A 55,999-nucleotide genomic window follows, 5' to 3' on the forward strand; every position below is an offset into this window, starting at 1 on the left:
CAAGGTGGTACCACTCCTTCCCATCCCGAACAGGACAGTGAAACGCCTTTGCGCCGATGATAGTGGACGGACGTCTGTGAAAGTAGGTCATCGTCAGGCTTTTATTGCTCAAAACCCCGCAGGCTACGCCTGTGGGGTTTTGTCTTTGTATGAAAGGCCCGCTTTTGCGCGTGGCACGATCATTGAGCCTGGCTCTGATCGTGGCCAGCCATGCGGTCCCTGCAGTGCACAGGATTGGAGCGTTCGCCCTCGTAGCGGAATGCTCGGCAGGTCAAGCCTGATACCCATAGCAAGGTGGTACCACTCCTTCCCATCCCGAACAGGACAGTGAAACGCCTTCGCGCCGATGATAGTGGACGGACGTCTGTGAAAGTAGGTCAGTATCAGGCAGTTATTCGAAAAGAAAACCCCGCAGGCTAGCGCCTGCGGGGTTTTTTGTTTTATCCGGGGTTACAGCGCCTTGGTGCAACGCGTGGATGCAGATCTTGGCAGCGACGTCATCGCGGGTGGAGCATCTGCGTCAGGCCGCTGGCGGCGCATGCAGACATCAACTGGCCTGGCGTTGTGCGGTATCGGGCAGTTGGCGCCGCAGTGCGGCGAAGAACAATTCCGACTGCAGGCGTTCGCTCTGGATCTGCTCAGCGACCTTGGCGGCGATTTTCGGATCCACCGGTGCCATTGGTCGGCCAGTGGATTGCGCCAGCACCTGGGCGGTACAGGCGCGCTCGAGGAAGAACAGGTCATCGTAGGCGTAGTCGAGGCGCTCGCCGCAGACCACCACGCCGTGATTGCCGAGAAATGCGATGTCGGCGCCTTGCATGGCGTGAGCGATGCGTTCGCCTTCGCTGGCATCCAGGGCCAGCCCGTTGTATTCCGCATCGACGGCGATGCGGCCGTGAAAGCGCATGGCATTCTGTGACAGCGTGGTATCCAGCGTCCGATCGACCGTCAGCGTCAGGGCCGTGGCGTATGGCATGTGGGTGTGCAGCACACAGGCCTTGCCGGCGACGCGGTGGATCGCGGCGTGAATGAACATGGCCGTCGGCTCGACTTCATGGCGTCCGGCGAGCTTCTGGCCCTGGGCGTCGACCAGCACGATGTCGTCTGCCTGGACCTCGTTCCACATCAGGCCGCGGGGATTCAGCAGGAAATGATCGCTGTCGCCGGGCAGCGCCACGCTGAAGTGGTTGCAGACGCCTTCGCCGAGGCCGTGCGCGGCGGCCGCGCGCAGGGCCAGGGCCAGGTCGGCGCGCAGGGCGGCAACACGATCGGCGTGGAAGAGCGCATCCGCGAAGTGGGGATCTTTGTTCATGGGCAACCCGAGGTCAGAGGTCAGCGTTCAGATCCAGCCAGCCTGTTGGAACAGGCCGGGGACTTTGTCCAAACTCGATACAGTAGCGTCGGGGCGATAGTCCGGCAAGGGCTGGCGCCCGGTGCCGCGGTCGATCCAGACGCAACGGAAACCGATGTCGCGGGCGGCGGCGTGGTCCAGATGCGGACTGGCGCAGATGTGCACGACCTCGTCGGGCGTGACGCCCAAGCTGTCGTGGGCGTGGGCGAAGATGCGCCGTGACGGCTTGTAGGCGCCGGCCTGCTCGGCCGTGATGACGCGGTCGATGTGGCCACCCAACTGCGCCACGTTGCCCGCGATGATGGCGTCGTCGGTGTTGGAGATGATGCAAAGGCGGAATCCGGCGCGCTTGAGGGCGGCCAGGGTATCGACCACTTCCGGAAATGGCGGCATCGCCGAAATACTGCCGGTCAGCAGCTCGGCGTCCTGCGGCCGGTAGTCCAAGTCGAGGTCGCGCATGGTAAGCCGCAACGACTCGCGGGTGACGTCGACAAAGCGCATATGGGGCGGCGTGCGTTCCAGCCGGTGTTCATGCTCGTCGTAGACGCGCAGGAATTGTGCGGGTGTCGGCTTATGCTGACGCGCTTCGTCCCCTGCCAGGATACGGGCGACCGCGGCTTGCAGGCCTTCGTCCCATTGGATCAGCGTGCCGTAGCAGTCGAAAGTGAGCCATTGCGGGCGTGGGAGGTGGTCCAGGGGCATGGGATTCCTTGTCGGAAGTCGTGGGAGATGAAGCCAGCTTAGGACTGAGCCACCTGAGTCGTAAAATTAATAATTAAACTCCACTCAGTGGAATAATAAATATCCACGTTCATACCACGCAGTCACACAACCCAGGACACGCCATGCTTGATCTCGAACTGTTGAAGACTCTCGTCTGCGTGGTTGACGAGGGCAGCTTCACGCGCGCTGCCGGACGGGTGCATCGGACCCAGTCAACGGTGAGCCAACAGGTGCGCAAGCTGGAGCAGACGGTCGGCAAGACGCTCTTGCTGCGCGACCGGGCCGGCAACCAGGTGCAGGCCACCGAAGAGGGGGAGCTGATGCTGGCCTATGCGCGCAAGCTGCTGGCAATGGCGGACGAAGCCGAGTTGGTATTGTCGGCGCCGCGTCGGGTGCAGGTGATCCGGCTGGGCATTCCGGAGGATTTTGACGTGGCGCGCCTGACGACGCTGTTGGCCGGCTTCGCCGCCAGCCATCCGGATATCCGCCTGGAGACCGGCAGCGGCATGAGCACGGATCTCAAAGCGGGGCTGGCCGCGGGCGAATTGGACTTGGCGCTGATCAAGCGCGAACCGGGCGACGGGCCGTGCCTGGCGTCATGGCCCGAACGCCTGGCGTGGGTGGGAGACCGGGCGCTACTGAAGGGCTCGGAGCCGGTTCCGCTGGTGCTGTTTCCGCAAGGCTGCATCTATCGCAAGCGGATGATCTACGCGCTGGAAAGCGCCGGGCGGCCCTGGCGCGCGGCGTATCACAGCCAGAGTCTGGCAGGCGTGCAGGCGGCCGTGTCGGCGGGGCTGGGCATCTCGCTGCTGCCGGCGTTTGCCTGTCTGCCGGGGCATGGCCTGCTGGGACAGGCGCAAGGCCTGGCGCCGGCGCCGACCACGGAGCTGGCGATCGTGGGGGATGCGCGAGGCGCGGCCCGCGAGGCCGTGGCAAGCCTGGTCGCGGTGCTCAAGCGGGCCGTTGGCGAGGACGGCGATACGCCGCGCCGCCGGCTGGCGTCAGCTTAGGTCGCCGTCCAGGTAGTACCAGCGTCCGCCTTCGCGCACGAAACGGCTGACCTCGTGCATGCGGCTGGCGCGTCCGGCCAGGCGGCTGCGCGCGACGAATTCGACCGTGGCGTGATCGGCATCCTGTAAGCGCGCCTGCTTGACCGTCAGCCCCAGCCATTTCAGCCCGGGCGGATTGGGGTCGAGCGAAGCCGGCCGGGTGCTGGGATGCCAGGTGTCGAGCAGGTAGGCGAGCCTGTCCAGCACGAAGGCGCTGTAGCGCGAGCGCATCAGGTCTTGCGCGGTAGGGGCCTGCAAGGCCTGCGAGCCCTGGTGCCAGCGGCCGCAACAGGTGGCGTAGGGCTTGGCCGTGCCGCAGGGACAGGCAATCGGGTCTGGCGTGGTCACGATGGCAATCAGGCGAGCAGGTCGTTGTATTCGGGATGGCGGCGCATGTAGACATCGGCGTAGGAGCACTGCGGGCGCACCTTCCAGCCCTGCGCGCGGGCCGTCTCCAGCGCGACGCGGGTCAGTTCGGCGGCGATGCCGCGGCCGCCGACCTGACCCGGCACGCCGGTGTGCGTAATGGTCATCACGCCGTCGCGCAGATGGTAGTCGAGCACGCACAGCACGCCGTCGACGGTGGCGGTGTAGCGCGAGTGCTCGGTATCGTGGATGACGGAAACCATGGGGGCATTCCTGCGTGAATGAGTGGGGAGAGCCTGCGCGGCAGGCTATCGACATAGGATACCAGTGGCGGCAGGCGCTTCTGGTCAGCGCTGCAGGATCTTCAGCAGCGCCGTCAGTTGCGCGTCGCGTGTCTCGACCAGGTCGGCGATGCCGCGCGCGCCCGCCTCGGCGTTGACGCCGTCGATCAGGCGGCGTTGCAGTTCGGGCGTGACCTCGGGCGAGCCGAGGTCGTCCCACCAGGTCTGCACCGGGCCCAGCAGGTGGTCCATGAAATGGGCCAGGCCGCCGGCGCCACCGCCCAGGTTGAAGGTCATGTGGGGCCCGAACAGGGCCCAGCGCAGGCCGGGGCCTTGCGATACGGCGGCGTCGATGTCGGCCACGCTGGCGACGTTGTCGGCGGCCAGGTGGATCGCTTCGCGCCAGAGAGCGGCCTGCAGGCGGTTGGCGATGTGGCCGGGGACCTCTTTGTTCAGGCGGATCGGGTATTTGCCCAACTGGCGGTAGAAGGCGATGCAGCGTTCGATGGTGGCCGCCGAGGTCTGCTTGCCGCCGACCACTTCCACCAGCGGGATCAGGTGCGGCGGATTGAACGGGTGGCCGATGACGAAGCGCGATGCATGCTGGCAACGCGATTGCAGCCGGGTCATGATGAGTCCGGACGAGCTGGAGGCGACGATGGCGTGGGGCGCGAGCAGCGCATCCATGCGCGCGAACAGGTCGGTCTTGAAGTCCTCGCGTTCGGGCGCGTTTTCCTGGACGAAATCCACGCCTTGCAGCGCGGCGGCCAGATCGGGCTCGAAGCGCAGGGCATCGGGCGTGGAGCCGGCGGCGACGCGTCCGAGTTCCGCGAGCACCGGCCAGGCAGCGGCGACGCGCGCGCGCGTCAGCGATTCGGCGTCGGCGGCGGGATCGCAGACCACGACGTCGAGCCCATGCGCGAGGAACAACGCGGCCCAGCTAGCGCCGATGGTGCCAGCGCCGACAATCGCAACGCGGCGGATGGCTGGATGGGGGGACGAGTCGGTCATGCGGCGCTCCGGAGGATGTCGATGGGAGGGCCCATTGTGAAGCAAAGCGGGCGGGGTTGCCACGCGCGGGGTCGGCGGGCAAGATAGCGAGGCCTTGCGTCATCGAGGCCGCTGCGCGGCCTGTTTTTCCGCATCGCAGCTCGGCGCGGACTGGCCGCGCGTATCCTCACTGCTGATTGGAGAGCTTCATGGAGTCGTCCCGATCCGGCGAACGGCGAGCGGTGCCGTACTTCTGCCAATGGGAATCGGCGCATCGGGCGGGCGAGATCATCCGCAAGGAACTGCGCCTCGAGGATGACCCGGCGTGGCGCGCATCGGGCGCGCGTGACGTTGAGGAATATGCGCGCTGGGCCAGCCATGTCTGTGGCATGGCCTGCCTGAAGATGGTGCTGGCCGCCGAGACTGGGCAGGTCCATCCGACGCTGGAACTGGCGCGCCGCAGCCTGCCTTATGGCGCCTATACAGAGAATTCCGAGGGGCACATCAAGGGAATGATCTATGCGCCGTTCGTGCGCTTCGTGGGCGAGCAATTCGGGCTGCGGGCGCAAGTGCGGGTGGACCTGCGCGCGGACGAATTGCCGACGCTGCTGGGCGACGCGGCTTATTTCATGGCGTCGGTGCATCCGTGGATCCGCTGGCCGGACCGGGAGCCGCCGGCCAAGGGCGGGCACCTGGTGCTGGTGACGCGGGCCACGCCGGAGCATGTGACCTTCCACAATCCTTCCGGCGAGCCTGGCGCGCAGGCCGATGCTTGTGTGCCGATGGCGGCGTTCGATCGCGCGTTCGCCGGGCGTGGCGTTGCGATCCTGCGAGCGGCCTGAGGGGCCCCCGGGGCTCAGGCGTTGCGCGCGCGGCGCAGATAGCGCCACACCAGCGCCGCGGCGCCGAGGTAGCCCGCCGCGATGATGGCGTAGGCGGCGGGCAGGCTGGCGTGCCAGTCGGGCAGCAGGTGCAGGACGGTGCCCATCAACGCCACGCCGACCAGCGCGCCCGATTGGCGGTTGGCGTTCAGCGCGGCGGCGGCGCTGTTGGCGTGGTGCTTGCCCGAGACCTGCATCACCACGCTGGTCATGGCGGGCACCGCGATGCCGACGCCGAGGTTGGCCAGCGCCACGATCACCGCGAATGGCCAATAGCGCATGTCGGGCGCGAAGCTGAACAGGCCGACCGCGCTCATTGCGGTGGCCAGGCAGATGCCGCCCAGCAACGCGGCCGAGACGTTCCAGCGCGCCGACAAGCGGCTCGACAGCAGATTGCCGATCGAAAACACGGCCAGCATCGGCACCAACTGGATGCCGGTCTGCAGCGCGTCTGCGCCGCGCGCATGCTGCAGGAACAGGCTGAGCAGGAATAGCTGGCCGTAGGCCGCGAGGTTGATCAGGAAGCCCACGCCGTTGGCGGCCGCGAATTGCGGGGTCTGGAACAGCGGACGCGGCAGGATCGGCTCGGCATGGCGCCGCTCGCGCCGCACCAGCGCCAGCGTGGCCGCCGCACACAAGGCGATCGCGCCCAGGATGGGCGCCGACGACCAGCCGTAGGCGTTGCCCTGTATCAGCGCGAAACACAGCGCGGACAGCGCCACCACGCCGAGCGCGTGGCTCAACGGGTTGAGCGCGCGCGGCCGGCGCGGCGCGGCCTGGATACGGCGCCGCGCCAGCCACAGGCCGGCCAGGCCCAGCGGCAGGTTGATCAGGAAGATGCCGCGCCAGCCGAATTGATGGATCAGCACGCCCCCCAGCAGGGGGCCCGCGGCGCCGGCCACCGCCACGATGGCCGACCATGCGGCGAGCATGCGGTTGCGCACCTGCTCGTCTTCGTAGGCGTGGGCCAGCAGGCTGAGCGAGCTTGGCATGAACAGCGCCGCGCCCAATCCCTGCAGCATGCGGGCGGCGATCAGCAGGTCGCCGCCGGGCGCGATGCCGCAAAGCAGCGAGGCCAGCGTGAAGACGCCCAGCCCGGCCAGGTAGATGGTCTTGGCGCCATAGCGGTCGGCCAAGGCTCCAGCCACCAGCAGCAGCGCGGCGAAAGTCAGCGTGTAGCCGTCGACGATCCAGACCAGATCGGTGAGCGGCACGGTGAATTGCTGCGCGATGCTGGGCAGGGCGACGTTGACGACGGTGACGTCCAGCATCGCCATGACGAAGCCAATGGCCAGCGTGACGAGGGGCAGCAGGCCGGTGACGGCGGGACGCGGGACGGGATCCGCCGGGGCGGGCGGGAGGGGAGCGGTGGGGCAGGCGGTGCGCATGGCGGGGACTTCCGGGGACTATCCGAGGCGCACAGCTTAGGAGGTTTCCGTGATGCAAAAAATAGGAGAAACTGCTCTATAGTGATGCAAAATTGCATCGCATCGACGAGCTACGCTCTGATGGTTTCCTGAGGGCATTCGCGGCCATGGATTGGGACAACGCGCGCATTTTCCTGGCGATCTACCGCAACGGCACCCTGCGCGGCGCCGCCGCGCTGTTGCAGATTGACCAGGCCACGGCCGGCCGCCGGCTGGCGGCGTTGGAAACCTCGCTGGATGCCCGGCTGTTCCTGCGCACCCCGTCGGGTTACGTGCCGACCGCCGCCGGCGAGCAGGCCTTCGCCGCCGCCGAGCGCATGGAGCAGGCCGCCGACCAACTGCAGCGGCAGATGCAGGGGCTGGATCACCGGTTGTCGGGCGTGGTGCGGGTGGCGACGTCGGAGACGGTCGCCAGCTATTTCATCATGGAAGCGGTGCGCCGCCTGCATCGGCAGCATCCCGATATCCGCATCGCGCTGTCGACTTCAATTCAAATCAGCAACCTGACGCGGCGCGAGGCCGACCTGGCGATCCGCAACGTCAAGCCGGACAACCCCGATCTGATCCTCCGTCACCTGGCCCGCAGGGATGTCGGCTTGTTTGCATCGAAGTCGTATATCGCCGCGCGCGGCGAGCCACGGCAGGGCACGGCGTTTGCCGGCCACACGCTGGTCACCTATCAGCAATCGGTGCTGCCGGGATGGTCGGATACCTTTTGCGGCGAGCCGACGGGCAATGGCCATATCGCGATGGAAGTGAATTCGGGGCTGATGATCATCGAGGCGGTGGCGGCGGGCCTGGGCATCGGCGAATTGCCGGTCCACATGGCGTCGAAATATCCCGACCTGGTGCGCATATGGCCGCATCGCAGCGAACCCTATGACCTGTGGCTGGTGATGCACGGCGACCTGAACCGCACGGCGCGGGTGCGGGCGGTGGCGGACGCCATCGTCGAGGTGTTTGAAGAGGACTGAGACGCGGGCCCTGGCGCAAACCGCAGCTTGTAGCGGCGGGCCGGCGGCGCTAAGGTTGACCGTCCGGCGGCGCTGGCGCGCCGGCTCTGTTCCATGACCTGAACGAGGAGTTCCGCGTGTCCGATCTTTGGCGTTTGTCCGCAGTTGAACTTGCCGCGCGTGTCCGCCGGCGCGAGGTATCCGCGGTCGAGGCCGCGCAAAGCGCGCTGGCGCGCCTGGATGCGGTGAATCCCCGCATCAACGCCGTGGTCGACCATCGCGCCGAAGACGCGCTGGCGCAGGCCGCCCGCGTCGACGCGGCGCTGGCGCGCGGCGAGGATCCCGGCGCGCTGGCGGGCGTGCCGGTGACGGTCAAGGTCAATGTGGACCAGGCGGGCTTTGCCACCACCAACGGCGTGACGCTGCAGAAGGACGTGATAGCCGCCGTCGACAATCCGGTGGTGGCCAATCTGCGCAAGGCCGGCGCGGTGATCGTCGGGCGCACCAACACGCCTGCGTTTTCGTTGCGTTGGTTCACCGGCAATCTGCTGCACGGCGATACGTTGAACCCGCGCAATCCGGCGTTGACGCCCGGTGGATCCTCCGGCGGCGCGGCGTCGGCCGTGGCGGCCGGCATTGGCCATCTGGCGCACGGCACCGACATCGCCGGTTCCATCCGCTATCCCGCCTATGCTTGCGGCGTGCACGGTCTGCGGCCGTCGCTGGGCCGTGTGCCGGCCTACAACGCGTCCCTGCCCGAGCGCACCATCGGCGGGCAGATCACGGCGGTGTCGGGGCCGCTGGGCCGCAGCATCGCCGACTTGCGGCTGGGCCTGGCGGCGATGGCCGCGCCCGATCCGCGTGATCCTTGGTGGGTGCCGGCGCCATTGGAAGGTCCGGCCGCGCCGCGCCGCGCGGCGCTGTGCCTGAACCCGGATGGCATGCAGACCGAGCCCGCGGTGGTCAAGGCCCTGCAGGATGCCGCCCGACGCCTGAGCGAGGCCGGCTGGTCGGTGGATACGGTCGACACCCTGCCACCATTGCGCGAAGCCGCCGACCTGCAGATCCGCATGTGGATGGCCGACGGCTACGAGGGCATGGTCGAGGCCGCGCGTAAAGAGGGCGACCGCGGCGCGCTGGCGGCGCTGGAAGGCCAGCGCGAGCACGTCGCCGGCATGGACCTGGCGAAATTCTCGGCGGTGCTGACGCGCCGCGCCACGCTGACGCGCCTGTGGGAGCTGTTCCTGGCCGACTATCCGGTGCTGCTGCTGCCGGTGTCGGCGGAACTGCCGTTCGAGGACAACCTGGACTTGCAGGGCGAGGCCGCCTACCGCCGCGTGTGGCGCGCGCAGATGACCCAGATCGGGCTGCCCTTCATGGGCCTGCCGGGGCTGACGGTGGCAATGGGCAGCGCGGGCGGCAGCCCCGTCGGCGTGCAGGTCGTGGCCGGACGTTATCGTGAAGACCTCTGCCTGGCGGCCGGCGAGGTGATCGAAGCGGCAGGGCCCGCGGTCGAGATCGCGGAGCCGGTCGCGCGCTAGGCGCGGCGCGGTCCGATGCCCGGCTGGCTGAAGGGCCGGATCGTGAACGGAATCACGGTCCGGGCCGGGCAGCGGCGAGTCACCCCGCGTTCGGCCGCCATTCGGCCCGCAGCAGTCCCATCATGCCGGTATCCCAGCGCGCCTCGCCGGCACGGGTGGACGACCGGCGCACGCCTTCGAGCGTGAAGCCCAGCGCCTCGTAGGTGCGGATCGCGGGCGTATTGAACATGTAGACGTTCAGCTCCAGGCGCTCGATGCCGGGCGTGCGGAAGGCCTCGTCGATCATCAGCGCCACCATCGGCCGCGCCAGGCCCTGACCGCGCGCGTCGGGTGCGATGGCGACACGGCCCAGGCGGGCGTTGCCGTCGCGCCATTCGTAGGCCAGTTGGGCGTGGCCCACTGGCGCGCCGTCGCGGCAGGCCATCCAGCAGCGCCGCGAGGGCGGTTGCGACAGGCCCTCGCGCAGCATGGCGTCCATGTCGGCCGCGGTCAGCGGATACGACACATGCGAACCGCCCCATTGCACGACCTCGGGCAGGCTGTTGAACCAGCTGGCGAGCAGCGGATAGTCCGGGGTCGAGAAGGGGCGCAGGGTGAGCATGGAAAGGGCCGCGGCAGTGAACGGCCCCCAGCTTAACCGGCGCGGCTGCGACGTTTCAAGGCGCCTTTGCGCTGTGGCTGAAGCGCACTTTGAGGACGCCGAGATCGCCATAGGCGAGTTCGAGGTCGCGATCGGCCGGTACGTCCAGGAATCCGGCGTACGAGCCGGTGATGACATGCTGGCCCGCGGTCAGGCCCATGCCCTGCTCGCGCAGGAAATTGGCGAGCCAGTAAAGACCGGCCTTGGCGTGGCCGTTGGGATGGATGCCGGCATGTTGTTCGACCTCGGCGGCGTCGACCGACAGCGTGATAGCCATGCTGGCGGGGGCGGCGTCCGGCGAAGCGATGCGCGGTCCGAGCACCAGGCCGGCATTGAACATGTGGTCGGCCAGCAGCTCGGGCAGGCTGGCGTGCTCGGGCGCGGCGTAGCGGCAACCCAGCACTTCCAGCGCCAGCCGCGCGCCGCCGATGGCGGCGTCGATCTCGGCGTGGGTGTAGGGCTCGTCGCGCGCGGGCAGGTCATGCGCCAGCTCGAAGGCGATCTCGGGTTCGATGCGGACCACGGGCGCGGCCGTCGGCAGCGTGCCGGCCGGCGCCACGGTCGAGGCATAGATGGGCGCGACCACGGTCTTTTCGGGCGACGGCAGCGCGCTCTTCCAGGCGCCGATACCGTCGCGGCGCGTCTCGCGCAGCAGTCGAGCGGTGCATTGCTGGACGGCGAACGCCTGTCCCAGCGTCTGCGGGCGGCTGGCCGCGGGCAGCCGCGGTCCGGCCACGCCGGAATCACGGGCCGCGATCAGCGCGCGGGCCGCGTCGACGCAGCCGGGATAGTCTTCGATCCGAATCTGCATGCGCGTCAGGCTCCCAGGAACAGCAGGGTCCACAGCACGATCATGGCGATAAGGCCGAGCCAGCACGAGCCCCAGAAACCGACGATCGGCCATTTGAGGGCCAGCGGCGTCTTCTTGGGATCGACGTGGCCCAGCAGGTCATTGGCGTTGCCGATGAGCCAGAAACGGGTGCCGGGGAACATCAGGCGGAAGAAATAATCCAGCATGATGGCGGCCTTGATCGCCAGCGGATAGCGCTCGAAGGGGCGATGCTGCAGATAGGGGTGCTTGAGCGCGGCGTTGATCTGCCTGCTCTTGAAGAAGAACAGCACCAGGCCGCTCAGCGAACAGGTGATGAAGCACAGCACGAAAAGGCTGAAGGCCATGGCCATGGCGGGTGAATGCATGGAAATCCCGGTAAGGCGCGGTGTGGTCGCGAATAGAAGGTTGTAGGAAAAGGCGGTCAGCCGCGGGTCTGGCCTTCGCCGGTCAGCACCCATTTGAGCGTGGTCAGGCCTTCCAGGCCGACCGGGCCGCGGGCGTGCAGGCGGTTGGTGGAGATGCCGATTTCAGCGCCCAGGCCGTATTCGAAGCCGTCCGCGAAGCAGGTCGGCAGGTTGACGTAGACCGAGCTGGAGTCGACTTCGCGCTGGAAGCGCTGGGCCGATGACAGGTCTTCGGTGACGATCGCGTCGGTGTGGCCGGAGCCCCAGCGGGCAATATGCTCGATGGCGTCGTCGAGCGAGTCGACGATCCGGATCGCCAGGATCGGCCCGAGGTATTCGGTGCCCCAGTCTTCCTCGGTGGCCGGCTTGGCGTGCGGCAGCAGCGCCAGCGTGCGCGGGCAGCCGCGCAGTTCGACGCCGTGTTCGGTCAGCGCGGCCGCCAGGCGCGGCAGGATCGAGACGGCCGCGACGGCGTCGACCAGCAGCGTTTCCATGGCGCCGCAGATGCCGTAGCGGTAGGTCTTGGCGTTGAAGGCGATGGCGTGGGCCTTCTCGGGATCGGCGGCGGCGTCGATGTAGATGTGGCAGTTGCCGTCCAGATGCTTGATGAGCGGCACGCGGGCTTCCTGCGCCAGGCGCGCGATCAGTCCCTTGCCGCCGCGCGGCACGATGACGTCGATGTGCTCGGTCATGGTGATGAGCTTGCCGACCGCGGCGCGATCGGCCGTGGCGACGACCCGCACGGCGTCTTGCGGCAGGCCGGCGGCCGCCAGTCCCTGCTGGACGATGCGGCCCAGCGCCACGTTGGAATGCAGGGCCTCGCTGCCGCCGCGCAGGATGGCGGCGTTGCCGGACTTCAGGCAAAGCGCCGCGGCGTCGATGGTGACGTTGGGGCGCGATTCGTAAATGATGCCGATGACGCCGAGCGGCACGCGCATCTGCGCCACGCGCATGCCGTTGGGGCGCACGCTGGTGGCGGTGACGCTGCCGATCGGGTCGGGCAGGGCGGCGATCTGGCGCAGGCCCTCGGCCATGTGCGCCAGCGTCTTTTCCGAGAGGGTCAGGCGGTCGAGCAGGGCCGGCTCCAGGCCGTTGGCGCGCGCGGCGGCAACATCCTTGGCATTGGCGGCGAGCAGTTCGGCCTGGTTGGCGGCGAGCGCATCGGCCATGGCCAGCAGGGCCTGGTTCTTGGCGGCGCTGTTGGCGCGCATCATGGCGCGCGAAGCCCGGCGCGCATTGTCGCCAAGGGTCAGCATGGCTTGTTCGATGGAGGACGAGGACATGGCGGCGTCGATCATGGTGAGGGGGCGGCCAGGGCGCCGCGTGCGATTGGGATAGTTTATCCGGCCAGGGCCGGGAGGATCAGGAGGCGGCCGGGGCCGCCTTCACGGTCGGTTGCCGGCAGCGGCGACGCGCAGGGCCAGGCGGGTCATTTCTTCCCAGGGGTCGGACAGCCGACCCGGGACGGACAGCCCCTTGATGAGGCGGTCCACCTCGTGCGCGTGTTGCACCGCGGCGGGCCAGACGTCGGGGCGGACCCGGCCCAGCGCCTGCAGCGCGAGGCGTTCGTGCGCGCCGAAAATGCGCAGGCGGCGCATCAGGCCGTTGGCGTCCTGGCCCAGGCTGCGGGCTTCGGCCACGCGCGCCAGCAGGCGGATTTCCTCGCCCACCGCCCATAGCACCAGCGGCAGGGCTTCGCCCTCGGCGCGCAGGCCGTCGATCATGCGGATGGTGCGGGCGATGTCGCCGGCCAGCATCGCGTCGCGCAGGCCGAATACATCGTAGCGGGCGACGTTGAGCACGGCGCGCTCGACGTCTTCCGGCGCCAACTGGCCCTCGGGATAGAGCAGGCCCAGTTTCTGGATTTCCTGGTGCGCGGCCAGCAGGTTGCCTTCGACCTTGTCGGCCATCCATTGCAGGGTGGCGTTGTCGGTGCGCTGGTTCTGGCGCGCCAGGCGCTGGCCGACCCAGGCGGGGAGACGGCCGCGTTCGATGCTGGGGATGTCGACCGTCGTGCCGGCACGGCCCAGGGCCTGCATCCAGCGGCTTTCGCGGGTGGCCTTGTCCAGGCGCGGCAGCGCCACCAGGATGAGGGTATCCGGGTTGTCTGCCTGCTTTTCGGCTTGTTCGGCCAGGCGCGCCAAGGTATCGGCGCCGGACTTGCCGGGCTTGCCGGTGGGAATCTTGAGTTCGAGGATGCGGCGGTCGCCGAACAGCGACACGCTCTGGGTCGCGGCGATGACCGCGCTCCAGTCGCTGCGCGCGTCCATCACCATCGACAGGCGTTCGGTATAACCGGCGCCGCGCCCGGCGGCGCGCAGCGCATCCACGGCCTCGGTCACCAGGAGGGGCTCGTCACCGGACACCGTATACAGCGGGGCCAGGCGGCTGCCGGCCCGCTGCAGGTGATCGGCCAGGCGATCCGCGTCCAGGACTTGTGCCATCGGTCAGCGCGTGTAGGCAGGGTCGGTGGTGGACGGCGTCTGCCACGGGGTCGGCGTGCGGCGAGGCTGCGGCGCGGTGGGATCGTATAGCGGCGTCTCGCCGTCTTCCGCCCGCTGTTCGCGGTTTTCGAAGGCCTTGCGCACTTCCGGAGCCGTCATGCGGCGGAGCAAGCGCGAAACCAGATCACGCTGCATGGCGAGGTACAGCGTTTCGATCTGCCCTTGCTTGGCCTGGACGATCTGGTCGTCGTACGGCATTTCGCGGTAGATCGAGAGGGTCGTGTCCGGGATCAGGGCGCGGCCCTTCGCATCGATCAGGCGGAAGGTGTAGTTGATGCCCAGTTCGTATTCCTCGACACGGCCCTGGGCGTTCAGCGACACCTCGCGCAAGGCGCGCGTGTTGGAGACCTCCTGCAGGATCGCCTGCGCGTCCTTGGGCGAGGTGACCAGCTTGGTGTCGGGCGAGGCCGCGCGCAGCGCGCGGCGCACGTCGGCGCCGAATTGGGTGTTGTCGGCAATGCCGACATACAACGTTTCGAACGGCAGCGGGGTGACCCCGCGCAGCGTGAAGCCGCAAGCCGAGATCAGCATGAACAGCGCCAGGCAGGCGCCGCGCAGCAGCCAGGATTGGCGGGGGGATTGCGTGTGTTGCCCGGCGAAGTACATGCTTGACCTCATCAGCCTACGACGTTGACCAGTTTGCCCGGAACCACGATGACCCGCTTGGGCGGGCGGCCTTCCAGGTAGCGGGCGACTTCATCCTGGGCGGCGGCGAGTTTCTCGATGTCTTCCTTGGCGGCCTTGGCGGCGACGCGGATCGAGCCGCGCAGCTTGCCGTTGACCTGCAGCATCAGTTCGATTTCGTCCGCCACCAGCGCGGCTTCGTCGACGTGCGGCCACGGCGCGTCGAGCAGGTCGCCCAGCTCGTGCGCGTAGCCGAGGTCGCGCCACAGGTGCCAGGTGATGTGCGGCACCACCGGGTACAGCACGCGCAGCAGCACGCCCAGCGTTTCGGCGTAGGCGGCGTCGGCGTGCTTGCCTTCGGGCAGCTTGGCGTCGTCGATGGCATTGAGCATCTTCATGCACGCCGACACGACGGTGTTGTACTGGATGCGCTGGTAGTCGTAGTCGGCCTGCTTGAGCAGGTTGTAGACCTCGCGGCGCAGATCCTTGACGGCGGCGGGCGCGTCGGTCCAGTCGGCGCCGGCGGCCAGGCCGCGGGCGACGGTGTCGCGCTGCGCGTAGCTGATCGACCACAGGCGGCGCAGGAAGCGGTTCGAGCCTTCGACGCCGGAATCGGACCATTCGAGGGTCTGCTCGGGCGGGCTGGCGAACATCACGAACAGGCGCGCGGTGTCGGCGCCCAACGTGTCGATCAGCGATTGCGGATCGACGCCGTTGTTCTTGGACTTGGACATCGTGCCCACGCCGCCGTAGGTCACGTCCGAGCCGTCGGACTTGAGCTTGGCGCCGATGATGGCGCCGCGCGCGTCGTAGACGTTCTCGACTTCCTCGGGCCAGAAATACTCGATGCCGCCCTGGGCGTTCTTGCGCGAGTAGATGTGGTTCAGCACCATGCCCTGGCACAGCAGCTTGGTGAAGGGCTCGTCGAAGTTGAGCAGGCCCATGTCGCGCATGACCTTGGTCCAGAAGCGCGCGTACAGCAGGTGCAGGACCGCGTGCTCGATGCCCCCGATGTACTGGTCCATCGGCATCCAGTAGTCATTGCGCGCGTCGACCATGGCAGTGTTGTTGCCCGGCGAGGTGTAGCGCATGAAGTACCAGGACGAATCCACGAAGGTGTCCATCGTGTCCGTCTCGCGGCGCGCCGGCTTGCCGCAACTGGGGCAGGCGCACGACAGGAAGGCTTCGTTCTTGGCCAGCGGGTTGCCGCTGCCGTCCGGGATCAGGTCGTCCGGCAGCACCACCGGCAGGTCCTTTTCGGGGACCGGCACCGGGCCGCAGTCCGCGCAGTGGATGATGGGGATCGGGGTGCCCCAATAGCGCTGGCGCGAGATGCCCCAGTCGCGCAGGCGCCAGGTCGTCTGCTTTTCGCCCAGGCCTTGCGCGCCCAGGTCGGCGGCGATGGCGTCCACGGCTTCCTTGTGCGACAGGCCGTCGTACTTGCCGGAGTTGATGGTGCGGCCGCTCTGCTTGTCGCCGTACCATTCCTGCCAGGCGTCGGTGGAGTAGGCCTTGCCGGCCACATCCACGACCTGGCGGATCGGCAGGTTGTATTTCCTGGCGAAGGCGAAGTCGCGTTCGTCGTGCGCGGGCACGCCCATCACGGCGCCGTCGCCGTAGGTCATGAGCACGTAGTTGCCGACCCAGACTTCGACCTGGTCGCCGGTGATCGGGTGCGTCACGAACAGGCCGGTGGGCAGGCCTTCCTTTTCGCGCGTGGCCAGTTCGGCCTCGGTGGTGCCGCCCAGCTTGCACTGTTCGATGAAGGCGGCCAGGGCCGGGTTCGACTGCGCGGCGTGGGTGGCCAGGGGATGTTCCGGCGCCACGGCGCAGAAGGTCACGCCCATGATGGTGTCGGCGCGGGTGGTGAAGACGTACAGCTTGCCGTCCTGGATCAACTGGCCGTCCTGGCCGGCGATCTGGTGCGGGAAGGCGAAGCGCAGGCCCTCGGACTTGCCGATCCAGTTTTCCTGCATCAGGCGCACGCGCTCGGGCCAGCCGGGCAGGTCGTTCTGCACCGCGCCCAGCAGTTCGTCGGCGTAATCGGTGATGCGCAGGTAGTAGCCGGGGATCTCGCGCTTTTCGACCGGGGCGCCCGAGCGCCAGCCGCGGCCGTCGATGACCTGTTCGTTGGCCAGCACGGTCTGGTCGACCGGGTCCCAGTTCACGACCTGGGTCTTGCGGTAGGCGACGCCCTTTTCGAGCATCTTCAGGAACAGCCACTGGTTCCACTTGTAGTACTCGGGATCGCAGGCGCACATTTCGCGCGACCAGTCGATCGCCAGGCCCATCGCCTTCATCTGCTTCTTCATGTAGGCGATGTTGTCGTAGGTCCACTTGGCGGGCGGCACCTTGGACTTGATGGCGGCGTTCTCGGCCGGCATGCCGAAGGCATCCCAGCCCATCGGCATCAGCACGTTGTAGCCCCGCATGCGCAACTGGCGCGCCATCATGTCGTTGATGGTGTAGTTGCGCACGTGGCCCATGTGCAGCTTGCCGCTGGGATAGGGCAGCATCGAGCAGGCGTAGAACTTCGGCTTCTCGGAGCCGTCCGGGTTCTTCGCGTGTTCATGGACCAGATAGGCGTCGCGTGCCTGCCAGTCTTGGTGGGCGGCCGCTTCGACGGTAGTGGGGAGGTAACGTTCCTGCATGGGCTCGTGCGCGATGGCGAAAAATGGGTGAACCGCCCCCGCGCGCCAGGCGCGGGGGCGGTCAAAACCCCTGATTATAGGAGGTGCTAGGCGCGGATAGGGGGCGGGGCGGTTTCCGGGATGCGGGCGCTGGCCCCGAGCATGCCGTAGGCCAGGGTTATGGCCGCCAGAACCGCGCCCGCGGTGACCACGCCGGGCCAGCCGTAATGGGAGTACAGCCAGGACGATACCAGTGATCCGGTCGCCCCGCCGATGAAGTAGCTGGTCATGTAACCGGCCGTCAGGCGGCTGCGGGCCTCGGGACGGGTGCGGTACAGCGAGCTGGTATTGGTGACATGGACGCCCTGGATCGCCAGGTCCTGGATCAGGATGCCGGCCAGCAGCGCGATGACCGAGGCCTGGCCGAAGGCCATCAGGCCCCACGACGCCAGCAGCAGCAGCAGGCCGATGCGGGTGGCCTGGTTGCCCAGGCCGCGGTCGGCCAGCCTGCCGAACCGGTTGGCGGCGTAGGCGCCGGCCGCGCCGGCCAGCCCGAACAGGCCGATGGTGGTGTTGTTGAAACCGTAGTCCGGGCCCGACAGCAGGAAGGTCAGCGGCGTCCACAGCATGCTGAAGGCGGCGAACAGCAGGCCGCCCAGCAGCGAGCGGCCGCGCAGCAACGGTTCCTCGGCGAACAGGCGGAAGATCGAGCCGAGCAGACGCGGATAGCTCATCGCGGCCTGGCTCTTGTGGCGCGGCAGCACCCGCCAGAGCGCGCACGACATGCAGAGCATCAGGATCGCGGCGACCCAGTAGACGGTGCGCCAGCTGCCCAGGTCGGCCAGCACGCCGGCCGCGGTGCGGGCCAGCAGGATGCCCAGCAGCAGGCCGCTCATGACGGTGCCGACCGCCTTGCCGCGCTCGTGCGGCGCCGCCAGGGTGGCCGCGAACGGCACCAGCACCTGTGCCACCACCGACAGCATGCCGGTCACCGCGGTGCCCAGCATCAGCATCTGGATGTTGCGGGCGAAGGCCGACACCAGCAGGCCGCCGGACGACAACAGGGTCATCAGCACGATCAGGCCGCGGCGTTCGAACAGATCGCCCAGCGGCACCAGCAGGATCAGGCCGAGCGCGTAGCTCAACTGCGCGATCATGACGATGCTGCCGGCGGTGGCATTGGACAGCGTGAATTGCTGGCTGATGGTGTGCAGCAGCGGCTGCGCGTAATAGTTGCTGGCGACCGCCAGGCCGGTGGCGACGGACATCAGCAGGATGACGGGCGCGGTCAGCGGAGCGGGTTGGGCAGGGGCGGCGTTCATGTGAGGCGGGGCGTGGAAGTGTGGCGAAAGGAAGACTCAGGCGGCGATGCCGCCGGGCGTTTCCCGGTCGTGCGGAATCAGCAGTTTCTTCAGCAGGCCGGCCATCTGGCGGCGTTCGGTGGCGTTCAAGGGGGCGAGCAGCGATTCCAGTTCGCGCAGGTAATCCTTGAGCACCTGCTTGATGACGCGCAGGCCTTCGGCGGTCAGCGCCACGATGACGCCGCGACGGTCGTCGGGGTTGGGCGTGCGCGCCAGCAGGCCGGCCTGTTCCAGGCGGTCCAGCCGGTTGGTCATGGCGCCCGAGGTCAGCAGCAGCGCCGCGACCAGCTTCTGCGGATTCATGGCGTATGGTGCGCCGGTGCGGTACAGCGTCGCGAGCACGTCGAATTCGCCCTGGTGCAGGTGGTGGCGCTTGAACGCCTGGCCCACGTCACGCGCGGCGAAGGCGTGGAAGCGGAACACGCGGCTGAGGACGCTCATCGGCGAGATATCCAGGTTGGGACATTCCTGCTCCCACTGCGACAGCACCAGGTCGACCAGATCATTCATGATGTTTTTATATGAAGTATCTTTATATAAAGATAAATTCTAGCAGGCCGTCCCGGGATCATGCAAGGCGCGCCCGCCGGCGGGCGCGGACCGCGCCGGGAAGCGCGGGCGCGCAAAAAAGAAAGGGCCCGCCCCTTGCGGGGCAGGCCCTTTCCGGCTTGACCGGATAACCGTGCGGAATTACTGCGCGGCGTCCTTCAGCTTCTTGAGCGGGCGAACCTTCACCTTGACCGAAGCCGGCTTGGCGGGGAACCAGCGCTCTTCGCCGGTGAACGGATCCTTGCCGAAGCGCTTGGCCTTGGCGGGGACCTTCTGCACGGCAACCTTGAACAGGCCGGGCAGCGTGAATTCGCCAGCGCCCTTCTTGTCCACGGAGCTCAGCACCGAGGTTTCCAGGCTGGCCAGGACGGCCTTGACCGCCTTGGCTTCAACGCCGGACTGCTCGACGATGTAGGCGATCAGCTGGGTCTTGTTCAGAGCAGCCTTGATAGCCTTGGGGGCGGCAGCGACCTTCTTGGCGGCGACGGCCTTCTTGGCTGCCGGCTTCACAGCGGGTTTGGCGGCGGTAGCCTTCTTTGCGGGCGCCTTGGCGGCGGGCTTGGTGACTTTCTTGGCAGGAGCTTTAGCTTTCGTGGCCATGGTCAAAATCCGTATGTTGAGGACATGGGGCAGCGCGCGCGCCGGGTATCGGCGTTTAACGCTACGCGCCCGATGATAGCGGAAGAGTGGCGGTTGTAGCCGGTTTCGCAAGGCCTTTCGCGCAATCTTTGTTGTTTTCCAGGCAGAAAAACCCCTTCTACAAGGGGTTCTGCAAAATGCAGTGACAATCGCTGCGATTTTTTCAGTGGCACGCGCGGCATCGGAACGCGCGCGCCAGGCCATTGCGCGGCAGCAGACGTTGCGCGCGCCGGGCCGTTTTGAACCATCCGGGCCAAGCGTGTTCCAATGCTTCGCGCCGCGCGTCGGCGGGCGCGGGCGGGTGGCGGTGTGGCCGCCTGCCGGCGCTGGCCCGCGTGCCATCCTTACCCCGCATGGAAGTGAAGCACCCTATGTTGATGAAGAAGTTGGCGGCGAGCCTGCTCGTTGCGACCGCGTGTATGTCAGGCGCCCTGGCGCAATCGATGCCCCAGCCAGACCTGTCGGCCAAGGCCTGGTTGCTGCTGGACGAGACCAGCGGCCAGGTGATCGCGTCGCACGCGGCCACCGCCCGGATCGAGCCGGCCTCGCTCACCAAGATCATGACGGCGTACGTGGTGTTCGGCGCTATCCACAACAAGGAGCTGTCGCCGGACCAGAAGGTGACCATCTCGACGCGCGCCTGGAAAGTGCCGCCCGGCAGTTCCAAGATGTTCCTGGAGCCGGGCTCCAAGGTGTCGGTGGACCAGTTGCTGCGCGGCCTGATGATCCAGTCCGGCAATGACGCGGCGATCGCGCTCGCCGAAGCGCTGTCGGGCAGCGTCGAGGCGTTCGTGGCGCGCATGAATGACACCGCCGTGCAACTCGGCCTGCATGGCACGCACTTCGCCAGTCCCCACGGGCTGCCGGATCCGGGCACGTATTCCACGGTCAGCGACCTGTCGATCCTTGCCACGCGCTTCATCCGCGATTACCCCGAGCTGTACAAGGCCTACGATTCGGCCAAGACCTTCACCTATAACAACATCACGCAACCCAACCGCAACCGGCTGCTGTGGCTCGATCCCAGCGTCGACGGCCTGAAGACGGGCCATACCGACGCGGCCGGTTACTGCATCGTGGCGACCGCGCACCGGCCCAACGGCCGCGACCAGCGCCGCCTGATCACGGTGGTGGTCGGCACGGCCTCGGACAAACTGCGCACCCAGGAGAGCCGCGAGTTGCTGGAATGGGGCTTCCAGGGGTTCAATACCATCAAGTTATATGCGAAGGGCCAGGCGGTGGCCACGCCCGAGGTCTGGAAGGGCCAGACCGACACGCTCAAGGCCGGTTTCGCGCGCGACGCCTACGTCACGGTGCCGGCCGGCGCCAAGGTCGAGCCGGTCTGGACCCCGCAGGATCCGCTGGTGGCGCCGATCGCGGCCCAGGCCACGGTCGGCTCGCTGCGCGTGATGGTCGACGGCAAGCCCGCCATGCAGTTTCCGGTGGTGGCGCTGGAGCCGGTGGCCGAGGCCGGATTCGCCGGCCGCGCCTGGGATTCCATCCGCTTGTGGTGGCGCGGGCATTCCTGATCCGACGGGAGGGGACATGGCGGTGAGTTTTCCGGGTGGGCCGGCCGCGGCGCCGACCACCGATGATCCTCTTGGGCTGCTGTCCGCCTGTCATGGACGCATTGCGCGGCAATGCGCAACCTTGCGGCGCCTGGCCGCGCATCTGCCTGCGCATGGCAGCGATGACGCGGCCCGGGTCGCGGCGGCGGGCGTCGCGCGTTATTTCCAGACGGCCGCGATCCACCACCACGAAGACGAGGAAGAGGACCTGTTCCCGGCTCTGATCGAGTCCATGGCGGGTTCCGACGCCGTCTGCCTGCGCGCGCTGGTCGATGGATTGATTGCCGATCATGCCCGGCTGGCAGCGCTGTGGGCGCCGTTGCGGCAAATCCTGGGCGAGATCGCGGCGGGCCGCCCGGCGGCGCTGCCGCCGGCGCAGGTTGAGGCGTTCGCGGCGGCCTATGCGGCGCATATCCAGCGCGAAGAGGATGAACTGCTGCCGCTGGCCGCGCGCCTGATCGGCGATGACGCCCTGGCCGCGATCAGCCGGGCGATGAAGGCGCGGCGCGGCGGCGAGGCTGGCTGAACCTCGTCGCGCGCCTGGAGGCCGCCCGGCGCTTTCTTTTAGTGTTAAATGGTCGCAGCCGGGGCAATCCGCGCCGGATCTCGGATCGCCACGCCATGCACCGCAACGCACGCTTTCGCCGGAAACTGCAGGATCCCGCCCTGATGCACGCCATGTCGGCGCACAATCCGCTGGCCGCCCGGCTGGCGATGGAGGCCGGGTTCGACGCGATCTGGGGCAGTGGCTTTGAATTGTCGGCCAGCTACGCCGTGCCGGACGCGAATATCCTGTCGGCCGGGGTGCACCTGGACATGATGCGCGCCATGGCCGCCACGGTCGACGTGCCGGTCATCGCCGATATCGACACCGGGTTCGGCAACGCCATCAACGTTTCCTACGTCGTGCCGCAATACGAGGCCGCGGGCGTGTCGGCGGTCGTGATGGAAGACAAGACCTTTCCCAAGGACACCAGCCTGCGGACCGATGGCCGCCAGGAACTGGTGCGCGTGGAGGAATTCCAGGGCAAGATCGAAGCGGCCTGTGCCGCCCGTCGCGATCCCGATTTCTGCGTCATCGCGCGGACCGAAGCGCTGATCGCGGGACTTGGACAGGCCGAGGCCCTGGCGCGCGCCGCGGCCTATGAGGCGGCCGGCGCCGACGCCATCCTGATCCATTCCAGGCAGGCCACCCCCGACGAGGTGCTGGCCTTCGTCGCGGCCTGGTCCGGCGGCGTGCCGCTGGTGCTGGTGCCCACCGCGTACCCGCAACTGCGCGAGCGCGACATCCAGGCGCTGGGCAAGGTGGGGCTGGTGATCTACGGCAACCACGCGATCCGAGCAGCCGTGGGCGCGATGCGCAAGGTCTTCGCCCGCATCCGCGAGGACGGCGGCATCCATGCCGTCGATGCCGGCCTGCCGACCGTGCGCGATATCATCGGTCTCCAGGGCGACGCGGACATGCGCGAGCTGGAACGCAGGTTCCTGCGCTGAGCGCGCGGGAATGCAGAAGAGAGAGACGGGGCAGGGGAGCGATGGCGGCGGGATGGAAAGCGCGGTTGGCGCGGGTGTTGGGCGATTGGGTGCCGGAAGTCGGGCCCGCGACCCTGCGCGCGGACCTGACGGCCGGGCTGCTCGGCGCGCTGCTGGTGCTGCCGCAGGGCGTGGCCTTCGCCACGCTGGCCGGGCTGCCGGCGCAATATGGCCTGTATTCGGCCATCGTGCCCTGTATCGTGGCGGCGCTGTTCGGTTCCAGCCGCCATGTCATGTCCGGCCCCACCAATGCCAATTCGCTGGCGCTGTTCGCGGTGCTGACGCCGCTGGCGGTGGCGGGCAGTCCGGGCTACATCGAACTGGCCCTGGCGGTGACGGTGCTGGTCGGCCTGATGCAATGGCTGGTGGGCGCCCTGAGGCTGGGTTCGCTGGCGCACTTCATTTCACCATCGGCGCTGTTCGGCTTCACTAGCGGCGCGGCCCTGCTGATCGCGGTGCATGCGCTCAAGGATGCGCTGGGCCTGCCTGCGCCGGATTCGCATGGCGCCGGCGCGTTGCTGGCCAGCCTGGCCGGCCATTGGGACCAGTCGCTGGCGGGCGCGCTGCTGGTGACTGCCGTGACGATCGCCGCGGCCCTGTTGCTCAGGCGGCTGGACAGGCGCAGGCCCTACATGCTGGCCGGATTGGTGGCGGGGGCGCTGGCCGCGGCGGTGTTCAATGCGCTGGCGGCGCGCCTTGGCGCCGCGCCGGTGCCGCTCCTGGGAGATCTGGCGCAGCCGTGGCCGCCCTTCCACGTGCCCAGCATCGACTGGCGCGCCTTGCCCGATCTGCTCAGCCTGGCGTTCGCATTGACCATCGTGGCGCTGGCGCAATCGATTTCCATCGCCAAGGCGGTGGCGACGCGTTCGGGACAGCGCATCGACGCCAATCGTGAATTCGTCGGGCAGGGGCTCTCCAACGTCGTGGGCGGTTTCTTTTCCTGTTATCTGTCCTGCGGCTCGCTCAACCGTTCCATCCCCAACTACGAGGCGGGCGCAAAGACGCCGCTGGCGGCGGTGTTCTCGGCGCTGCTGCTGATGGCGCTGGTGGCGCTGAGCGGCCCCCTGCTGGCGCGGATTCCGCAAGCGGCCATCGCGGGCCTGTTGCTGCTGGTGGCCTGGACCCTGCTGGACGTGCCCCGCTGGCGCCAGTTGATCCGCACCCAGCCGGGCGAAAGCGCGATCGCCGCGGCCACGCTGGCGGCCACCGTCACCATCCGCATGGAGGTGGCGATCCTGCTGGGCACCGTGCTGTCGCTGATGGCGTACCTGCATCGCACCTCGCGGCCGGCGATGCGCACCATGGGGTTCGATTCGCGCGGCCTGGACCGCCGCTTCGTGGTGCTGGCGCAGCAGCCCGAGGCTTTGCCGGAATGCCCCCAGCTCAAGCTGCTGCGCATGGAAGGGTCGGTGTATTTCGGCGCAGCCGCGCACGTGGCGCAGCGCCTGCAGGAACTGCGCGCGGGTGCGGATGCGCCGCGCCATTTGCTGGTGATGGCCAAGAGCATGAACTTCATCGACCTGGCCGGCGCCCAGGTCTGGGAGGACGAACTGGTAGCGCGCCGCGCCATGGGAGGCGACCTTTATTTCCACCGGCCGCGTCCCGAGGTGCTGGCGATGTGGCGCCGCACCGGCTTCCTGGAGCGGCTGGGCGCGGACCACGTGTTTCCTGACAAGGCGACCGCGCTGCACGCCATCTACGCCAGGCTGGACCGGGGCATCTGCGCGGGCTGCCAGGCCAGGGTGTTCTGGGAATGCCAGCCGGATAGCCCGCAGGCCGGCCACTGATCCGGTCTCAGGGGGGCGGCGCGTCGGTGCCGAGATAGGCGGCCTGGACGCGTGCGTCGGCCGCGATCCGGTCTGGCGGGCCCTCGGCCAGCAGGCGGCCGCGCACCAGCACGGCGATGCGGTCGGCATGTTTGAAGACCACGTCCAGGCTGTGCTCGGTGAACAGTACGGCCATGCGCTGCGTGTCGGCCAGTTCACGCGTCAGGCGCATGAGCGCGTGGCGTTCGTTGGTGGCCATGCCGGCGGTGGGTTCGTCCATCAGCAGCAGCTTCGGCCGGTGCGCCAACGCCATGGCCAGCTCGACCCGCTTGACGTCGCCGTAGGCCAGGGCGCCGCAGTGCGCGCCGGCCTGGGCGGCCATCCGCACCTGGTCCAGCAGCGCCATGGCCTCGTCGGCGCGGTGCAATGCGGCGCGGCGCCAGGGACGGAACAACAGGCGGTCGCGCGACAGCAGGGCCGTCTGCACGTTTTCAAGCACCGTCATCGAGCGGAAGGTGGCGGCGGTCTGGAAGGTGCGCCCAACGCCCAGGCGGCAGATCTTGCCCGCCGTCAGGCCCACCAGCTCGCGGCCGTCCAGCCGCACCGATCCGGTATCGGGTCGCAACTGGCCGCCCAGCACGTTGAAGCAGGTGGACTTGCCGGCGCCGTTCGGGCCGATCAACGCCAGCATCTGGCCGGCCTCGAGCTGGAACGAGACATCCGCCAGCGCGTCGATGCCGCCGAATGATTTGCGCAGTCCCTCGACCGTCAGCAAGGCGTTGGCGGTCATGCGCGCCTCCGCGTCCAGCGCGCGGCGGCGCCCGCCAGGCCCGACGGGAACGCCATCACCAGCGCCAGGATGGCGAGCCCCAGCACCGCGTGCCAGTAGTCCGTGCTGCGTGCCGCGACATCCTGCAGCCAGGTGTAGGCGGCCGCGCCGACCAGCGGGCCGGCCAGCGTCTGCAGACCGCCCAGCAGCACCATCACCAGCCCATCCACCGACCGGCTCACGCCGAGCACGTCGGGAGCGATGCTGCCCTTGGAGAACGCGTACAGCGCCCCGGCCATGCCCGCGGCCAGCGACGCCGCCACGAAGCCGGCCCACTGGATGCGGCGGATGTCCATGCCCTGCGCTTCGGCCCGCAAGGCCGAATCGCGCGCGCCGCGCAGTGCGTAGCCCAGCGGCGAGAACGCCAGGCGCCGCAGCCAGGCGATGCCGAGCGCGCAAAGCGCCAGCGTCAGGTAGTAGAACCAGGGACCCTGCGTCAGCCAGCGCGACGGCCACAGGCCGGTCAGGCCGTTGCTGCCGCCGGTCATCGCATCCCATTGATAGGCCAGCGCCCACAGGATCTGCGCCACGGCCAGGGTCAGCATCGCCAGGTACACGCCGGACAGGCGCACGCAGAACCAGCCGAACAGCGCCGCGCCAAGCCCGGCGGCCAGCGGGCCCAGCAGCAACGCGGCTTCCATCGGCAGGGCCGCCAGTTTCAGCAGCAGCGCCGCGCCGTAGGCGCCCAGGCCGAACCAGGCGGCGTGGCCGAATGTGGTCATGCCGGCCAGGCCGGTCAGGAAATGCAGGCTCGCGGCGAACAGGGCGGCGATCAGCACTTCGGTCAGCAGGATGCCCAGATACGGCCACTGCGCCGTCGCCAGGGGCGCCAGGACCAGCAATGCCAGCAACGCGCCGTAGGCCAGCCGCAGACGGCGGCCGGCGGGGGCGATGGGCGCCTCGGCCGCCAGCGCATGCGAGGAGGGCGCCGGCGGCTGGCCCAGCAGGCCCCAGGGACGCGCCACCAGCACGACGGCCATCACGGCGAATTCGGCCAGCAGGGTGAGCTTGGACAGGTTGAACAGCCAGGGGCCGATCTGCACTTGCCCCAGGAAGACGAAGACGGCCTTGACGCAGCAGATCAGCACCGCCGCCAGGAAGGCGCCGGGAATCGAGCCCAGGCCGCCGACGACAACGACTACGAAGGCGCTGGCGATGATCTCCAGATCGAGCCCGAGCGTGGCGGGCACGCGCGGCGCGGCCAGCGCGCCGCCGAGCCCGGCCAGGAACGCGCCCAGCGTGAAGGCCGAGGTGAACAGCCAGGCCTGGTTGACGCCGAGCGCGGCCAGCATGTCGCGGTTCTCGGCGGCGGCGCGCAGCAGCCGGCCCCAGCGGGTGCGCATCAGCAGCAGCCACAGCAGGCCCAGCACCACCGGGCCGGCCACGATCAGCAGCAGGTCATATTGGGGAAAGCGCCTGCCCAGGATTTCGACCGCGCCGGAGAGGCCGGGCGCGCGGGCCGCGAACAGGTCTTCCGGGCCCCAGATCGCCAGAGCGGCGTCGCCGATGATCAGCACCAGCGCGAAGGTCGCCAGCAACTGGAACAGTTCCGGCGCGCGGTATAGCCGCTTGAGCACCAGCAGTTCAGCCGCGGCGCCGATCAGGCCGGTGGCCAGCGCCGCCAGCAGCAGCCCGGCCCAGTAGCCCGGGCCGTCACCGAAATACCGGGTGAAGCTCCAGGCGAGGTATATCCCCAGCATGTAGAAGGAGCCGTGCGCGAAATTGACGACCCGCGTGACGCCGAAGATCAGCGACAGGCCGGCGGCCACCAGGAACAGCGCGCTGGCATCCGCCAGGCCATTGAGCAACTGCGACAGCAGCCCGGACAGGCTCATCAGTGCGGGCGCATCTTGCGAACTTGTTCGTCCGGCGGTTGCAGGCGCGCGCCGTCGATGTAGGCGAAGTCCTTCATGATGCCCTTGCCGTCCTCGACCGCGGTGACGCCGATGTAGACGCCCATGGTCGACTGGTGGTCGATCTTGCGGTACTGGATCGGGCCGTAGGGCGTGTCCACTTTCAGCCCGGCGAAGGCGTCGACGAGTTTTTCGGTGTCGACCTCGCCGGCCGCCTTCAGGCCCTGGGCGATCGACATGAGCGACGCGTAGCCGACCACCGAGCCGACCTTGGGCGTCTCGTTGTAGCGCTTGCGGTAGGCCTCGACGAAGGTTTTGTTGGCCGGGGTGTCGATGGCGTACCAGGGGTAGCCGGTGACGATCCAGCCAGACGGCGTGTCGGCGCCCAGCGGCTCCAGGTACTCCGGTTCGCCGGACAGCACCGAGACCACGGCGCGGTTCTCGAACAGGCCGCGGGTGTTGCCCTCGCGCACGAAGCGCGTCAGGTCGGCGGCGAACAGCACGTTGAAGATGGCGTCCGGCTTGGCGTCGGCCAGGGCCTGGACCACCGCGCCGGCGTCGACCTTGCCCAGCGGCACGGCCTGCTCGGCGACGAATTCGACGTCGGACTGGAACGACTTCATCATGGCCTTGAAGGTGGCCACGGCCGATTGGCCGTACTCGTAATTGGGGTAGACGATGGCCCAGCGCTTCTTGCGCAGCGCCAGCGCCTTGGGCGCCAGCGCGGCCACGTGCATCCAGGTCGAAGGCCGCAGGCGCCAGGTATAGCGGTTGCCTTCCTGCCAGGTGATCTTGTCTGTCAGCGGCTCGGCGGCCAGGAAGAACACCTGCTGCTGCTTGGCGAAATCGGTCAGCGCCAGGCCGGTGTTGGACAGGAAGCCGCCGAACAGCAGGTCCACCTTTTCGCGGGCCAGCAGTTCCTGGGCGGCGCGGACTGAATCGCCTGGGTTGCCGTTGTCGTCGCGCGAAATCACCTCGAGCTTGCGGCCCAGCACGCCGCCGGACGCGTTGACTTCTTCCAGCGCCAGTTGCCAGCCCTTCTTGTACGGGCCCAGGAAGGCGGGAATCGCCTTGTAGCTGTTGATCTCGCCGATGCGGATCGGCGGTTCCTTGTCTTTGGTGTCTTTGGCGGACGCGACGGGGGTCAGCGCCAGGGCCAGGAGCGCGGGGGCGAGCGCGCGGCGCAGCAGGGTCAGGCAGGGACGGAGCATGGCGGATATCGCAGGCGGGAAAGGGCCCGGGCAGGCCGGGCCGTGTCGGACACGGGTTCGGTTCGGCCCAATTGAAGCATGCTCGCCTGCCTGGCGCCAGGAAAAATGGCCCGCCGCGGGCCTGCAGGCGGACCCCAATGGTTTGCGTCCGGTGCGTCTGGCCGGCGCGCCAATGAAAAAGGCCCCGTCATGCAGGGCCCATCAATGAAAAAGCCCCGCGAGAGCAGGGCCTTTTCGACTTTCCGGAGACCGGCTGAATTACTTCAGCTTGGTTTCCTTGTAGTCAACGTGCTTGCGAGCGACCGGATCAAACTTCTTGATCAGCATCTTCTCGGGCATGTTGCGCTTGTTCTTGGTGGTCGTGTAGAAATGACCCGTGCCGGCAGTCGACTCGAGCTTGATCTTTTCGCGGATACCTTTGGCCATGTCGTGCTCCTAGTATGTCAGATTGGCGGGGGGCCGATTAGGCCAGTTCGCCGCGGGCACGCAGGTCGGCCAGCACGGCGTCGATGCCGTTCTTGTCGATCGTGCGGATGGCCTTGGCCGAGACGCGCAGACGCACCCAGCGGTTTTCGCTTTCAACCCAGAACCGGCGCGATTGCAGGTTGGGCAGGAAGCGACGCTTGGTCTTGTTGTTCGCGTGCGAAACGTTGTTGCCCACCATCGGGCCTTTGCCGGTCACTTGGCATACGCGTGCCATGGATGCACCTCATTTATTCTTGCGCATCGCCGGGGGGAGACAGGGTTTCAGCCGCCGGGCTAAGAAATATCAGAGGCTGGGATCGTCGTGGTCTTGCCACGAGGTCTTGCCATCTTGCCGGCCACCCAGTCTTAGTGGATGAGGGGGGAATCTTTGGAATCCCGCCCAGTGCTTATACCCGCTGCCTGCCATCCGCAAAAAAATGCGCTTGGGGGTCAGAGTGTTGAACTACAAAGCATAGTAGTCCAGCACGGGAAACTTCATGTGAAGACGTAGATTCTAATACGAAAAATCCAGGAAAATCAAGTGTCGAGGCGGCGACACATGGAAAAGCGTGGCGCGCTAGCCGCGACGGGCGCCGCGGGCGGCGCCCGTCGGGCTCGATTTCGGCAGGCATATTCCGCTGCGCGGCGCGGGCCGGCTTCCGTCCCCGTGCCGGCGGCGTTATGTCCCTGCGCTCAGGCCGGGTGCGATTGCGCCACGCGTCCCGACAGCCAGGACAGGCAGGCGCAGGTCGCCAGCGTGGTCGTCAGGGGCAGGGCGCTGTCGGTCTGCCAGGCGCTGACGGCGAAACCGGCCAGCGCGCCGCACGACAGTTGAAGCGTCCCCAATAGCGCCGACGCCGCGCCCAGGCGCTTGCCCTGATCCGACAGCGCCAGCGCCGCCGAGTTGGGATTGACGAAGCCCTGGCTGCCCATGTAGCAGATCAGGCAGGCCATCAACAGCGGCAGCGTCATCCAGCCCCCCAGCGTCAGCGCCACCGCCGCCAGGCTGGCGCAGGCCAGCGCGGTCAGGGCGCGGCGCTGCAGTTGGCGCGGGGTATAGGTGCGCAGCAGGCGGGCGCTGATCTGCGAGCAGACGATGAGCGACAGCGCGTTGGTGCCGAACAGCAGGCCGTAATACTTGGGGTCAACGCCGTATAGTTCGATGAACACCCGCGGCGAGCCGATGATGTAGGCGAACATGCCGGCCTGGCCGAAGCCGCCGGCCAGGCTGTGCGCCATGAACCCGCGGTGCGCGAACAGCGCGCGATAGTTCTGCAAGATGGTGTGCCAGCGCAGCGGCACCACCCGTTCGGGCGCCAGCGATTCCTTCATGATGAGCACGACGGCCGTCATCAGCATGGCGCCGCCGGTCAGCATCACCCAGAACAGGCTGCGCCAGCTGGCGATGCCCAGCAATTGCCCGCCGGCCAGCGGGGCGAGGATCGGCGCGAGACCCATGATCAGCATCAGCAGCGACATGGCGCGCGCCGCTTCGTGGGTTTCGTAATGGTCGCGGATGACGGCGCGCGGGATCACGATGCCGGCCGCGCCGCCCATCGCCTGCACCACGCGCCAGCCGGTCAGCGCCTCGACGGAGCCGGCCAGGGCGCAACCCAGCGACGCGATCATGAATAGCGCCAGGCCCACCAGCAGCGGCGGCTTGCGGCCGAAGCGGTCGGCCATCGGACCATAGAACACCTGCGCCAGCGCCAGGCCGATCAGGTAGGCGGCCAGCGTGCGCTCGACATCGCCGCGCGGCACGCCGAGGTTGGCGGCGATCGTCGGGAACGCCGGCAGGTACATGTCGATGGCGAAAGGACCGATCGCCGTCAGCGCGCCCATGAGGATGAGCCAGCCCGGCAGCGCGCCGCGGGAAGAATGGGTAGGGGGCATGTGGATCGCGACGGGATCGCGCAATTGACAGGGTGCGTCGCGCGGCATTGCGCGTTTTGCACCAAGCCAATGACTGTATCACGCGTCGCCTTACACGCAAATTGCAAGTGATTTCCGATACAGTCTGTCCGTGTCCGTACGTATTCCAGAGGAGATGCTGTGAGTCCTTTGCTGTCTGTTGTGGAACGCAAGCTCCAGGCTTTGCCCGTCACTGTCCAGTTGGTGCTGCCCGATGGCACCGTGGTCGGGCCGCCGGATCCCCGCGTGCGGTTCGTGACGCATGACAAGACCGCGCTGGCTCACCTGGCCGAGGGCGCCGTGGGCGTGCTGGGGCAGGACTACGTCGAGGGCCGCATCGATATCGAAGGTTCGATGCGCGACGTGATGGCCGCGGCCGCGGCGCTGTTGCCGGGTTCGCCGGTGGACGCGGCGCGCGGCGGCTGGCTGACCGAGCTGGTGCGCAAGGTGATGTCGGTGTGGCGCCACTCGATGGAGCGCGATGCCCGCCAGATCGAATTCCATTACGACCTGTCCGACGATTTCTACGCCTTGTGGCTCGATCCGCGCCGGGTCTATTCCTGCGCCTACTACCGCGAGCCGGGCATGAACCTGGCCCAGGCCCAGGAAGCCAAGCTCGACCACATCTGCCGCAAGCTGCGGCTGCGGCCGGGCGAGCGATTCCTCGATGTGGGCGCGGGCTGGGGTGGGCTGCTGCTGTGGGCCGCCGAGCACTACGGCGTGGACGCCACCGGCATCACGTTGTCGCGCAACCAGCACGCGCACGTCACCCGGCTGATCCAGGAAAAGGGCCTGGGCGACCGCGTGCGGGTGGAGCTGCTGGACTATCGCAAGCTCGACGAGGCCACGCCCTATGACAAGATCGCCTCGGTCGGCATGTTCGAGCACGTCGGCCGGGCCCAGTTGGAAGGCTACTTCGCCAAGCTGCGCCGGCTGCTCAAGCCGGGCGGGCTGATCATGAACCATGGCATCACCGCGGCCGGCGTCTACAACGCCGAACTGGGCAGCGGCATGGGCGAATTCATCGAGAAGTACATCTTCCCTGGCGGCGAGCTGACCCACATCAGCGTTGTCATGGAGGCCATGACCAACGGCGGCCTGGAAGAAGTGGACGTGGAGAATCTGCGGCCGCACTATGCCCGAACCCTGTGGGCGTGGAGCGACGCGCTCGAGGCCAACCTGGCCGAGGCCGCCCGGATCCTGGGCGGCGAGCAGGGCGAGCGTTCGCTGCGCGCCTATCGTCTCTACCTGGCGGGTTGCGCCATGGGCTTCGAGCACGGCTGGATCGCGTTGCACCAGATCGTGGGCCAATACCCGGCCACGGGGCGTCCGGACGAGCTCGACAATCCGCCCGACCTGGCCTACCCGTGGCGGCGCGACTACATGTACCGGGACGCCGATCCAAGACCCTGAAACCGGGTTTTGGAAGCGTCAAATGTATTTATAAGAACAAAATATTAACTAAATGTATCTATGTTTTCGAGGGGCGATTCCCCAGGGAAAAACGGGGAATCGCCTCTTGGGAATAAGGGTTTTTCCGAACGCTTTTCGGCGTGAATGTATCTGATTCGTTCAGGTGCGGGCTTGGGCTATGCATTAATTTCGGTTAAGATGCTGGCTTCTTCTTTCAGTTTGTTCACTATCTGTGGGTTCTCGAAAACTCCGTTTTTCGAGGCTCCTGTCTTGCAAGACCCCGCACCCTGCGGATCCTCTTGTTGCTAGTGTCGGTTTGTATTGGCGGTTCTGCCCGTCTTCCGCACAACCCCCTTAGCTCCATGGCACGGCCGGACCAGCGCCGCCGTGTCCCTGAACCTATGGAGGCAAAAGCCAATGCGTTTCACCCCCGTCAAGACCCTGGCCGCCGCGGCCATCTTGTTCGCCTTCGCCGGTTCGGCCCAAGCCGCCGATGCGCCGCAATGCGAACTCAAGCGTCCGATCAACTTCGGCGCCATGAACTGGGAATCCAATCTGGTCCTGGTCGATGTCGAACGTTTCATCATGGAAAAGGGCTACGGTTGCAAGACCGAAACCCTGCCTACCGAGACCCTGCCGGCCCTGGCCGCGCTCGAGCGCGGTGACCTGGACATCAACACCGAGATCTGGCTGAACAGCGTCGCCGACCCCTGGGAACGCGCCGAAAAGACCGGCCGCGTCAAACGGATCGGCGATCTCTACATGGGCGGCGAGGCCTGGTACATCCCGCGCTACACCGCCGAGCGCCTGCCCGAGCTGAAGTCCGCGGCCGACCTGCCGAAGTTCAAGGACAAGTTCAAGGACCCCGAGGAACCCGGCAAGGGCCGTTTCTACGGCTGCCCGGCGGGCTGGGGTTGCGAAGTCACCAGCACCAACCTGTTCCACGCCCTCAAGCTGGACGACACCTACACGCTGTACTCGCCGGGCACCGGCGCGGCGCAGAAGGCGGCCCTGATGTCGGCCTACAAGCGCAAGCAGAACGTGGTCTTCTACTACTGGTCGCCCACGCCGCTGGTGGGCGCCATGGACCTGGTCAAGCTGGAAATGCCGCCCTACGACGCCGACAAGCACAAGTGCCTGACGTCGCCCAAGTGCGCCAAGCCCGAGGCCAGCGCCTATCCCGACAATCCCGTCTTCACCGCGGTGAACACCAAGTTCTCGCAGGAAGCGCCGGTGCTGACCGAGTTCCTGTCGAAGGTCTCGGTGCCGCTGCCCGTGATGAACGAGACCCTGGCCCACATGGAGGAAACCGGCGACGAGTCCGGCGCCGTGGCCAAGTGGTTCCTGAAGAACAAGCCCGACGTCTGGACCAAGTGGGTCCCCGCCGACGTCGCCGGGCGCGTGCAAAGCGCGCTGTAACCCGCGCCGCCTTTCCGGCGGCGGGCCGCTCCGGCTTGCCGGGACGGCCCGCCGGGTTGGACTTTTTCCCCTTGGGATGACCCCAAGGGGAAAAAGCCCTCCGGCAGGCGGACTGCCCGCCATGCGGGCAATGCGCGGGAGGTATTGCTCCCGCGCCGGACTGTAAGCGTGTTTCGCCCTTGCCGACGGCCGCTCCCCGCGAGGGGCGCCGCCGCCGGCCTCCGTGCCGGATGCCGTGCTGGCGCACGGCGCGGCGCGTGGCGAACGCGCTGAAATGGAGTCAAAAACATGTTTCCTGAAATTATTCCCGCGCGTCAGGTGCGCGGGGCCATCGACGGATTCGTCGATCATCTGGTCACCAATTACGCCGATACCCTGGAGACGCTGTCCCAGCCCGTGCTGCACGCCCTGGTGTGGCTGGAGCAGGTGCTGCGCAGCTCGCCCTGGTGGGCCGTGGTCGGCGTCACCATCGTCATCGCCTGGCTGGTCAGCCGTCGCATCGGCCTGAGCCTGGCCATGGGCGCGCTGCTGTGCGTGATCGGCGTGCTCGGCCTGTGGGACGCCGGCATGCAGACGCTGGCGCTGATGATCATGGCGGCGGGGCTGTCGGTGATCATCGGCATTCCGCTGGGCGTGCTGATGGCGCGCGTCAACTGGCTGCGCTCGATCATGCTGCCGGTGCTGGACGTGATGCAGACCATGCCCAGCTTCGTGTACCTGATTCCGGTCGTGATGCTGTTCGGCCTGGGCAAGATCCCGGCCATCATCGCCACCGTGATCTACGCCGTGCCGCCGCTGATCCGCCTGACCGACCTGGGCATCCGCCTGGTCGACCGCGAGGTGCTGGAAGCGTCGCGCGCCTTCGGCGCCAATCCGCGCCAGCAGTTGTTCGGCGTTCAGTTGCCGCTGGCCTTGCCCAACATCATGGCCGGCATCAACCAGACCACGATGATGGCGCTGTCGATGGTGGTGATCGCCTCCATGATCGGCGCGCGCGGCCTGGGGTATGAAGTGCTGCTCGGGATCAACCGCCTGGAAGTGGGCCGCGGCCTGCTGGCGGGCCTGGGCATCGTGGTGCTGGCCGTGCTGTTCGACCGGATCACGCAATCGTATGGACAGCGCATGCGCATGGGAGGCCAGCGATGAGCAAGATCGAAGTCAAGAACATCTACAAGATTTTCGGGCCGCATCCGAAGAAATGGCTGGAAGCCGCCCAGGGCGGCATGAGCAAGGAAGCGCTGCTGGCCGAAAGCGGCCACACGCTGGGCCTGCGCGACATCAGCCTGTCGATCGAAGAGGGCAGCATCTACGTCATCATGGGCCTGTCGGGTTCCGGCAAGTCGACGCTGATCCGCCACTTCAACCGCCTGATCGAGCCCAGCGCGGGCCACATCCTGGTCGACGGCGTCGACGTGGTCAGCCTGAACAAGCGCGACCTGGAGACCTTCCGCCAGAAGAAGATGAGCATGGTGTTCCAGCGCTTCGGCCTGTTCCCGCACCGCACCGTGCTGGACAACGCCGCCTACGGTCTGGCCGTGCAGGGCGTGGGCCGCGCCGAGCGCGAGCAGCGCGCCCGCGAATGGCTGGAGCAGGTCGGCCTGTCGGGCTTCGAACAGCAGTATCCGCACCAGTTGTCGGGCGGCATGCAGCAGCGCGTCGGCCTGGCGCGCGCGCTCGCCACCGACGCGGAGATCCTGCTGATGGACGAGGCCTTCTCGGCGCTCGATCCGCTGATCCGTCGCGAAATGCAGGACCAGTTGCTGCAACTGCAATCCAAGCTCAACAAGACCATTGTCTTCATCACCCATGACCTGGACGAGGCGTTGCGTCTGGGCAACCGCATCGCCATCCTGAAGGACGGCGAGCTGGTGCAGGAAGGCACGCCGGAAGACATCCTGTTGAACCCGGCCAACGATTACGTGCAGTCGTTCCTGCAGGACGTGAACCGCACCAAGGTGCTGAACGCGACCCATGCGGTGAACCCGGCGCGCCTGACGCTGACCATGCGGTCGCGTCCGGCCCACGCGGTGGACCGCATGCGCGCGCTCAACTACGAATACGCGCCGGTGCTGGACGGCAAGCGGCTGGCCGGCGTGCTGACGCTGGTCGCGGCCGAGCAGGCCGTGCGCGAGGGCGGGCGCGACGTGTCGCGCTTCGTCGAGGATCTGGCCTCGGTGCCGGCCACGGCGGGCCTGGGCGAGGTGCTGGCGCAACTGGTGCACAGCGACCAGCCGGTGGCGGTGACGGGTGAGAACGACGAGTTCATCGGCATGCTGTCGCGCAAGAAGGTGGTCGAACTGGTTACGCCGGTGCTGGCCGAGACGGCGCCGACGGACCCCTCCGCCGAGACGCCTGCGGAGGACGGCCAGGCGGCGCAGGCCGAATTGCAGGGCCAGCCGCAACCGGCGCCGCGAGGCGAGGCGGCCTGAGGCCCGATCGCCGTCAGGCAAGGCGGGCGGCGGGTGCCGCCCGTCATGACGCGCCGATTCCGGCGCGGCCAGGCTTGCGCCTCGGGCCAGTCCGGATATGATGGCTGGCCGGCGCCGACTGCCGGCGTGCCACTATTCGGAATATCGGAATCCGTCATGCCAATCTTGAATGTCCAGATCATGCAGGGCCATTCGGCCGCCCAGAAGACCACGTTGCTGAAGGCGGCCTCGCAGGCGGTCGTGGAAAGCATTGCCGCGCCGCTGTCCAGCGTGCGCATCGTGCTGCAGGAAATCCCGGCCGAACACGTCATCGTGGCGGGCGAAATCGGCAAGGCCATGGCGCGCGTCGACGCGGCGCTGATCGAGGGCCGTGACGAAGCCAAGAAGTCGGCGCTGATCGCGGCGCTGAACCAGGCCGTCTGCGACAGCATCGGCATTTCGGGCGAAGACGTGCGGGTGCTGATCCGCGACGTGCCCAAGACCGACATGGGCGTGGCCAACGGCCTGAGCGCCAAGGCCGCGGGCCGCTGAGCGGGGCCCCGGCATGGCGACCGGCAAGGACAGGGGATCCGTCACCGTCGATGACGTGGCGGCCCAAGCGGGCGTGTCGATCAAGACCGTCTCGCGGGTGCTGAACAACGAGCCGAACACCAGCGAGAAGACGCGCGCCAAGGTCATGGCCGCGATCGAGTTGCTGAAGTACCAGCCCAATCCCTCGGCCCGCCGGCTGGCCAGCAAGCGCTCGGATCTGATCATGCTGGTCTACGACAACCCCAGCGACAACTACCTGATCAACATCCAGCACGGCGCGCTCGACGCCTGCAAGCGCTATTTCTACAGCCTGCTGCTGCATCCCTGCGACTATCGCGCGCCCGACCTGGCGGCGCAGATCGTGCAGGCGGCGCGGCAGCACGCCTGCGCCGGGCTGGTGCTGACGCCGCCGTTGTCCGACGTGCGCGCGCTGATCGAGGCGTTGGACCATGGCGACGTGCCCTACGTGCGGCTGGCGCCGGGTTCGCCCAGCGCCCGGGGGCTGGAAGTCAGCACCGACGATCGCGCCGCGGCGCGCGACATGACCCGTTACCTGCTCGGCCTGGGCCATCGCCGGATCGGCTTCGTGGCCGGGCATCCCGACCACGGCGCGGTGGGCGAGCGCCTGCATGGCTACCGCGATGCGCTGGCGGAGCTGGGTGTGGCCTACGATCCGGCGCTGGTGGAGCAGGGCCTGCATTCGTTCGATTCGGGGATACAGTGCGGCCAGCGTCTGCTGGACCGCGCGCAGCGCCCGACCGCGATCTTCGCGGCCAATGACGACATGGCGGCCGGTGTGCTTTACACGGCGCACGCGCGCGGCCTCAAGGTGCCGCAAGAGTTGTCGGTCGCGGGCTACGACGATACGCCGCTGTCACGCCAGACCTGGCCCAAGCTGACCACGCTGCGCCAGCCCATCCGCGAGATGGCCTACGCGGCGGTCGAGCAGTTGGCCTCGCGCGAACCGCAGGCGCGGGTGCGCACGCTCGGCTATGAGCTGGTGGTGCGCGATTCGACCCGCTCGCCCGGCTGAGCCCGGCGCGTGGGCGCTCAGCGCAGGCGCTTCTGCACGTCATCCTGCGGCGCGTAACCAATGCTGTCGCGGGCCTCGGCCACGTCCCAGGCGCTGCCCTGGTTGGCCGACACGCCGTTGACGGTGACGCTGCCGTCCGGCCAGTTCGACGCATCCGCGGTCAGCGCGGCAAGCAACAGCCGTTCGAAATCCCCATTGGACAACCACATATCGTGGAACCACGCCAGCGCGCGGCGGGCCGGCTCGTCCCGCGCGGGGGGCGCCGGCGCGCGCCGATGCGCCACGCCGGAATAGGTCATGTCGCGCGGATCGTTGTCGTCCGGCAGAATCCAGCCGATGCGCGCGATCACGGTGGACAGCTTGCCGTGCGTGACGGCGGAAAAGGCGCGGCACAGCCGCTCGCCCATCACCTTCGAGGTGCCGTAGGCCAGCGAATGCACCTCGCGCTCGCCGTCGAACCAGCGGGTGCCGGGCGCGGGCTCCGTGCGCGCGGTGAGCTTGCCCGGCCCGATCGTGGCGGCCAGCGGCAGGTCCTTGTAGCCGCCCATGGCGTGATTCGATGACGAGAATAGCAGCCGGCGCACGCCCTGCGTGGCGGCGGCCGTCAGGACGTTCAGCGTCATGTCGTAAGAGCCCAGCGCCTCTTCCCAACTGGCGTCGGGCGTCGAGTGGCGTGCCGCCAGGTGCAATACCGCGTCGGCGCCGGCGAAGTGGCGGGTCCAGCCGGGATCGGGCCGTTGCAGGTCGGCGGCCACCAGGGTCAGGCGGTCGCGCAGCTCCGGGCTGAAGACGCTGGCGTCCGCCTGCAGGTCGATGCCGGTCAGGTGCTCGCACCAGGGCTGGCGCGCCAGGATGGCCAGGGCCTTGCGGCCGAGCTGGCCGGTGGCGCCGGTGACGATGATGCGGGCGGGGGGCAGGGTAGAGGCCACGGTGGATGTTTCCGGTTCAAGGCAGAGGGCACAGGCAGGCGGGAGAGCGCAGCGGGTAGGGGGCGCCGTGCGACTGCGCCAGGCCGGTGGCCGGATCGATGCGCACGGCGCGAAGGAGGTGATCGTCCTGGGCGGCCAGCAGCAGGAATTCGCCATCGGGCGTGAAGGCGATGTCGCGCGGCGTGCGGCCACCGACGGCGATGAAACCGAGCGGTTCGAGCCACGGCGCCGCGCGGCGCAGCCGGAAGACCGCGATGCTGTCGTGGCCCCGGTTGGCGGCATACAGCAGGTCGCCGCGCGGATGCAGGCGCAGCGCCGACGTGGTGTTGGCGCCGTGCCAATCGGGCGGCAGCGTGCTGGCGCGGGCCAGCGCGTTGCCGGCGCCGTCCAGCGCGTACAGCGCCAGGGTGTTGGACAGTTCTTCCACCACCACCGCCAGCGTGTCGCCGGCCGCCAGCACGAGATGGCGCGGTCCGGCGCCGGGCGGCGTGCGCCATTGGCGTATCGGCATGGCCTCCAGGCCGTCGGGCAGGACGCGGTGGCAGGCAATCGTGTCGGTGCCCAGATCGCAGAGGTAGACCCGCGTGCCGTCGGCCCCGGGGGCCGCGTAATGCACGTGCGGACCTTCCTGGCGGTCGGCGCGCGGCCCGGAGCCGCTTCGCGTGATGACCTGGGGCGCGGCGCTTGGCAGGCCGTCGGCGTCGAGGGCGTAGCACAGCAGTTCGCCGGAGCCGTAGTTCGACACGTACAGTTGCCGCGCCGCCCGGTTGATGCTGACGTGGCAGGGCGCGGCGCCGGGTATGGCGACGCGCCCGATGGGGCGCAGGGCCGCGGCGCCGTCCTCGATCGCGAAAACCTCCAGCGCCGCGTCCCGCTCCTGTTCGCTGACGCTGTAGAGGCGGCCGGCCGTCGCGCATAAATAGGAGGGGTTGACCGGGCCGGACAGCACCTGGCGTTGCCGGAACGATGCCGTCGCGCCATCGAACGCGAGCAGGTGGATGCCCTGGCCGCGGCCCTGCACGTGGGGCAGGATTTCGGTATAGGTGCCGACGGCGAGCACGCAGGCGCCGGGTACGCGGGAAAGGATGTCGTTATGCACGTTCGGACCTCGTCGCCACGTCGATCCACACCGCCAGCACCAGCACGGCGCCCTTGACGATCATCTGCCAGGAGGTGTCGACGTTCATCTGCTGCATGCCGTTGTCCAGGCTGGCCATGACCAGCGCGCCGATCAGCGCGCCGTACACCGTGCCGGAGCCGCCGCGCATCGAGGTGCCGCCGATGAAGCAGGCGGCGATCGCGTCGAGTTCGCCGCCCACGCCGGCCGACGGCGAGCCGGCCGCCGAACGCGCGGTGGTGACAATGCCGGCGAACGCGCACATCAACCCCATCAGCATGAACACCATCAGCTTGACGCGCTGGACGTTGACGCCGGACAGGCGGCTGGCCTCGACGTTGCCGCCAACCGCGTAGACGTGGCGGCCGAACACGGTCTGCGTGGCGATCCACGAGAACGCGCCCAGCAGGGCCAGCAGGATCAGCACCGGCAGCGGCACGCCGTGGGCCTGGTTCAGCACCAGGACGAAGCCGACGGCGGTGGCGGTGATGGCGCCGATGCGCAGTGCGTCGATCCAGCGCGGCGCCACGGCCAGGCCCAGGCGGCGATGGCGCCGCCGGCGCGCCAGCGTCAGGCCGCAGGTCAGCGCGACGATCAACGCGGCGAACAGCCAGGACAGGGCGGGCGGCACGAACGCCTGGGCGATGGCGCCCAGGTCGTCGGGCACGGGCGCGATGGTGACGCTGTCGGTGCTCAACTGCAGCAGGCCGCGGTAGGCCAGCATGCCGCCCAGGCCGACGATGAACGACGGCACCCGCAGCCGGGTCGTGAGATAGCCATTGACCAGGCCGAGCGCGGCGCCGGCCGCCAGTACCACGGCGACCGACAACCAGGTGTTCCAGCCCAGGTTGACCGTCAGGATGGCGACCAGGCCGCCGAGCAGCCCGAGCAGCGAGCCGACCGACAGGTCGATCTCTCCGGCGATGATGACCAGCACCATGCCGCAGGCCAGCATGCCGGTCACCGACATCTGCAGCAGCAGGTTGGAGATGCTGTTGGGCCGCAGGAAGCTGCCATGGGTCTGATGCCAGAAGAACAGCCAGATCAGGGCGAGCGCCAGCAGCATGGCCAGCAGCTTGTGGCGCGCGAACAGTTGCCGCAGCGGCGGATGTCCGCCGCGCCGGCGCGGTTCTGAAGAGGAGGAGGCGAGTATCTGGGTCATGGCGTTCAGGCGGCGTGCCGCAGCGGGTCGGTGTTGAGGGCGGCGGCGAGCACGCGTTCCGGCGTCAGGCCCTGGATGGGAAAGTCTGCCGCGATGCGGCCGGCATTCATGACCAGCACGCGATCGCTCATGCCGAGGATCTCCGGCAGTTCCGACGACACCATGATGATGGCCACGCCGCGGTCGGCGAGATCGAAGATCATCTTGTAGATGTCGTACTTGGCGCCGATGTCGACGCCGCGCGTCGGTTCGTCCAGGATCAGGACTTTGGGTTGCCTGAGCGCCATCTTCGCCAGCACCACTTTCTGCTGGTTGCCGCCTGACAGGCTGGCGACCGGCAGGCCGGGGCTGGCCGTCTTGATGCGCAGGCGCGCGATTTCGCGCTCGACCGTGGCCAGTTCCGAATCGCCATCCACCCGCGTGGCGCGGGCATGGTCGGCCAGGCTGGCCAGCGTGATGTTCTCGGCCACGCTCATCAGCGGCACGATGCCGTGGCGCTTGCGGTCCTCGGGCACCAGGCACAGGCCGTGCGCGATGGCGTCGGCCGGGGATGTGATGCGCACCGGCTGGCCGGCCACCTGCACCCGCGCCTGGTAGCGGCCGGCGTAGGCGCCGTAGATGGCCAAGACCAGTTCGGTGCGGCCCGCGCCCACCAGGCCGGCGATGCCGAGGATCTCGCCGGCGCGCACCTGCAGCGCGACGTCGTCGACCCGCTTGCGCCGCGGATTGGTGACGTCCCAGCAGGTCACGCCGCGCGCTTGCAGCACCACCGCGCCCGGTTGGCGTTCGGTGCGCGGAAAGCGCGATTCGAGCGCGCGTCCCACCATCAGGCCGATGATGCTGTCTTCGTCGAGCGCGTCCGCCGGCTGGGTGGCGATGTGCTGGCCGTCGCGGATCACGGTGATGGTGTCACAGAGGCGCTTGACCTCGTCGAGCTTGTGCGAGATGTAGATGCAGGCCACGCCGGCGCGCTTGAGGTCTTCGATGATGGCCAGCAGCACCTCGATCTCCCTGGCGCTGAGCGAGGAGGTCGGCTCGTCGAAGATCAGCAGGCGCGCTTCCTTGGCCAGCGCCTTGGCGATCTCGAACAACTGCTGGTGGCCGTTGCCGTAGTTCATGACGGGCGCGGCCACGTTGACATCGGTGAGCTTGAGCCGGGCCAGCAGCTCGGCGGCGCGGCGGTGCATGGACGGGTAGTCCATGCGCCCGCCCGGCAGGCGCATTTCGTTGCCCAGGAAGATGTTCTCGGTGACGCTCAGTTGCTGCACCAGCATCAGTTCCTGGTGCAGGATGACAATGCCGGCTTCCTCGCTGTCCCGGATCGAGCGTGCGCGCAGCTCGCGCCCTTGCCACAGGATCTGGCCCTGGTAGCTGCCGTGGGGGTAGACCCCCGACAGCACCTTCATCAGGGTCGATTTGCCGGCGCCGTTTTCGCCGCACAGTCCGAGGCATTCGCTGGGCCGCACGCTCAGGCTGACGCCCGAGAGCGCGCGCACGCCGGCGAATTCCTTGACGATGCCGCGCATTTCGAACAGCGGTTGCTGTTGGTCCATGGTGCGCCTCCCGGCTACTTGCCCGCGATCTGGTCTGCCGTATAGAACCCGTCCTTGACCAGGATATCCAGATTGTCGCGCGTGACCAGCGTGGGCTTGATGAGGAGGGCGTTGACCTCGCCCTTACCGTTGTCGAGCTTGGCGTTGAAAGCGGGCGTCTTGCCCTGCACCAGGTTGACCGCCATCTGCGCGGCCGCCTCGGCGATGGCCTTGATCGGCTTGTAGACCGTCATGGTCTGCGTGCCCGCCGCCACCCGGCGCACGCCGGCCAGGTCGGCGTCCTGGCCGGATACCGCGACCTTGCCCGCCAGCTTCTGGCTCGTCAGCGCCTGGATCGCACCGCCGGCGGTGCCGTCGTTGGAGGCGACGATGGCCTGGATGTCGTTGTCGTTGGCGTTCAGGGCGTTCTCGATGATGGTCTGGGCCTTGGACGGATCCCATTCGGGCGTCCATTGCTCGCCGACGATGGTGATGTCGCCCTTGGCGACCAGCGGCTTGAGCACGTTCATCTGGCCCTCGCGGAACATGCGCGAGTTGTTGTCGGTCGAGGCGCCGCCCAGCAGGTAGTAGCGGCCCTTGGGCACGGCCTCGACCATGCCCTGGGCCTGCATTTCGCCCACCTTGATGTTGTCGAACGACACGTAGCCGTCCAGCGGCGCGCCAAGGATCAGGCGGTCGTAGGCGATCACCTTGATGCCGTTGCGGTGCGCCTTGGCGATGGCGCTGCCCAGCACCTTGGAATTGAACGGCACGATGACCAGCGCGTCCACGCCCTCGGCGATCAGGTTCTCGACCTGGGCGATCTGGCGCGATTCGCTGGCGTTGGCCGATTGCACGTTGACCTTGGCGCCCAGCGCGGTGGCGGCCTCGACGAAATAGTTGCGGTCGCGGGTCCAGCGTTCGACCCGCAAGTCGTCGATGGAAAAGCCGATCACCGGCGCGTCCTTGCTGGCGTGGACGGCGGGGCTGGCGAGCAGCGCCGCGGGCAGGGCCAGCGCGCAGGCCAGGCGGCGAAAGAATGGGGTCATGTCGGTCTCCTAGTGGCGCGTCGCGCTCAGAATGTGATGCCGGTCTTCAAGCCTGCGATGAAGGCGTCGTGGTTGGCGCTGGTGCCGCCAGGATGCCTGATGTACTGCAGATTGGGGCGCAGGTAAACGGACGGGATCGGCGACCAACTGTAGTAGGCCTCGGCCACGTACTCGTAGCCGTCGCCCACCTTGGTGCTGGTGCCCAGGCGCTGGTCCTGCTGGCGCGCGTAGTCGGCATAGCGGCCGTTGTTGTGGGTCGCGCCGATCGCCACGCCGATGACGTCGCGCGCCAGGCCGAACGGTCCTTTGTACTGCAGCCCGAGCGCGATCTGGTGATCCTGCGCGGCGGTGGCGCGGTCGGCCTGCGACACGTTCAGGAACACCGAGGCGCCGCGGCCGCCGGCGGCGCCGCTGACCTGCTGCTCGAAGTTGATGTAGAAGCCGTACTGGCCGTTGCGTTCGCGCGGCGCCAGCCCGGTCTGGCCGCGCGGCGCGTGGTTGATGTCCTGGTACAGATCCTTGCCGTCGGAGGTGTTGTACCAGGCGCCGAACTTGTACGAACCGGGCAGGCCGTTCCAGGCCGGCAGCCAGCCGACTTCGAGCGGGATCAGGGCGCCGGTGGTGCCGTCGGGATTGTCCAGCGACAGGCCGTGGCGGCGCGCATAGCCGTCGTCCACGTAGTTCGGATTGACCTGGTAGACGCCTGCCTGCACGTAGGTCTGCTCGGACGTGTTGACCTTCAGGCGCGTGGCCCACTGGCTGGTCGGCCAGTTGACCCAGTAGCTGCCCACCAGGTTGCCGGGCTGCGAGCCGCAGAAGGTCAGGTTCTGGAAGTCGCAGGAAAAGCTGGCGAAGTCCTCGCCCACGGTGAGGCGGCCGATCTTCCACTGCACCCGGTTGTCCAGGAAGGCCTGGTTCAACCAGAACTGCGTCATGTGCCAGGTCTGGCCCCGGCCGTAGACCTCCTGGATCAGCATGTTATTGCCCATGCCCGCGTCGGCGCCCAGGTTGCGGCCGTTGCGGTCGGTGATGGTCATCTGGAACGTGCCGCCATGCCAGCCGAGCAGCTTGTCCAGATCCATCGTGGCGCCGATGACCCACTGGTCGGTGTAGCGCGTCAGTTTGTCCTGGCCGCCGCTGAAGTTGTGCGCGGCCTCGCCGGTGTAGCCCAGATTCAGCGTCACGCCGCTTTCGGCCAGGCGGGTGCGCGGGCCGCCCCAGTCGCCCAGCAGGTAGGGGCTGGTCTGCAGGTCGTAGGCCCGGGCCGCGCCGGCGGCCGACAGCAGGCCGGCCATCAGCAGCCAGGGCAGCCAGCGGTTGGATCGCGCGGGGTGGGACGGGAAACGCAGGGGCCGCAGGTGCACGCCGGTCCCTGCCGCTGCCGCGAGGCAGGGAGGTATTGCCATGACTTTGTCTCCTGATGCCGCCCGTGCCGAGGGCCGTCGCGGCTTGTTTTTCGTTGACCGGCAGATACCGGCGAAGCTAGTGTCTGCAAAAATGACAGCGCTGTCAATTGTGGTCGCGATTAGGGATTGCCCGGGGAGCGCGGGGTTTTTTACGGCGCCGGCAAGGCGACTTTCGCCTGGCGAGAAGGGCGCGCCGAGGGGCGGCGGGAGGCGCCGGGCGCGCGAGTATGATGGACAGATAACCAGGAGGAAACATCATGAATGAAGTCATCGTCGCGTCCGCCGTCCGTACCGCCATCGGCGACTTTGGCGGCGCGCTGAAAGACGTGCCGCCCTGCGATCTGGGCGCCACGGTCATCAAGGCGGCGTTGGAGCGCGCGGGCGTCAAGGGCGACGAGGTCGGCCACGTCGCCGTGGGCCACGTCATCAATACGGAACCGCGCGACATGTACCTGTCGCGCGTGGCCGCGATGAACGCGGGCATTGCCAAGGAGACGCCGGCCTTCAACGTCAACCGCCTGTGCGGCTCGGGACTGCAGGCCATCGTCTCGGCGGCGCAGACCATCCTGCTGGGCGACGCCGAGATCGCCATCGGCGCGGGCGCCGAGAGCATGAGCCGCGCGCCCTACATCGCGCCGGCGCAGCGCTGGGGCGCGCGCATGGGCGACAGCGTGATGCAGGACATGATGACCGGCGCGTTGTCGGATCCGTTCGGCCGCATGCACATGGGCGTGACCGCCGAGAACGTCGCGGCCCGGTTCGGCGTCAGCCGCCAGGACCAGGACGCGCTGGCCGCCGAATCGCACCGTCGCGCCGCCAACGCCATCGAGGCCGGCTATTTCCGCGACCAGATCGTGCCGATCGTGCAGAAGACCCGCAAGGGCGAAGTGGTGTTCGACACCGACGAGCACGTGCGCCGCGATGTCACGGCCGACAGCCTGGCCGCGCTCAAGCCGGTATTCCAGAAGGAAAACGGCACCGTCACCGCCGGCAATGCCTCGGGGCTGAACGACGGCGCCGGCGCGCTGGTGCTGATGAACGCCTCGGTGGCGGCCAAGCGCGGCGTCAAGCCGCTGGCGCGCCTGGTGGCATACGCCCATGCGGGCGTTGATCCGACCATCATGGGCATCGGTCCCGTGCCGGCCACGCAGGCCGCGCTCAAGCGCGCCGGCCTGACGGTGGATCAACTCGACGTGATCGAGGCCAACGAGGCCTTCGCCGCGCAGGCGTGCGCCGTGACCCGCGAACTGAAGCTGGACCCGGCCAAGGTCAACCCCAACGGCAGCGGCATCGGCCTGGGCCACCCGATCGGCGCCACCGGCGCCATCATCACGGTCAAGGCGCTGCATGAACTGCAGCGCGTGCAGGGCCGCTACGCGCTGGTGACCATGTGCATCGGCGGCGGCCAGGGCATCGCGGCGATCTTCGAGCGCATCTGAGCGACGCGTCATCGAGGCGCCGTCATCGACGCGCCGTCGACGGCGCATCGATGCCCCGCGGGCGGGCCGCAAGGGTCCGCCCGCGGCGGCCCTACAATCGCGCCATGTACAAATCCAAATTCCCCTCCGAACTCGACCAGCCGACCCTGTCGGAAGTGGACGGCGTGCGCTATCTGCACTTCAACACCGAATGGGTCCAGGGCGCCATGCGCATCAAGAACCCGGCGGAACTGGTACTGGAATACACCAGCCAGATGATGGCCTGGCTGCTGTTCCTGGAGCCGCCCAAGGACGAGGCCATCGGCATGTTCGGCCTGGGCGCCGGTTCGCTGGCGCGGTTCTGCGCCAAGCAGACGCGCGCGCCGCTGCTGGCGGTGGAATGGAACCCGCGCGTCACCGCCGCCTGCCACATGTTCTTCCGCCTGCCGGGCGAGAACCGGCTGCTCGTCGAGCACGCCGACGCCGCCGAATGGGCCGCCGATCCGCTCAACGCGGGGCGCTGCCCGGTGCTGATGGTCGACCTGTACGACGCCTCGGCGCAGGGGCCGGTGCGCGACAGCGTCAAGTTCTACCGCGACTGCCGCCGCGTGCTGGGCGAGGTCGGGGTGGTGGCGGTGAACCTGTTCGGCCGCCATGAGAGCTTCGGCAAGAATATCGACAATCTGTCCAAGGCCTTTGACGACCGCATCGTGCTGCTGCCCGAGATCGACGCCGGCAACCAGATCGTGCTGGCGTTTTCCGGTCCGCGCCTTGCCGTCACGCCGGCCGACCTGCTGGCGCGGGCCGAGGCGGTCGAATCCCGGTATGGACTGCCGGCGCGCCGCTGGGCCCGTTCGCTGACCCGCCACGCGGTCGACGGCATCCTGCATTTTTAGGCGTCCCTGTTTTCCCGCGGCCACGTGGCCGCGGCGGCATGCCCGTTCGCACGCTGCCGAGGCGCGAAGGGGACCCTGGGGCAAGTCCCTACGACATCCGACTAGTCTGATTCATTGGGACAGCGCTATGATGGGCTTATTCATAATTATGAATTACGGCGCTGTCAGGCCGTCTGCCCATGACCTCACCCATCGTCCGGCAAGCCCTGTACCTGGAAGTCGCGGACCGTCTTCGCGCCATGATCCATGCGCGCGCGCTGCGCAACGGCGAATGGATCGACGAGCTGCGCCTGGCGGGCGAGCTGGGCATCTCGCGCACGCCCTTGCGCGAGGCGCTGAAAGTGCTGGCCACCGAGGGCCTGGTGCGGCTGGAGCCGCGCCGCGGCTGCTTCGTCAATGAACTGTCGGCGCAGGACCTGGAAGACATCTTTCCGTTGATGGCCATGCTGGAAGGCCGCTGCGCCCACGAGGCCGCCCGCAAGGCGTCGGATGCGCAACTCGAGGCGCTGGCGCCCTTGCACGAGGCGCTGGCCGGCCATGCCGCCGCCGGCCGCATCGATGCGTATTACCAGACCAATTACCTGATCCACGAAGCGGTGCAGGCGCTCGCCGGTAACCAGTGGCTGGTCGACATGGTGGGCAACCTGCGCAAGGTGCTGAGCCTGTCGCGCCACCGCAGCCTGGCCTGGCCCGGCCGCATCGAGGAATCCTGCGCCGAGCACCTGGCCATCTTCGAAGCGCTGAAGGCGCGCGATCCCGAACGCGCCGAGGCGCTGGCGCGCCATCACCTGATGCGCCAGCTCGAAGTGCTGCGCGCCCTGGCGGCCGATGACCAGGCGCCATCGCTTTCCGATCTTCCCGTTGCAGAGGAGCCCGTCCATGAACGCACCCGTCCATCTCGAGTCCGCGCGCGGCGCACGCACGCCTGACACCGACGTCGAGTCGGGCGATGCCGCCGCACAGGTCGGCGACAGCCTGATCACGCGCCTGGGCCGCCTGTGGGAACGCGGCCGGCTGCCGAGCGAATCCGAAGTGCGGCGGCTGTTCGAGGCCCGCCTGACCGACGTGGCCGCCAACAAGCTGGCGCGGCGCTGGCGCGAGCTCTATGCGGCGGCCGACGGCAAGGACCGTCGGCTGATGCTGGCCGCGCTGACGCAGGTGCGCGGCACCTTCGCCGGCGATGGCGGCGAGGGCGTGCGCTTCTTCAAGCGCCTGAACGCGCAGCCCGCGGGCCTGCGCTTCCTGGTGGAACTGCGCGCCGACATGCTGCGCTGGCGCAAGCAGGTGGCCGGCGTCCAGGCGCTCGACAAAGACCTGGAGGGCCTGCTGTCAGCCTGGTTCGACGTCGGCCTGCTGGAGCTGCGGCCGCTGACCTGGGACTCGCCGGCCTCGCTGCTGGAGAAGCTGATCATCTACGAGGCGGTGCACGAGATCCAGTCGTGGGACGACCTGCGCCACCGGGTGGCGCCGGATCGCCGCTGCTACGCCTATTTCCATCCGCAGATGCCGGACGTGCCGCTGATCTTCGTCGAGGTGGCGTTCGCCGGCAGCATGGCCGACAACGTGCAGGCGGTGCTGGACAGCGCCGCGCCGCGGCAGGATTTGGGCAAGGCGCGCTGGGCGATCTTCTATTCGATCTCGAACACGCAGGCGGGGCTCAAGGGCATCAGCTTCGGCAATTTCCTGCTCAAGCGCGTGGTTGAGCAATTGCTGGAAGAACTGCCGCAGCTCAAGTCGTTCGCGACCCTGTCGCCGATTCCGGGGTTCGCCGATTGGCTTGGCAAGCTCGACGCCGACGCGGTCGAGGCCATCGTGCGCGAGGACAAGTCGCGCGCCAAGACGCGTCAGCGCGCCGGCGTGCCGGACGGCCAGCGCTGGGCAGCGCGGCTGGCGCGCGCCGCGCAGGGCAAGGCGACGCCCGACGTGGTCAAGCGCGCCGCCTTCCGCCTGGCCGCGCACTATCTGCAGGCCATGAAGAACGGTCTGCCGCTGGACGCGGTGGCGCGCTTCCACCTGGGCAACGGCGCGCGTATCGAGCGCCTGAACTGGGCGGCGGACACCTCGGCCAAGGGACTCAAGCAGTCCTGCGGCCTGATGGTCAATTATCTGTACGACCTGGATGAACTGGACGGCAACCTGGCGCGCCTGCATGAAGGCAAGCCGCAAGTGAGCCGCAGCGTGTTACGCGCGGCCTGAGCGGCGGCGCGTCGCCACATAAAAACCGATAACCAGCGAGGGGACATGACGGACAACACGGCAGGCCGTGTGCTGCTGCAACGCGACGGGCAACTGGCCTGGGTGACACTGTCGCACCCGGGGCGCCTGAACGCCATCACCGTGTGCATGTGGCGCGAACTGCGCGACGTGTTCACGCGCATCGCCGCCGACGACGCGCTGCGCTGCGTGATCGTGCGCGGCGAGGGCGGAAATTTCGCCGCGGGCGCGGACATCCGCGAGTTTCCGGCCGAGCGCGCCGACGCCGCGGGCGTGCAGCGCTACCACCGCGAGATACTGGCGCCCGCATTGATGGCCATGGCGCAATGCCCGCAGCCGGTGGTGGCGCAGATCGAAGGCGTGTGTGTCGGCGGCGGGCTGGAGATCGCCTGCCAGTGCGACCTGCGCATCGCTGGCGAATCGGCGCGCTTTGGCGTGCCGATCAACCGGCTGGGCTTTCCCATGGCGCCCGACGAGATGCGCGGCCTGCTGGCATTGGCCGGCCGCGCCGCGACGCTGGCCATCCTGCTCGAAGGCCGCGTGTTCGGCGCCGCCGAGGCGCGCGACCTGGGATTGCTGACGCGCATCGTGGCCGATGCCGAGGTGGCCGCGCAGGCCCGGCGCAGCGCCGAACGCATCTGCCAGGGCGCGCCGCTGGCCGCCCGCATCAACAAGCGCCTGTCGGCGCGCCTGGCGCAGGGCGGCGCCTTGACCGAAGCCGAATACCAGGATTATTTCTCCTACGCCGACAGCCGGGACCACAAGGAGGGCGTGCGCGCTTTCCTGGCCGGCGTAGACCCCCACTTCTCCGGAGACTGAAAACGGTGAGCAACGCCAATCTATACGCTGTGCTGGAGGGCGGATTCCCCGCCGATCGCAAACAGGTCGCGCTCGAAACCCCCGAGCTGGCCTACACCTGGGACGACATCGACCGCGCCACGGCCTGCCTGGCCAACCTGCTGGCCTCGCTCAAGCTGCCCGAGGGCGCGCGGGTCGCGGTGCAGGTCGAGAAATCGCCCGAAGCCCTGTTGCTGTACCTGGCCACGCTGCGCGCCGGCCTGGTGTACCTGCCGCTGAACACCGCGTATCGCGAAGCCGAAATCGAGTATTTCCTGGGCAACGCCGAGCCGGCCGTGGTGGTCTGCGCCGGCAAGAACCGCGACTGGGTCCAGCGCGCCGCCGACAAGGCCGGCTGCGCGCATGTCTACACGCTCGACGAAGACCGCACCGGCACGCTGCTTGAGGCCGCTGGCGGCCTGTCGCAGACCTTCAGGACCGTCAAGCGCAAGCCGGACGACCTGGCCGCGATTCTCTACACGTCCGGCACCACCGGCCGCAGCAAGGGCGCGATGCTGTCGCATGGCAACCTGGCGTCCAACGCGCAGGTGCTGCACAAGTACTGGGGCTGGCGCTCGGACGACGTGCTGCTGCACATGCTGCCGATCTTCCACGTGCACGGTTTGTTCGTCGCCTCGCACGGCGCGCTGCTGGCCGGCGCGAAGATGATCTGGCTGCCCAAGCTGGACGCCGACCAGGCGCTGCGCTACCTGCCGCAAAGCACCGTGATGATGGGCGTGCCGACCTATTACGTGCGGCTGCTGGCCGACAAGCGCTTCAACCGCGAGGTCTGCGCCAACATGCGCCTGTTCATCTCGGGCTCGGCGCCGCTGCTGTCCGAGACCTTCAACGATTTCCGCGAGCGCAGCGGCCACGCCATCCTGGAACGCTACGGCATGAGCGAGACCGTCATGCTGACCTCCAATCCGTATGACGCGGCCGATGGCGAACGCCTGGCCGGCACTGTGGGCCGGGCGTTGCCGGGCGTGCAGGTGCGGGTGGTGGACGATGCCGGCATCGCGCTGGCGCCGGGCGAGATCGGCAACGTGCAGGTGCGCGGGCCCAACGTGTTCTCGGGCTACTGGCGCATGCCGGAAAAGACGCGCGAGGAATTCACGCAGGATGGCTGGTTCAAGACCGGCGACGTGGGCCGCTGGGGCGGCGAATCCGCTGGCCGCGACGTGCCTGCCGACTATCTGTCGATCGTCGGCCGCAGCAAGGACCTGATCATCTCCGGTGGCTTCAATGTCTATCCGAAAGAGATCGAGACGCTGATCGACGACATGCCGGGCGTGGCCGAATCGGCCGTCATCGGCGTGCCGCATGCCGATTTCGGCGAAGCGGTGGTGGCGGTGGTGGTGCCCAAGGACGGCGCCACGCTGGACGCCGCCGCGATGCAGGCCGAGCTGAAGGCGCGCATCGCCAACTTCAAGGTGCCCAAGCGCGTGCACATCGTTGACCAACTGCCGCGCAACACCATGGGCAAGGTGCAGAAGAACGTGCTGCGCGAAACCTATCAGGCGCTGTAGCGTCGTCATGCCAGGCCGGTCCACGCAGACCGGCCATTTTTTTCCAAGGAGCCCGCCCCCTTTCCAGAACGATTCCCGAACCAGGCAGCATCCCAACCCAAGAACACAAGAGACGAGACGCGGGAAACGCGCCGTCCCCACGCTGCAGCAAGAGGAGACAATATGAAATACCGCATGTTCGCCGCGACCCTGCTGGCCACGCTGGCCGCCGGTTTCGCCGGCACCGCCGGCGCCGCGTCCTGGCCGGAACGGCCCATCACGCTCATCGTGCCCTTTCCCGCCGGGGGCGGCACCGATACCTTCGCCCGGCCGCTGGCCCAGCAGTTGACGATGCAACTGGGCCAGTCGGTGGTGATCGACAACAAGGGCGGCGCCGGCGGCACCGTCGGCGCGGGCGTGGCCGCCAAGGCGCGGCCGGACGGCTACACCTTCTTCATGGGGGGCGCGCACCATGCGCTGGCGCCGTCGCTGTACAAGAGCCTGAACTACAACATCCAGAAGGACTTCGTGCCGGTGGCGCTGGTGGCGCAGCCGCCGCAGGTGGTGGTCATCAATGCCACCAAGCTGCCCGTCAAGACGCTGCAGGAATTCATCGCCTACGCCAAGCAGCATCCCGGCGACATCAACTTCGGCACGGCCGGCAAGGGCAGCACCCACCACCTGGCCGGCGAACTGTTCGCCATGCAGACCGGCATCAAGCTGGTCGACGTGCCGTACCAGGGCGCCGGGCCGATGCTGACCGCGTTGATCGGCGGGCAGGTGGACCTGGCGTTCGACGGCCTGGGCTCGTCATCGGGCCATATCCGCTCGGGCGCGATCAAGCCGCTGGCGGTGGCCGCCGACAAGCGCTCGCCGTCGCTGCCGGATGTGCCGACCGCGGCCGAGGCCGGGGTGCCGAACTACGTGGTGTCGACCTGGTACGCGATCTGGGCGCCCGCGGGCACGCCGCAGGAGGCGGTGGACCGTATGACGGCGGAAATCACCAAGGCCCTGAACACGCCGAAGATCAAGGAGACCTGGGAGAGCAACGGCACCGCCATTCCGACCCTGACCGGGCCGGCCTTCGGCAAGTTCGTCGACAGCGAGGTGTCGCGCTGGGCCAAGGTGGTGTCGGACTCGGGCGTCAAGCTGGATTGACGCCCGTGGCGTTGGCGCGGGCGCGTGTCAACGCCAGTCGCTGGCCAGGCTGAGCCTGGCCAGTTGGTCGCGCGTCAGCGTCAGGCTGGCGGCCTTGACCAGTTCGTCCAACTGCGCCAGCGACGTGGCGCTGACGATCGGCGAGGTGATGCCGGGCTGCGCGATCTGCCAGGCCAGCGCGGCCTGGGCGGGCGTACAGTTGGCGTCCTCGGCGACTTCATCCAGCGCCTTGAGGATGCGGTAGCCGCGGTCGTTCAGGTACGTGTCGACGATCTTCTTGCCGCGCGCGCTCTTGCCGACGTCGGCCGGGCCGCGGTACTTGCCGCTGAGAAAGCCGCTGGCCAGCGCGTAGTAGTTGATGGTGCCCAGATCCTGCGCCTTGACCAGCGCCTGCAGGTGCGCCTCGAACGGCTCCCGGCTGTACAGGTTGTATTCCGGCTGGATGCTCTCGTAGCGCGGCAGGTTGTGGCGTTCGCTGGCGATCAGCGCTTCGGACAGCCGCACCGCGGTGTAGTTGGAGGCGCCGATGGCGCGCACCTTGCCGGCCTCGATCAGCTTGGCGTATTCGCCCAGCGTGTCGGTCAGCGGCGTGTCGGGGTCGTCCTTGTGTGACTGGTACAGGTCGACGTGGTCGGTCTGCAGCCGCGCCAGCGACGCGTCCAGCGCGCGCCGGATGTAGGCCGGCGCCAGGCCCTTGGCGTCCGGACCCATCTCCATGCCGACCTTGGTGGCGATCAGCACGCGATCGCGCTTGCCCGAGCGCTTGAGCCACTTGCCGATCAGGGTTTCGGATTCACCGCCCTGGTTGCCGGGCACCCAGCGCGAATAGACGTCGGCGGTGTCGATGAAATTCAGGCCGGCGTCGACCAGCGCGTCCAGCAGCGAGAACGTGCCGGCCTCGTCGACGGTCCAGCCGAAGACGTTGCCGCCGAAGGTGAGGGGAGGGATCTGCAGGCCGGAGCGGCCCAATGCGCGTTTGATCATGATGTGGCCCTTTGGATGTCGCGGATGTCGTGTCGCGCGGGCGCGGCGCTTTTAGTATATTGGCGCCGCCCGCCCCGGCATGGGGCAGCCGCGCCACGCATGCACCATTTCAGGGATTCCCCCCAAGTGAATTTGGGTTGCGACACGTTAGACTATACGGCTTTACGGCTGTCCGGACCGTGGGGAAGCCCGCGGAACAGCCGTAATAATGAACAAATACCAAGGGTTCAAGGAGCTTACCTATGCTGATCGGAAAAAAACATTTTCTGACGGTTGGCGCAATGGCGCTGGCGATGGCGATCGCCGCGCCGGTGGCGGCGCAGCAGAAGTCGGTGGCGGTCACCGCCATCGTCGAGCACCCGGCGCTGGACGCCGTGCGTGACGGGGTGCAGGACGCCCTCAAGCAAGCCGGCTACGAGCCGGGCAAGAACCTGAAGTGGCAGTACCAGAGCGCCCAGGGCAACACCGGCACCGCCGCCCAGATCGCGCGCAAGTTCGTCGGCGACAAGCCCGACGCCATCGTCGCCATCGCCACCCCGTCGGCCCAGGCCGTCGTGGCCGCCACCAAGGACGTGCCGGTGGTGTATTCCGCCGTGACCGACCCGGTCGCCGCCCAACTGGTCGCCAGCATGGACGCCTCGGGCACCAACGTCACCGGCGTGTCGGACCTGCTGGCGCTGGACAAGCAGGTCGAGCTGATCAAGAAGATCGTGCCCAACGCCAAGCGCGTCGGCATGGTCTACAACCCGGGCGAGGCCAACTCGGTCGTGGTGGTCAAGAAACTGCAGGAAATCCTGCCCAAGTCGGGCATGAGCCTGGTCGAAGCCGCCGCCCCGCGTTCGGTCGACGTGGCGTCCGCCGCGCGCAGCCTGATCGGCAAGGTCGACGTCATCTACACCAACACCGACAACAACGTGGTCTCGGCCTACGAGTCGCTGGTGAAGGTCGGCAACGACGCCAAGATCCCGCTGATCGCCTCGGACACCGACAGCGTCAAGCGCGGCGGCATCGCCGCCCTGGGCATCAATTACCGTGACCTGGGCGTGCAGACCGGCAAGGTCGTGGTGCGCATCCTCAAGGGCGAGAAGCCCGGCGCGATTCCGTCCGAAACCATCTCCAAGCTGGAGCTCTACGTGAACCCGGGCGCCGCCGCCAAGCAAGGCGTGACGCTGTCCGACGCGATCATCAAGTCGGCCGCGGTGGTGGTAAAGTAAAGCGCAAGTCGTTCGGCCCCGCCCGTGCCTACCCGGCATGAGCGGGGTTTTGTTTTATCTTGTTTTCTTGTGTTTGCCCCGCGCCGGTACGCGGGGTCCACAGGGCGGCAGCATCCACAAGGTGCGCGCGGCCCGGCGCGATGGCGTTGGCCTTGAACGGCAGGTTGGTCACGGACCGCATGCCGCGTTTTGCTCCCCGGAGCGTCCCTCAAGCAGCCCGCTTGCGGCCCTGGCCGCCAAGCCCGGCAACGCCTTGGCAGGAATCGAGAGAAAATCGCACGGCAGGAAACGTTTATTGCGAAAGCTCGGGTAAAACTGACCCCGAAACGCAAGAAGTTGGACGTTCCTAATCTCTAATATGCTCGTTCCCTACCTGATTGGATTTGACCCATGTCATTGTTCTCGTTGTTAGGCGCACTGGAGATCGGCCTGATCTTCAGCCTGGTGGCCTTGGGCGTATTTATCTCCTTTCGCCTGCTGCGCTTTCCGGACCTGACCGTTGACGGCAGTTTCCCGCTGGGCGGCGCCGTCTGTGCCACGCTGATCGCCTCGGGCACCGACCCGTTCGTGGCCACCATCGCCGCCACTTTCGCCGGCGCCGCCGCGGGGCTGGTCACCGGCTGGCTCAACGTCAAGCTCAAGATCATGGATCTGCTGGCCAGCATCCTGATGATGATCGCGCTGTATTCCGTGAACCTGCGCATCATGGGCAAGCCCAACGTGCCGCTCATCACCGAACCCACCGTCTTCACCATTCTGCAGCCGGGCTGGCTGTCGGACTACGTGGCGCGGCCGCTGATCCTGGTGGTCATCGTGATCCTGGCCAAGCTGGCGCTGGACTGGTTCTTTGCCACCCAGACCGGCCTGGC

At 68.0% G+C, this 55,999-nt stretch carries 53 protein-coding genes and 2 rRNA genes (1 of these 55 cut by a window edge); 25 read left to right on the plus strand and 30 right to left on the minus strand.

Going from position 1 to position 55,999, the window contains the following annotated elements:
* Positions 1 to 99: ribosomal RNA gene (gene rrf / locus HV783_RS20410) — 5S ribosomal RNA — on the plus strand; the annotation flags it as partial.
* A 177-nt stretch (positions 100 to 276) separates the two neighbouring features.
* Positions 277 to 389, plus strand: a 5S ribosomal RNA gene (gene rrf, locus HV783_RS20415).
* Between the two features lie 158 nt (positions 390 to 547).
* On the opposite strand, the gene HV783_RS20420 is transcribed toward rrf (HV783_RS20415), so the two are convergent.
* Both HV783_RS20420 and HV783_RS20425 read right to left on the minus strand, forming a co-directional pair.
* Positions 548 to 1,312, minus strand: a complete 765-nt coding sequence (locus HV783_RS20420; RefSeq protein ID WP_175143963.1) for an aldolase — start codon at positions 1,310 to 1,312, stop codon at positions 548 to 550.
* Positions 1,313 to 1,339: 27 nt separating this feature from the next.
* A complete protein-coding gene (locus HV783_RS20425) occupies positions 1,340 to 2,053 on the minus strand; it encodes a haloacid dehalogenase type II (RefSeq protein ID WP_054503278.1) in 714 nt (237 codons plus the stop codon).
* 143 nt (positions 2,054 to 2,196) lie between these two features.
* On the opposite strand from HV783_RS20425, the gene HV783_RS20430 reads away from it, so the two are divergent.
* Entirely contained in the window at positions 2,197 to 3,084 is an 888-nt protein-coding gene (locus HV783_RS20430; protein WP_175166543.1) for a LysR substrate-binding domain-containing protein, read from the plus strand.
* Here HV783_RS20430 and HV783_RS20435 read toward each other — a convergent pair.
* The 3 genes from HV783_RS20435 to HV783_RS20445 form a co-directional block, all read right to left on the minus strand.
* Positions 3,076 to 3,471, minus strand: coding sequence for a YchJ family protein (locus tag HV783_RS20435; protein ID WP_054503276.1), 396 nt, complete (start codon positions 3,469 to 3,471; stop codon positions 3,076 to 3,078). The two genes, HV783_RS20430 and HV783_RS20435, sit on opposite strands and share 9 nt — an antisense overlap.
* Positions 3,472 to 3,479: 8 nt before the next feature.
* A complete protein-coding gene (locus HV783_RS20440) occupies positions 3,480 to 3,752 on the minus strand; it encodes a GNAT family N-acetyltransferase (protein ID WP_054503275.1) in 273 nt (90 codons plus the stop codon).
* An 84-nt stretch (positions 3,753 to 3,836) separates the two neighbouring features.
* Positions 3,837 to 4,781 carry a 3-hydroxyacyl-CoA dehydrogenase NAD-binding domain-containing protein gene (locus HV783_RS20445; protein ID WP_175189780.1) on the minus strand — a complete coding sequence of 315 codons (945 nt, stop codon included), beginning with the start codon at positions 4,779 to 4,781 and terminating at the stop codon, positions 3,837 to 3,839.
* A gap of 188 nt (positions 4,782 to 4,969) precedes the next feature.
* On the opposite strand from HV783_RS20445, the gene HV783_RS20450 reads away from it, so the two are divergent.
* A complete protein-coding gene (locus HV783_RS20450; protein ID WP_175189781.1) occupies positions 4,970 to 5,602 on the plus strand; it encodes a hypothetical protein in 633 nt (210 codons plus the stop codon).
* Positions 5,603 to 5,616: 14 nt separating this feature from the next.
* Here HV783_RS20450 and HV783_RS20455 read toward each other — a convergent pair whose 3' ends face one another.
* Positions 5,617 to 7,029, minus strand: a complete 1,413-nt coding sequence (locus HV783_RS20455) for an MFS transporter (RefSeq protein WP_144654571.1) — start codon at positions 7,027 to 7,029, stop codon at positions 5,617 to 5,619.
* 146 nt (positions 7,030 to 7,175) lie between these two features.
* Here HV783_RS20455 and HV783_RS20460 point away from each other — a divergent pair, with 146 nt between their 5' ends.
* Complete coding sequence (locus HV783_RS20460; RefSeq protein ID WP_064523410.1) at positions 7,176 to 8,042, plus strand: LysR family transcriptional regulator; 867 nt, start codon at positions 7,176 to 7,178, stop codon at positions 8,040 to 8,042.
* 116 nt (positions 8,043 to 8,158) lie between these two features.
* Entirely contained in the window at positions 8,159 to 9,562 is a 1,404-nt protein-coding gene (locus tag HV783_RS20465; protein ID WP_054503271.1) for an amidase family protein, read from the plus strand.
* Between the two features lie 79 nt (positions 9,563 to 9,641).
* On the opposite strand, the gene HV783_RS20470 is transcribed toward HV783_RS20465, so the two are convergent.
* The 10 genes from HV783_RS20470 to HV783_RS20515 all read right to left on the minus strand — a co-directional run bounded on the left by HV783_RS20470 (position 9,642) and on the right by HV783_RS20515 (position 19,706).
* Positions 9,642 to 10,163 (minus strand): GNAT family N-acetyltransferase, encoded by a 522-nt coding sequence (locus HV783_RS20470; protein WP_054503270.1) that lies wholly within the window; start codon positions 10,161 to 10,163, stop codon positions 9,642 to 9,644.
* 55 nt (positions 10,164 to 10,218) lie between these two features.
* Entirely contained in the window at positions 10,219 to 11,013 is a 795-nt protein-coding gene (locus HV783_RS20475) for a 2-keto-4-pentenoate hydratase (protein ID WP_175189782.1), read from the minus strand.
* Positions 11,014 to 11,018: 5 nt separating this feature from the next.
* Positions 11,019 to 11,399: a hypothetical protein gene (locus HV783_RS20480; RefSeq protein WP_175143968.1), complete on the minus strand. Its 381-nt coding sequence runs from the start codon at positions 11,397 to 11,399 to the stop codon at positions 11,019 to 11,021.
* 56 nt (positions 11,400 to 11,455) lie between these two features.
* On the minus strand, positions 11,456 to 12,736 hold the full coding sequence (locus HV783_RS20485) for a glutamate-5-semialdehyde dehydrogenase (RefSeq protein ID WP_175189783.1): 1,281 nt from the start codon (positions 12,734 to 12,736) through the stop codon (positions 11,456 to 11,458).
* Between the two features lie 87 nt (positions 12,737 to 12,823).
* Positions 12,824 to 13,882: a DNA polymerase III subunit delta gene (gene holA, locus HV783_RS20490; protein WP_054503266.1), complete on the minus strand. Its 1,059-nt coding sequence runs from the start codon at positions 13,880 to 13,882 to the stop codon at positions 12,824 to 12,826.
* A gap of 3 nt (positions 13,883 to 13,885) precedes the next feature.
* Positions 13,886 to 14,548, minus strand: coding sequence for an LPS-assembly lipoprotein LptE (locus HV783_RS20495; RefSeq protein WP_064523426.1), 663 nt, complete (start codon positions 14,546 to 14,548; stop codon positions 13,886 to 13,888).
* A gap of 11 nt (positions 14,549 to 14,559) precedes the next feature.
* Positions 14,560 to 17,217, minus strand: coding sequence for a leucine--tRNA ligase (gene leuS, locus HV783_RS20500; protein WP_054503264.1), 2,658 nt, complete (start codon positions 17,215 to 17,217; stop codon positions 14,560 to 14,562).
* An 86-nt stretch (positions 17,218 to 17,303) separates the two neighbouring features.
* Positions 17,304 to 18,518, minus strand: coding sequence for an MFS transporter (locus tag HV783_RS20505; RefSeq protein ID WP_054503263.1), 1,215 nt, complete (start codon positions 18,516 to 18,518; stop codon positions 17,304 to 17,306).
* Between the two features lie 36 nt (positions 18,519 to 18,554).
* Positions 18,555 to 19,067: a MarR family winged helix-turn-helix transcriptional regulator gene (locus HV783_RS20510; RefSeq protein WP_064523429.1), complete on the minus strand. Its 513-nt coding sequence runs from the start codon at positions 19,065 to 19,067 to the stop codon at positions 18,555 to 18,557.
* Positions 19,068 to 19,247: 180 nt separating this feature from the next.
* A complete protein-coding gene (locus tag HV783_RS20515) occupies positions 19,248 to 19,706 on the minus strand; it encodes an HU family DNA-binding protein (protein WP_054503261.1) in 459 nt (152 codons plus the stop codon).
* Between the two features lie 410 nt (positions 19,707 to 20,116).
* Between HV783_RS20515 and HV783_RS20520 the strand changes: the two genes are divergently transcribed.
* From HV783_RS20520 to HV783_RS20535, 4 genes are all read left to right on the plus strand, one after another.
* The gene (locus HV783_RS20520; RefSeq protein WP_081273386.1) at positions 20,117 to 21,274 is read left to right on the plus strand and encodes a D-alanyl-D-alanine carboxypeptidase family protein; all 1,158 of its coding nucleotides are present in this window, start codon (positions 20,117 to 20,119) and stop codon (positions 21,272 to 21,274) included.
* A gap of 16 nt (positions 21,275 to 21,290) precedes the next feature.
* Positions 21,291 to 21,839, plus strand: a complete 549-nt coding sequence (locus tag HV783_RS20525; protein ID WP_144654573.1) for a hemerythrin domain-containing protein — start codon at positions 21,291 to 21,293, stop codon at positions 21,837 to 21,839.
* 95 nt (positions 21,840 to 21,934) lie between these two features.
* Entirely contained in the window at positions 21,935 to 22,807 is an 873-nt protein-coding gene (locus HV783_RS20530; protein ID WP_175189784.1) for a phosphonopyruvate hydrolase, read from the plus strand.
* 41 nt (positions 22,808 to 22,848) lie between these two features.
* On the plus strand, positions 22,849 to 24,633 hold the full coding sequence (locus HV783_RS20535; RefSeq protein ID WP_054503258.1) for a SulP family inorganic anion transporter: 1,785 nt from the start codon (positions 22,849 to 22,851) through the stop codon (positions 24,631 to 24,633).
* Between the two features lie 7 nt (positions 24,634 to 24,640).
* On the opposite strand, the gene HV783_RS20540 is transcribed toward HV783_RS20535, so the two are convergent.
* The 6 genes from HV783_RS20540 to HV783_RS20565 all read right to left on the minus strand — a co-directional run bounded on the left by HV783_RS20540 (position 24,641) and on the right by HV783_RS20565 (position 30,812).
* The gene (locus HV783_RS20540) at positions 24,641 to 25,402 is read right to left on the minus strand and encodes an ABC transporter ATP-binding protein (RefSeq protein WP_175189785.1); all 762 of its coding nucleotides are present in this window, start codon (positions 25,400 to 25,402) and stop codon (positions 24,641 to 24,643) included.
* Positions 25,399 to 27,276 (minus strand): ABC transporter permease, encoded by a 1,878-nt coding sequence (locus HV783_RS20545; RefSeq protein WP_175189786.1) that lies wholly within the window; start codon positions 27,274 to 27,276, stop codon positions 25,399 to 25,401. The genes HV783_RS20540 and HV783_RS20545 overlap by 4 nt, the downstream gene beginning before the upstream one ends.
* Positions 27,276 to 28,505: an ABC transporter substrate-binding protein gene (locus HV783_RS20550; protein ID WP_081273387.1), complete on the minus strand. Its 1,230-nt coding sequence runs from the start codon at positions 28,503 to 28,505 to the stop codon at positions 27,276 to 27,278. The genes HV783_RS20545 and HV783_RS20550 overlap by 1 nt, the downstream gene beginning before the upstream one ends.
* A gap of 258 nt (positions 28,506 to 28,763) precedes the next feature.
* Positions 28,764 to 28,931, minus strand: a complete 168-nt coding sequence (gene rpmG, locus HV783_RS20555) for a 50S ribosomal protein L33 (RefSeq protein WP_003810296.1) — start codon at positions 28,929 to 28,931, stop codon at positions 28,764 to 28,766.
* Between the two features lie 37 nt (positions 28,932 to 28,968).
* On the minus strand, positions 28,969 to 29,205 hold the full coding sequence (gene rpmB, locus HV783_RS20560; RefSeq protein WP_054503255.1) for a 50S ribosomal protein L28: 237 nt from the start codon (positions 29,203 to 29,205) through the stop codon (positions 28,969 to 28,971).
* A gap of 458 nt (positions 29,206 to 29,663) precedes the next feature.
* Positions 29,664 to 30,812 (minus strand): Bcr/CflA family multidrug efflux MFS transporter, encoded by a 1,149-nt coding sequence (locus HV783_RS20565; RefSeq protein ID WP_054503254.1) that lies wholly within the window; start codon positions 30,810 to 30,812, stop codon positions 29,664 to 29,666.
* 210 nt (positions 30,813 to 31,022) lie between these two features.
* On the opposite strand from HV783_RS20565, the gene HV783_RS20570 reads away from it, so the two are divergent.
* From HV783_RS20570 to HV783_RS20595, 6 genes are all read left to right on the plus strand, one after another.
* On the plus strand, positions 31,023 to 32,294 hold the full coding sequence (locus HV783_RS20570; protein WP_116792146.1) for a class I SAM-dependent methyltransferase: 1,272 nt from the start codon (positions 31,023 to 31,025) through the stop codon (positions 32,292 to 32,294).
* 417 nt (positions 32,295 to 32,711) lie between these two features.
* Entirely contained in the window at positions 32,712 to 33,713 is a 1,002-nt protein-coding gene (locus tag HV783_RS20575) for an ABC transporter substrate-binding protein (RefSeq protein ID WP_054438691.1), read from the plus strand.
* Positions 33,714 to 34,001: 288 nt separating this feature from the next.
* Positions 34,002 to 34,859: an ABC transporter permease gene (locus tag HV783_RS20580; protein ID WP_049072699.1), complete on the plus strand. Its 858-nt coding sequence runs from the start codon at positions 34,002 to 34,004 to the stop codon at positions 34,857 to 34,859.
* Entirely contained in the window at positions 34,856 to 36,142 is a 1,287-nt protein-coding gene (locus HV783_RS20585) for a quaternary amine ABC transporter ATP-binding protein (RefSeq protein WP_054503252.1), read from the plus strand. Before HV783_RS20580 ends, HV783_RS20585 begins: the two co-directional genes overlap by 4 nt.
* A 156-nt stretch (positions 36,143 to 36,298) precedes the next feature.
* Positions 36,299 to 36,673 (plus strand): tautomerase family protein, encoded by a 375-nt coding sequence (locus tag HV783_RS20590; protein ID WP_054503251.1) that lies wholly within the window; start codon positions 36,299 to 36,301, stop codon positions 36,671 to 36,673.
* 13 nt (positions 36,674 to 36,686) lie between these two features.
* Entirely contained in the window at positions 36,687 to 37,706 is a 1,020-nt protein-coding gene (locus tag HV783_RS20595; protein WP_175189787.1) for a LacI family DNA-binding transcriptional regulator, read from the plus strand.
* 17 nt (positions 37,707 to 37,723) lie between these two features.
* On the opposite strand, the gene HV783_RS20600 is transcribed toward HV783_RS20595, so the two are convergent.
* Genes HV783_RS20600 through HV783_RS20625 form a run of 6 tightly spaced genes read right to left on the minus strand, consistent with a single transcriptional unit; the run spans position 37,724 to position 44,790 of the window.
* Complete coding sequence (locus HV783_RS20600) at positions 37,724 to 38,635, minus strand: NAD-dependent epimerase/dehydratase family protein (RefSeq protein WP_175189788.1); 912 nt, start codon at positions 38,633 to 38,635, stop codon at positions 37,724 to 37,726.
* A gap of 16 nt (positions 38,636 to 38,651) precedes the next feature.
* Positions 38,652 to 39,734, minus strand: coding sequence for a lactonase family protein (locus HV783_RS20605; RefSeq protein ID WP_254603978.1), 1,083 nt, complete (start codon positions 39,732 to 39,734; stop codon positions 38,652 to 38,654).
* Positions 39,727 to 40,914, minus strand: coding sequence for a sugar ABC transporter permease (locus HV783_RS20610; protein WP_116792144.1), 1,188 nt, complete (start codon positions 40,912 to 40,914; stop codon positions 39,727 to 39,729). Before HV783_RS20610 ends, HV783_RS20605 begins: the two co-directional genes overlap by 8 nt.
* Positions 40,915 to 40,919: 5 nt before the next feature.
* A complete protein-coding gene (locus HV783_RS20615) occupies positions 40,920 to 42,467 on the minus strand; it encodes a xylose ABC transporter ATP-binding protein (RefSeq protein ID WP_116792143.1) in 1,548 nt (515 codons plus the stop codon).
* 14 nt (positions 42,468 to 42,481) lie between these two features.
* Positions 42,482 to 43,495: a D-xylose ABC transporter substrate-binding protein gene (gene xylF / locus HV783_RS20620; RefSeq protein ID WP_116792142.1), complete on the minus strand. Its 1,014-nt coding sequence runs from the start codon at positions 43,493 to 43,495 to the stop codon at positions 42,482 to 42,484.
* A 26-nt stretch (positions 43,496 to 43,521) separates the two neighbouring features.
* The gene (locus HV783_RS20625; RefSeq protein ID WP_175189796.1) at positions 43,522 to 44,790 is read right to left on the minus strand and encodes a carbohydrate porin; all 1,269 of its coding nucleotides are present in this window, start codon (positions 44,788 to 44,790) and stop codon (positions 43,522 to 43,524) included.
* Positions 44,791 to 45,158: 368 nt separating this feature from the next.
* On the opposite strand from HV783_RS20625, the gene bktB reads away from it, so the two are divergent.
* The 7 genes from bktB to HV783_RS20660 all read left to right on the plus strand — a co-directional run bounded on the left by bktB (position 45,159) and on the right by HV783_RS20660 (position 52,932).
* Positions 45,159 to 46,340: a beta-ketothiolase BktB gene (gene bktB / locus HV783_RS20630; protein ID WP_054503245.1), complete on the plus strand. Its 1,182-nt coding sequence runs from the start codon at positions 45,159 to 45,161 to the stop codon at positions 46,338 to 46,340.
* Between the two features lie 104 nt (positions 46,341 to 46,444).
* A complete protein-coding gene (locus HV783_RS20635; protein ID WP_054503244.1) occupies positions 46,445 to 47,215 on the plus strand; it encodes a class I SAM-dependent methyltransferase in 771 nt (256 codons plus the stop codon).
* 179 nt (positions 47,216 to 47,394) lie between these two features.
* The gene (locus HV783_RS20640) at positions 47,395 to 48,144 is read left to right on the plus strand and encodes a GntR family transcriptional regulator (protein WP_054503243.1); all 750 of its coding nucleotides are present in this window, start codon (positions 47,395 to 47,397) and stop codon (positions 48,142 to 48,144) included.
* Entirely contained in the window at positions 48,095 to 49,411 is a 1,317-nt protein-coding gene (locus HV783_RS20645; RefSeq protein ID WP_054503242.1) for a malonyl-CoA decarboxylase domain-containing protein, read from the plus strand. Before HV783_RS20640 ends, HV783_RS20645 begins: the two co-directional genes overlap by 50 nt.
* 45 nt (positions 49,412 to 49,456) lie before the next feature.
* Complete coding sequence (locus HV783_RS20650) at positions 49,457 to 50,248, plus strand: enoyl-CoA hydratase/isomerase family protein (protein WP_175189789.1); 792 nt, start codon at positions 49,457 to 49,459, stop codon at positions 50,246 to 50,248.
* Between the two features lie 5 nt (positions 50,249 to 50,253).
* Positions 50,254 to 51,795: a malonate--CoA ligase gene (locus HV783_RS20655; protein WP_175189790.1), complete on the plus strand. Its 1,542-nt coding sequence runs from the start codon at positions 50,254 to 50,256 to the stop codon at positions 51,793 to 51,795.
* A 162-nt stretch (positions 51,796 to 51,957) separates the two neighbouring features.
* Complete coding sequence (locus tag HV783_RS20660) at positions 51,958 to 52,932, plus strand: Bug family tripartite tricarboxylate transporter substrate binding protein (protein ID WP_175189791.1); 975 nt, start codon at positions 51,958 to 51,960, stop codon at positions 52,930 to 52,932.
* A gap of 27 nt (positions 52,933 to 52,959) precedes the next feature.
* On the opposite strand, the gene HV783_RS20665 is transcribed toward HV783_RS20660, so the two are convergent.
* Complete coding sequence (locus HV783_RS20665; RefSeq protein WP_169536218.1) at positions 52,960 to 53,916, minus strand: aldo/keto reductase; 957 nt, start codon at positions 53,914 to 53,916, stop codon at positions 52,960 to 52,962.
* A 242-nt stretch (positions 53,917 to 54,158) separates the two neighbouring features.
* On the opposite strand from HV783_RS20665, the gene HV783_RS20670 reads away from it, so the two are divergent.
* On the plus strand, positions 54,159 to 55,130 hold the full coding sequence (locus tag HV783_RS20670; protein WP_049072728.1) for an ABC transporter substrate-binding protein: 972 nt from the start codon (positions 54,159 to 54,161) through the stop codon (positions 55,128 to 55,130).
* Positions 55,131 to 55,158: 28 nt separating this feature from the next.
* Here the strand turns inward: HV783_RS20670 and HV783_RS20675 are convergent, their stop codons facing one another.
* Positions 55,159 to 55,311, minus strand: coding sequence for a hypothetical protein (locus tag HV783_RS20675; protein WP_155755470.1), 153 nt, complete (start codon positions 55,309 to 55,311; stop codon positions 55,159 to 55,161).
* 209 nt (positions 55,312 to 55,520) lie between these two features.
* Here HV783_RS20675 and HV783_RS20680 point away from each other — a divergent pair, with 209 nt between their 5' ends.
* Positions 55,521 to 55,999: the 5' portion of an ABC transporter permease gene (locus HV783_RS20680; RefSeq protein ID WP_049072730.1), read on the plus strand. The gene runs 412 nt beyond the window's last position; 479 of the gene's 891 nt are visible here — the first part of the coding sequence; its start codon is at positions 55,521 to 55,523; its stop codon lies beyond the right edge, outside the window.

The organism is Achromobacter dolens (assembly GCF_902859745.1).
In the GTDB taxonomy this organism is placed as follows: Bacteria; Pseudomonadota; Gammaproteobacteria; order Burkholderiales; family Burkholderiaceae_B; genus Achromobacter; species Achromobacter dolens.

Bases quoted from the DNA above. Each gene is read 5' to 3' on its own strand.
- HV783_RS20420 (WP_175143963.1), bottom strand. From the start codon at position 1,312: ATGAACAAAGATCCCCACTTCGCGGATGCGCTCTTCCACGCCGATCGT.
- HV783_RS20425 (WP_054503278.1), bottom strand. From the start codon at position 2,053: ATGCCCCTGGACCACCTCCCACGCCCGCAATGGCTCACTTTCGACTGC.
- HV783_RS20430 (WP_175166543.1), top strand. From the start codon at position 2,197: ATGCTTGATCTCGAACTGTTGAAGACTCTCGTCTGCGTGGTTGACGAG.
- HV783_RS20440 (WP_054503275.1), bottom strand. From the start codon at position 3,752: ATGGTTTCCGTCATCCACGATACCGAGCACTCGCGCTACACCGCCACC.
- HV783_RS20445 (WP_175189780.1), bottom strand. From the start codon at position 4,781: ATGACCGACTCGTCCCCCCATCCAGCCATCCGCCGCGTTGCGATTGTC.
- HV783_RS20450 (WP_175189781.1), top strand. From the start codon at position 4,970: ATGGAGTCGTCCCGATCCGGCGAACGGCGAGCGGTGCCGTACTTCTGC.
- HV783_RS20455 (WP_144654571.1), bottom strand. From the start codon at position 7,029: ATGCGCACCGCCTGCCCCACCGCTCCCCTCCCGCCCGCCCCGGCGGAT.
- HV783_RS20460 (WP_064523410.1), top strand. From the start codon at position 7,176: ATGGATTGGGACAACGCGCGCATTTTCCTGGCGATCTACCGCAACGGC.
- HV783_RS20470 (WP_054503270.1), bottom strand. From the start codon at position 10,163: ATGCTCACCCTGCGCCCCTTCTCGACCCCGGACTATCCGCTGCTCGCC.
- HV783_RS20475 (WP_175189782.1), bottom strand. From the start codon at position 11,013: ATGCAGATTCGGATCGAAGACTATCCCGGCTGCGTCGACGCGGCCCGC.
- HV783_RS20480 (WP_175143968.1), bottom strand. From the start codon at position 11,399: ATGCATTCACCCGCCATGGCCATGGCCTTCAGCCTTTTCGTGCTGTGC.
- HV783_RS20485 (WP_175189783.1), bottom strand. From the start codon at position 12,736: ATGATCGACGCCGCCATGTCCTCGTCCTCCATCGAACAAGCCATGCTG.
- holA (WP_054503266.1), bottom strand. From the start codon at position 13,882: ATGGCACAAGTCCTGGACGCGGATCGCCTGGCCGATCACCTGCAGCGG.
- HV783_RS20495 (WP_064523426.1), bottom strand. From the start codon at position 14,548: ATGTACTTCGCCGGGCAACACACGCAATCCCCCCGCCAATCCTGGCTG.
- leuS (WP_054503264.1), bottom strand. From the start codon at position 17,217: ATGCAGGAACGTTACCTCCCCACTACCGTCGAAGCGGCCGCCCACCAA.
- HV783_RS20505 (WP_054503263.1), bottom strand. From the start codon at position 18,518: ATGAACGCCGCCCCTGCCCAACCCGCTCCGCTGACCGCGCCCGTCATC.
- HV783_RS20510 (WP_064523429.1), bottom strand. From the start codon at position 19,067: ATGAATGATCTGGTCGACCTGGTGCTGTCGCAGTGGGAGCAGGAATGT.
- HV783_RS20515 (WP_054503261.1), bottom strand. From the start codon at position 19,706: ATGGCCACGAAAGCTAAAGCTCCTGCCAAGAAAGTCACCAAGCCCGCC.
- HV783_RS20520 (WP_081273386.1), top strand. From the start codon at position 20,117: ATGTTGATGAAGAAGTTGGCGGCGAGCCTGCTCGTTGCGACCGCGTGT.
- HV783_RS20525 (WP_144654573.1), top strand. From the start codon at position 21,291: ATGGCGGTGAGTTTTCCGGGTGGGCCGGCCGCGGCGCCGACCACCGAT.
- HV783_RS20530 (WP_175189784.1), top strand. From the start codon at position 21,935: ATGCACCGCAACGCACGCTTTCGCCGGAAACTGCAGGATCCCGCCCTG.
- HV783_RS20535 (WP_054503258.1), top strand. From the start codon at position 22,849: ATGGCGGCGGGATGGAAAGCGCGGTTGGCGCGGGTGTTGGGCGATTGG.
- HV783_RS20540 (WP_175189785.1), bottom strand. From the start codon at position 25,402: ATGACCGCCAACGCCTTGCTGACGGTCGAGGGACTGCGCAAATCATTC.
- HV783_RS20545 (WP_175189786.1), bottom strand. From the start codon at position 27,276: ATGAGCCTGTCCGGGCTGCTGTCGCAGTTGCTCAATGGCCTGGCGGAT.
- HV783_RS20550 (WP_081273387.1), bottom strand. From the start codon at position 28,505: ATGCTCCGTCCCTGCCTGACCCTGCTGCGCCGCGCGCTCGCCCCCGCG.
- rpmG (WP_003810296.1), bottom strand. From the start codon at position 28,931: ATGGCCAAAGGTATCCGCGAAAAGATCAAGCTCGAGTCGACTGCCGGC.
- rpmB (WP_054503255.1), bottom strand. From the start codon at position 29,205: ATGGCACGCGTATGCCAAGTGACCGGCAAAGGCCCGATGGTGGGCAAC.
- HV783_RS20565 (WP_054503254.1), bottom strand. From the start codon at position 30,812: ATGGGCGCGCTGACGGCGATCGGTCCTTTCGCCATCGACATGTACCTG.
- HV783_RS20575 (WP_054438691.1), top strand. From the start codon at position 32,712: ATGCGTTTCACCCCCGTCAAGACCCTGGCCGCCGCGGCCATCTTGTTC.
- HV783_RS20580 (WP_049072699.1), top strand. From the start codon at position 34,002: ATGTTTCCTGAAATTATTCCCGCGCGTCAGGTGCGCGGGGCCATCGAC.
- HV783_RS20585 (WP_054503252.1), top strand. From the start codon at position 34,856: ATGAGCAAGATCGAAGTCAAGAACATCTACAAGATTTTCGGGCCGCAT.
- HV783_RS20590 (WP_054503251.1), top strand. From the start codon at position 36,299: ATGCCAATCTTGAATGTCCAGATCATGCAGGGCCATTCGGCCGCCCAG.
- HV783_RS20595 (WP_175189787.1), top strand. From the start codon at position 36,687: ATGGCGACCGGCAAGGACAGGGGATCCGTCACCGTCGATGACGTGGCG.
- HV783_RS20610 (WP_116792144.1), bottom strand. From the start codon at position 40,914: ATGACCCAGATACTCGCCTCCTCCTCTTCAGAACCGCGCCGGCGCGGC.
- HV783_RS20615 (WP_116792143.1), bottom strand. From the start codon at position 42,467: ATGGACCAACAGCAACCGCTGTTCGAAATGCGCGGCATCGTCAAGGAA.
- xylF (WP_116792142.1), bottom strand. From the start codon at position 43,495: ATGACCCCATTCTTTCGCCGCCTGGCCTGCGCGCTGGCCCTGCCCGCG.
- HV783_RS20625 (WP_175189796.1), bottom strand. From the start codon at position 44,790: ATGGCCGGCCTGCTGTCGGCCGCCGGCGCGGCCCGGGCCTACGACCTG.
- bktB (WP_054503245.1), top strand. From the start codon at position 45,159: ATGAATGAAGTCATCGTCGCGTCCGCCGTCCGTACCGCCATCGGCGAC.
- HV783_RS20635 (WP_054503244.1), top strand. From the start codon at position 46,445: ATGTACAAATCCAAATTCCCCTCCGAACTCGACCAGCCGACCCTGTCG.
- HV783_RS20640 (WP_054503243.1), top strand. From the start codon at position 47,395: ATGACCTCACCCATCGTCCGGCAAGCCCTGTACCTGGAAGTCGCGGAC.
- HV783_RS20645 (WP_054503242.1), top strand. From the start codon at position 48,095: ATGAACGCACCCGTCCATCTCGAGTCCGCGCGCGGCGCACGCACGCCT.
- HV783_RS20650 (WP_175189789.1), top strand. From the start codon at position 49,457: ATGACGGACAACACGGCAGGCCGTGTGCTGCTGCAACGCGACGGGCAA.
- HV783_RS20660 (WP_175189791.1), top strand. From the start codon at position 51,958: ATGAAATACCGCATGTTCGCCGCGACCCTGCTGGCCACGCTGGCCGCC.
- HV783_RS20665 (WP_169536218.1), bottom strand. From the start codon at position 53,916: ATGATCAAACGCGCATTGGGCCGCTCCGGCCTGCAGATCCCTCCCCTC.
- HV783_RS20670 (WP_049072728.1), top strand. From the start codon at position 54,159: ATGCTGATCGGAAAAAAACATTTTCTGACGGTTGGCGCAATGGCGCTG.
- HV783_RS20675 (WP_155755470.1), bottom strand. From the start codon at position 55,311: ATGCGGTCCGTGACCAACCTGCCGTTCAAGGCCAACGCCATCGCGCCG.